Here is a 57,671-nt window from a genome sequence, read left to right as displayed (position 1 = left end):
TGGATGCTCTTCCTCCTCCCCATGCTCCTGGCCCTCGGCTTCATCTACCTGATGATGCGCCGCGCCCGCGACCAGTTCGACGGCGGCATCCTCGGCAGCTTCGTCAAGAGCCCCGCCAAGCGGCACGACAAGTCCAAGCAGCGCACCACCTTCGAGGAGGTCGCCGGCCTGGAGAACGCCAAGGCCGAGCTGCAGGAGATCGTCGAGTTCCTGAAGAACCCGGAGAAGTTCCAGCGACTCGGCGGCCGGATCCCCAAGGGCGTGCTGCTGGTCGGCCCGCCGGGAACCGGCAAGACGCTGCTCGGCCGCGCGGTGGCCGGCGAGGCGGGCGTGCCGTTCTACTCCATCTCCGGCTCGGAGTTCATCCAGATGTTCGTCGGCGTCGGCGCCAGCCGCGTCCGCGACATGTTCAAGACGGCCAAGGAGAACAGCCCCTGCATCCTGTTCATCGACGAGATCGACGCCGTCGGCCGGATCCGCGGCGCGGGCCTCGGCGGCGGGCATGACGAGCGCGAGCAGACCCTCAACCAGATCCTCACGGAGATGGACGGCTTCTCCCCCAGCGAGAGCGTCATCGTCCTGGCGGCCACCAACCGCCCCGACGTCCTGGACCCCGCCCTGCTCCGTCCCGGCCGGTTCGACCGCCACGTCACCGTCGACCTGCCGACGAAGAAGGGCCGGCTGGAGATCCTCAAGGTCCACGCCCGCAACGTCCCCCTCGCCGCCGACGTCGATCTCGACCGGATCGCCCGCAACACCGTCGGCATGAGCGGCGCCGACCTGGCGAACCTCGTCAACGAGGCCGCGCTCCTCGCCACCCGCGAGGACAAGGCCGCCGTCGACGACCAGGACATGGAGGCCGCGCTCGACAAGGTGATCCTCGGCGCCAAGCGCGAGGAGGTCATCACCGATCGCGACAAGCGCGCCACCGCCTACCACGAGGTCGGCCACGCGCTCGTCGGCTGGCTTACCCCCCGCTCCGACCCGGTCCACAAGGTGACGATCATCCCCCGCGGCCGGTCATTGGGCGTGACCCAGTTCATGCCCGAGGAAGACCGCGTCAGCTATCACGAGAGCCAGATCCTCGCGCGCCTGTACACCGCGATGGGGGGCCGCGCGGCCGAACGGCTGATCTACAACGACCTGAGCACCGGCGCCGCCCAGGACCTCGACCACGCCACCCGGCTCGCCCGCAAGATGGTGACCCAGTGGGGCATGAGCGACCGCGTCGGCCCGGTCTCGTTCCGATCCGGTGCCGAGCACCCGTTCCTCGGCCGCGAGATGTCCGAGCCCCGGGACCACTCGGAGCACATGCAGCAGATCATCGACGAGGAAGTCGCCCGCATCCTCCGCGAGGCCGAGCAGCACGCCTTCAACCTCCTGGAGGAGAACCGCGACGCCTTGGAGCGCGTCACCGACGCCCTCATCGAGAAGGAAGTCCTCACCGAGCCCGAGCTGACCAAGCTCATCGGCGCCCGCCCCGGCCAGCCCGAGCCCGAATCCAACTCCGTCCCCGCCAAGGAACCCCAGGGGGACGAGGTCGTCGCCTCGCTGGACGATCCGGGCTGAGCGACGACTTGAACCGGCCCGATCGCGGCGGCAAGCCGCCGCTCGCATGCCAGCATAACCGCCCTTCTCCCCTCGTGGGAGAAGGTGGCCCGAAGGGCCGGATGAGGGGGGACCGACCGAGAGCCGGCGGGACCTCCTCTCATCCGGCCCTTGGATCATCTTGGCGATATCACGAGAAGGACGCCGGAGGCCGCCCGCCATGCTCGACCCACGACGGCGCGAGTTGCTGAGCGTCCTGGAGGAATTGAGCGAAGTTTGCCCCGAGTATCGACTCGGTCAGTTGATGGCCAATCTCGCCATGCTGGCCCGGGGCGACGAGGAAGGGGCGATCTGGAACCTGGAGGACGACGAACTCCTCCAGGCGGCCAGGAAGCTCCTCGCCGACGCCGGTGCCCGGCGGCAGCCGGTTGGATGATGGCGGCAACGGCGCGGCCCTGACGATCCGCGGTCGCCCGGCTCGCGCCTTGCTCCGCCCGCCCGCGCTGGTATGGTGGAGGCCGCCCGATGCGACGGGCGCGACGAGCCAGATCCGGTGACTTTCGCGGGGACCATCCAGCCGTGTCGACGCCTCCCTCTCCCTCCTCCCGCCCGCCGGTCATCTCGGCGGGGATGGTCCTGGTCGATCACCTGACGCCCCCGATCCCCCGGCTGCCGCGCGCGGGGGAGCTGATCGCGGTGGACGAACTTCCCCTGAACATCGGCGGCGGCGCGGCGAACACCAGCATGGCGCTGGGGCGGCTGGGGGTGCCGGTCTCGGTCTCGGCCCGGATCGGCGACGACGCCTTCGGCAGGTTCATCGTCGAGTCGCTGCGGTCCGGCGGCGTCGGGACCGAGTTCATCACGACCGACCCCAAGTTGCCGACCAGCCAGACCCTCATCGTCAACGTCCAGGGCGAGGACCGTCGTTTCATCCACACCCTGGGCGCCAACCGCGGCTACGTCGCGGCCGACATGGACGAGGCGATCTCCACCCCGCCGAAGGTCCTGCACATCGGCTACTTCCTGATCCTCCCCCAGCTCGACGGCGCCGAGCTGGCCCGGCGGTTCGACCGCGTGCGGAAGGCGGGCGGCCACACCGTCCTCGACGTCGTCACCCCCGGCGAGGGGAACTACGTCGAGCCGCTGAAGCAGGTGCTCCCCCACACCGACGTCTTCAAGCCCAACACCGACGAGGCCGCCCTGATCCTGGGCGAGCACGACCCGATCCGCCAGGCCCGCGCCTTCCGCGAGATGGGCGCCCGCCGCGTGGTGATCACGATGGGCGACGGCGGCCTGGTCTCGCTGTCCGACGAGAACGAGGTCCGCATGGGGGCCTTCCCCGTCCCGTTCGTCGACGGCACCGGCGGCGGTGACGCCTTCAACGCCGGCTACATCGTCGGCCTGCTGGAAGGCAAGTCCGAGATGGAATGCCTCACCCTCGCCAGCGCCGTCGGCGCCAGCTGCGTCCGCGAGGTCGGCGCCACCCCCGGCGTCTTCCGCCGCCACGAGGCCGACGAATTCCTCGCCCGCCACGAGATCCCGATCGAGCGGATCCAACGCGTCTGAACGAGCCGAGGCATCGCCTTCGGAGGGATACCCGGCCCGCGTCGACACACGCGGGCCGGAAACGCCCCACGCGCCGGCGTCAGGCCCCGAGGGCGAGCCGTCGCCGCGCCTTCGCGCCCGCCGCCGTCGCCAGGGCCAGGCCGATCGTCGCCATGACGATCGAGGAGGGCTCCGGCACCACCACCGACCCGATCTCGATCTCCAGCTTGCGATAGATCGCCTGCTCGAAGAGGTCGAACGTGTCGACGCGGAGCACGAAGGCGTCGTCGCCGTGCATCACGTTGTCGCGATAGAAATTCGCGATCGTCGCGGTGCCGATCGCCAGCCCGTTGATCCGATCGACCCCCAGGGCCGCCAGGCGATCGCGGGCGGCGCGCGTGGTGGTGGCGTTCGAGGTGCCGTCGCCCGAGACGTCGACCATCAGGTTGTCGCTAGGATCGTCGAGGCCGTCGAACAGCGTCCACGCCTGATCGAGGCCGAGGTCGATCCTGGTCCCGCTGCCGACGCCCGAGCGGCCCACCTGCCGGAAGGCGGACGCGAAGGCCAGCGAGTCCGCCTCGCTCGTGAGCGGGGTCCAGTCGATCGCCGTCCTGGCCGAGGTGGCGAACACGACGACCGCGAGCCGCAGGCCCCCGGACGGCGCCGCCGATCGGACCAGGTCCAGGATCTGCTGGGATTCGAAGGCGCTCGCGTAGGCCTCTCGCTGCAGCGTGAACTCGCTGTTCGAGATGCTGCCGGACCCGTCGAGCACCAGCACCAGATCCAGCAGCGACCCCGCCCGCGCCGCGACGCCGTTCAGGACCGCGATCAAGACCGCCGCCATCGCGGCCTTCCTCGTGAATTTCATCAGGTTCAACGCTCTCGCTTCCAGGGATCAGGAGGGAAGCGTCGCGGCCACCGCGACGCCCGCGCCATTCCGCCAACGGCAGCGCGCCAACATCATAGCGGTGACTCCCCCACACGCAACATTAGATATACCCCGAGTATGTTGTCAGATGTCCACGATTACTTCGGCTCGCCAGCCGTCGCCGGCGCGCTCCACGACCACGGCGTGGTGGGTGGCCGCCTTGACCTCGTGGTCCAGGACGTGGCGCTCGGCGTCCATCGGCTCGCCGGCGATCGACCCGCGGAGCGATCGGCCGTCGGCGGCGACCGTCACGTCGAACCGCGCGTAGAGCGCGTGGCGGGTCTCGACGCGGAAAATCAGCTCGTTGAGCCAGTCGACCAGGAGCTGCTCGGGCGAGTCGGCCGACAGCTCGACGGGCTCGTCCTCGCGCGGCTCGATCGTCGAGCGGTCCGCGGTCACGACGTCGAAAAGCCCCTCGGCCGCCGTCCGGAACAGGTCCGACAGGTCGCCCGCCTCGATGCGCAGGCCCAGGTCGGCCGTATGGTCGAAGACTTCCACGCGCCCCACGTCCACCCTCCTCTCGACGGTTCGCATCGCCCCGATTACAACCGGACATCCGCCCCGCCCCGTCCCGTCCCGGCGCGGGGCCGCTTCCCAATCGGAGCCGCCGCGATGCTCGAACCCGGAACGCCCGCCCCCGACTTCACCCTGCCCGACCAGTCCGGCCGGGAGACGACCCTCTCAAGCCTGAAAGGTTCGCCCGTCGTCCTCTATTTCTACCCGGTAGAGGGCTGTGGTGACGATCCCGGGCGGTTGCGGCTCTTGCGGTTGGAGTGCGGTGAAGGGCCGGGGGATGCCTTCCCTGTGGGAGCGGGCGAAGCATTTCACGAGGGCGATGGCCCGGGGTGCGAGGAGCGGGTTCGAGATCCTGGGCGAGGGGGAGGTTAAGGCCCAGCTGGTGATTTGCAAGGGTTGTCCGTTCTTGCACCCCAGCGGCACCTGTGCCAAGCGTGGCTGCCCGGTGGCTAGGAAGGCTCTCCTGCCCTCGGAGTTCTGCGACGACGACAGGTGGCGGAGGGTGGATAAGGAGGTAGATGAAGCGGCAACCACGGCACCGGCGAATTGACCCTCACGGACGGCACAATCGCTATGAGGCGATTTGTATGTAAGCCCCAAATATTTAGTCGTCCTCGTCCTTACGAGGTTGTGAGGCGCGTTCGTAAACGCCGCGTATGCTGGCTTGGAGAGCGGTGTGAATATCGCTCCACAATCGTGATGCGTCCGCGTCTTGCAGACTTTCGCTGCAATCATTTAGGTATTGTAGAAACACTTTCGCTCTCTCGACGCGGTGGAGAATTGATAGATCGTCCTTGATCTTGGATCGTGCGCGGTCCGACGTGATCGGGGTGTCGACCACCACGGCGTCTAGATATTCGAATGTTTTTGCCAAGTTGGTTGCTGTGTATCGGCCCAAGTCCGTTACGCGGACCTCCTCTAAAGCGATCTTTTTCTCGTCTTCGTCAGGTATCCTCGCCTCCAAGCATTTCTTGCCGTGCAGAGCCTTCACGGTTTCCATTGCGTGGACATCGGAATAGCCCATCTGGCAGAGATAGTTTGAGACATCCTCAACCGAGCAGTAGCCTCTGCGGGACCCTTCTTGGCTCGCCCGAATCAGAAAGTTGATGCCAAGAAGTCTTGAGAAGTGTTCCATCGGGTCCGCGTGATGTATGTCGTACAGGTTGATGAAGATTGATTTTCGCGGGTCGTAGTGAAAGCTGTTTATGAGCAATAGCGCCCTTAACGCCTCGTGGTCTGCTATCGTGTATAGTTCGTCCGGTTTGGCGTCAAGCTTCTTTAGAATCTTTTTCGTGTTGAAGTGGCTGCTAGTGAGCATGGTCTCGACCGAGTTGAGAAGTCGTCGTATGTTTCCATTGCAAGTAGCCTCGAACAGGGCTATCAGCTTCTTGTTTTTACCAAATGAATACTCGCAAGTCTCCAGGAATCGCGCTGCACGAGGCAAGTCCATTGCCAATCCAGCTCCAAGCATTGCGGCTCTTTCTTCATTCCCGGGGATGGACTCGCCCCCCGCGATCCGCTTCGCAAACTTGAATCTTCGCTTCAACACGGCCGAAACTTTTGGAGACGGGACGGTAATGGCCTTAGGTGCCAGGGAGTCTAGAACTCCTCCCTCCCTTGACAAATAGAAAGTGCTTGGGCGTAGGCAGACGAATACGAGGCAACCCCAATCGCGAGCCATGGCCGAAGCCCGGAGGAACGCCTCCTCTTGTATCTGGTCGTTACGCCGATCAAGGTTGTCGAAGAAAATAGCAATCGAGTAGTTGCGTCCTTTGCGCAGGTGTCTGAAGACCTTGCTGAGATAGTTGTGTCTGTTCGACTGGAGTGATTTTATATGTTCTACTTCAATGTCTTTGTACTCTGGAGTACCCAGCTCATATCTCTTGGCTTCGGTAGTTTCCTTGAATCGATTGATGTCGTACGCCAGGACGCTTCTGGCAAAGCTGTCTTTCATAATATCTATTGGAGGATCTAAGGCTAGAAGCTGTAACTCAACTTGCTCGAAGCAGTAGTCGCCCACCTCGCTCTTGTCACCTGGGCGATGGACGAAGTCGAATTGAATTTGAAGGTACTTTTTGAGGACTTCTACCGCCTTGACGAGTCTCAGATACTTTAGAAATGTGGACTTGCCGTGCCCTATGCGGCCAAGGACGACTACAGGCTTCTCGGGTGAATAGCCCGCCACAAGGTTAGGCAAATTCTTGGCATCCATAGCCTGATTGGATTGCAACTCGTCAGACTGTTGCCGCAATTCCAATAGTTCCTTGGCGATCAATAGCGTGTCTTCCGACGTCTCCGGGATGACATAGCATTCCTCCAGAAAGTGCTTGGTCTCCTGGCGGTTGACCTCTTCCCATAAGATGTGCAGTATGAGGCTTAGGTCGTTTATTATGATATTGCGGTCGGCGGGGGCCGGGTAGTTCCTGATTTGGGTCGAAAGCTTGGCTGGTGCTGGAGCCTTTCTGGTCTCGAGCAATTCCGCCGCAGGAGCGTTCGTGTAGATGGCCTCGGGGCTAAAGCATCGCCAAAACTGAGAGAACCTCGCCTTGATCGCATCGTAGGATTCGAACACAAACACTGATCGGCTGCTCAGTGGTTGGTTTGCGACGAAGCTGAGAGCCAGGATCCATTGGTGGCCGTTGCTAATGCAGACGTATCTCGATCCGTGAATGGTAGAGTAGGTTACCGCTTGGATGAGCGCGGCTTCAGCCTCTTTGCATTCATTCGCGATCAGGCTGAACGAATACGGCCTGGTCGAGTATTAGCGGTCGGGTAGTAGGAACGTCTCTCCGTTTTTCTTTGCTTCAAGTACAAGCGGAGTCATAGAGTCGCGCTTGAACACATAGTCGGCATACCCTTGAAGACGACAGTATTTCTCTGTCTCTACTTTATTCTTATCCCAACCCAGAACATCGAACAGTAGCGTGTCGATAGCTCTCATCCGAGTCGTATCTTCGTTCGCCTCTTCGGCCCCTCGGATGATTGCCTCGTTTGCAAGCAAATTGTCAAAGCCCTTGTCAATCTCCCATCGTCCGTACACGGTCAGGGCTCCTATTCCGGATTTAGTTTCGACTTAAATAAGCTCAGGAGAGGCCGGCCCAAACTTTGGCAGAAATCGGACTGGATGAACTTCGTTGTGTCGACTATTAGAGAGTCTACGATCAGAATCCCAGACTATTATACAGACGCATAGACGATGCCAACAAGGGACTGCAAATGGTTCTCGAAGGGCAGCAGGCACCTGACTTCTCACTTCCTGATCAGGACGGCGACGAGGTCAAGCTGTCGGACCTGAAAGGTTCGCCAGTCGTCCTCTATTTCTACCCGAAGGACGACACGTCCGGCTGCACCAAGCAGGCGTGCGCGTTCCGCGACGGCTTCCCGGACTTCCAGGCCGTGGGGGCGGTGGTGCTGGGTGTCAGCCCGGACTCGGCGGCCTCGCATGCCAAGTTCATCGCCAAGCACGAACTCCCGTTCACGCTGCTGGCCGACGTCGACAAGACGGTCTGCGAGGCCTACGGCGTGTGGAAGGAGAAGAGCATGTACGGGCGCAAGTACATGGGGGTGGAGCGGACGACCTACATCATCGACCGCGAGGGCAACGTCGCCCGGGTGTTCCCCAAGGTCAAGGTCCCCGGCCACGCCGACGCCGTGCTGGAAGCCGTCCGCGCCCTCGACTGACGGGGAACGCTCGCCGGGGCTCCCGAATCGCCGGAACCGAAAGGCCGGGCGGCGGATCACGATGACGTGATCACGCCCCCGGCCGAGGGATGCCGATGGTCGCCCGGCCCCCGTAGGTCACTCCGCCGGCTCGCCCGGTTTGGCCGGCTCGATGGGGAACTGGACCTCGAAGAACTTCCGCTTCTCCGGGGCGTACGGGCTGTTGTAGATCAGCGTGCGGACGGGTCCCGAGGCGCGGTACTCGTCGGCGTGGGAGGCCAACCAGGCTTCGAGGCGTCCCCTGGCCTCCTCGACGCGCTCATCGGTCGCGGTGCCGCGGAGGCCGAGGGTCACCGCGGTCAGTTCGCCGACGTCCTGAACCTTGACCTGGTCGCCGCCGAGCGTCCCTTGTTTGGTGTTCTCGTAGAGGAAGCTCATGGCGACCTTGCGCGGGCCTTGCTCCCCCTCCTTCTTCTCGCCTTCGGCCCGCCCCTCGTCCGGGGCGTAGTTCATCTTCACCGGGACGGTCATGCTGATCCCCTTCGTGGTGATGTGGCCGAAGAGCCGCATGAACGCGCCGTTGTCGCCGGCATCGCGGATCTCGGCCCTGGCCGAGCGGTAGACGGGGTACTTCTGGATCGTGATCTCGCCCAGCGGCGGGGGATCCGGGAAGCCTTCCGGGAGCGGCGACTCCTTCAGGATCTCGAACTCCAGGATCTCCACGGCCTCGCCGACCGCCCGCCGCCAGGCCTCGGCGAGTTGGTCGGCCTGGGATTCCGGCGATTCCGCCGGCCCGCGCAGGGCCTCGACCGCCAGCATGTTCTCGGGACGCCCCTTCGACGCCGCCTCGGCGGCCCGGCGGAGGATCTCGACCTTCTCCCCCGGCGCTTCCGCCCGGCCCGCCTCTTCGAGCCCCTTCTTCAGCACTTCCGCCGCCGCCGCCCGGGTGAGAGTCGCGGGGGCGTCGTCGGCCGTGCCCGGGGCCTCAGCCCCAACGATGACCGCGAAACCGACCGCGACCGCGCCTAGCGCTGGGAACATTCGGATCTCCTGGTTGGATGTGGGCGTCGCGTGGGAGTACGAATCTCCGCCGCGACACGGGGATTGATCGTCCGCCTCGCCCCAAATTCGAAAGCAAATGGCGGTCCCATGAATGGGGGCGTGTACGGGAAATGGCGAACGCGAACGCGCGGCGTGGAAGCATCGCCTCCGGTCCGGAAAAAAATCCAGAAACCTGAAATCGCGGAGCGGCCCACGCGGATCGTCCCCATGTCGGCTTGATCCTTGGCAAATCGATCTCGGTGGAGCGAAAGCTCCAGGCAGGCTCGCGCGAGCCTCGAATCCCCTTGCCCCCGAACGTCATCTCCCCAGCCGGGAGGGCGTGGCGTGGAGGGCCGCTTCATCCACCGGTCAGGCGGTAGCCCCCGGGCGGATGGCGTAAGCTGGACCCCGGCCCAGCCTATGGGCCGAGCCCTGGCGGGATGCGGGATGTTCGTCCGAAATGACGAACGAAGCCAACGGGTTCTCGTTGCAACGCCTTGCGGCGAGACTGGTTGCGAAGCGTGCCGGGGTGGTCGCCGCGCGCGAACGAAGCCACGCGGCGATGCCCTCGCGGCAAGTAGCGCCCATCAGGGGCCAACGGCGTGAAGGCTCCCTGGCCGGGGTCGCGTCCTGGCAGGGGAACCTGATGTCGATTGGCCCAGGTTGGCTCGCCGCGGACGCGCGAAAACAACATCGCAATTGACGAACGAAGCCAACTCCTGGTCGCGGTAAATGCGTGTTGCGAAAGGGGCTTGCGTCGATAACGCGTTGCGCCCGCGATGACGAACGAAGCCAGGACGGAGCCGGCGTGATCAGGCGGTCTCGCGACGGTCGGAGGAGCCGGCGGCGCGGGCCTGGGTCTCGGCGAAGGCGTCGAATTCGTGGCCGGCGCGGAGGTGCTGCTCCAGCTTGCGGAGGGCCTTGTACTTCTCGTCGCTGACCCGGTTGACGGGGATGCCGAGGTCGGCGCCGATCTCCGGGACGGACCAGCCGCGCATCCAGAGTTCGACGATCCGGTCCTGCCGCTCCGAGAGGACGGCGCGGCGGGCGGCTTCCAGGATCTCGCCGAGTTCGAGCTGCTCGCGATGGCGTTGGTCGGCGTCGGGGGCCGGGAGCGCGAGGGCGTCGATGGGCTGATACTTCCGGGCGCGCTGGACGCGCTTCCGCACCATGTCGATCGCCCGGACGAGTTCCCGGCGCTCGGGGGTGTCGTCGGAGAGGACCTGGGCCAGGTCGAGCTGGCCGTCGCGGGCCTTGGTGAGCAGCCGGCAGCAGACTTCCTGGGTGCAGTCGTCCCAGACCCGGGGGTCGAGGCGGGCATTCCGCCAGCAGACCGTGCAGTAGCGCTGGATGTCGCGGACCAGGTCCGATTCCGACGCCTGCGCCGTCAGCGCGGCGAGGCCGATCACCAGGGCCATCGCGGCCGGGCCGGCCTTGTATCCCCGGCCTCGGGCCCCCTGCGCCGCCTCGCCGGCGGGATGGGGCGTGGACGCCTTGTCCGTCGTGTGTTCCTTCATATGGCTGCCGACTCGCGCTTCCTGGGAGGTGGGCGGAAGGTCAACGTCCCTACTGCTGGTAAGGACGATTGTCCGGCCGATCCTCGCCGGAAATCAACCCGTCATCTCGCGATTCACGCCGAATGCTACCCAACCCCAGGCCGGATCGCAAGTTGAATCCGGCGCGCGCGACGGGTCGGCGGGTCGTCCCGACAGGGACGCGGCCGGAGCCGATGATGTCGGAGATCAGTCGGCCCCGGAGACGACCTCGCCGCCGGATCGGGTCGCCATGGCACGCCAGGCGGCCGGGTCGATCGAGTCCTTCACGAACGCGGCGCTCCCGTCGGCCTTCAGGAGATTGACGCCGCCGGGATGGAAGCTACTGGCCGTCATCGCGTTGGGCGGGATCGATGGATGGTCCTTCTGGCAGGACGGGAGGTTGGGCGTCAGCAGATGGTCGTAGGAGGAGTACTCCCCGCGGAGCAAGTACACCTGACCCTTGAACACCATCGACACCGGCTCCATGCCCTCCAGGATTCGACAACGGAGCGCGAACTCATCCGGCGTTCGCGGTGGGATTGGCGCGGGCGGGTTCGTCACTGGCGAGTAATAGTAGTTCCGACGCGCCTCCCCCGGAGGATGCGTGCCGACCAGGAACTCCGAGGCGGCGGCGGTGTTTCCGAGGCCATCGATGATTTCCGCATGAGAGGTCCAGACGACCCGGAACGGCGGATTTGTGAATACGCCGGCCGATCGTCCGTCGCCATCGCAGCCGGGGTAGCTGAAGAGCGACCCCCGGGATTCGGGATCCGACGGACAATGGAAAGCTCCCCAATCCAACAGCTCGGCCGTCGTGTTGGATTCGAAGGGGACGTCCATGGCGAAATTGAAGGCGTTGTAGCTTGGCACGTCGTGGAACATCACGAAGTTGCGATACAAGTCCCATTTGCCGGGGAAGCGGCCCGCCTGCTCGACGTACAGGTGCATGGCGAGGCCCAACTGCCGCAGGTTGTTGGTGCATTGCACCCTACGGGCCGCCTCGCGGGCCGACTGGACGGCGGGGAGGATCAGAGCGAGCAGCAGGCCGATGATCGAGGCGACGACCAGCAACTCGATCAGGGTGAAGGCCTTCCGGGGGCCGCGACGCCGGGGCCGCGTTGGGGAGGAGCCCGGCGAACGCGATCGAGTGGGGTATGGGTCCATCGCCGGCCCCTCGTGATGGAGAAGATCATGCCCGGAGCCGAACGGCCCGGCCTGTGGCATCGACATGAACCTAACGCCGGCGCGCGAGACGATCAAGCAGTGGGCATGACCCGCCCGGTCACGTCCGGCTCGCTTCGTAGGAGACTTCAAGGATGCCCTCGTCGGCCTGGAGGCGGGCGGCGAGGGCCAGCAGATCGGCGTCCGACACGCCGGTCACGGTCGCGTCGATCCGGCGCGTCCCCGGGACGTCGCCGGCGGAGAAGCGAACGGCCGGCAGCGCCAGCCCGCGGCGGGTGAGTTCGTCGCCGATCAGCCGCTCGGCGGCCTGGCCGTCCACCACCACCATCGATAGCGTCCGGGGCGCGACGGCCCGGACGGCGAAGGCGTCCTCGACCTTCCTCACGGCGGTCAGGGTCAGCAGGATGAGCGCGGTGGACGCGGCGGCCGCCGCGTACAGCCCGCCGCCGGCGGCCAGGCCGACCGCCGCGACGGCCCAGACGCTCGCGGCCGTGGTCAGGCCGACCACCACGTCCTTGCGACGGACGATGGCGCCCGCCCCCAGGAAGCCGATGCCGCTGACCACCTGGGCGGCGACCCGGGAGGGGTCGAGGTCGACCGTCCCGGGGCGCAGGGAGTCGTCGAAGCCGTGGGCCGAGACGATCATGAACAGGCTGGCCCCCAGGGAGACGAGCATGTGCGTGCGCAGCCCCGCCGCCTTGTCCGCGCGGTGCCGCTCCAGCCCCACCAGGCCGCCCAGCGTCGCGGCCGTCGTCAGTCGAATCGCCAGATCCGCCGTCGTCATCTTCGATCCTCTCGGGGCCTCGTCACCCCGCCCGGCAGGCGCGAAACAGGGGCCACAGGTGGAGGCGATCGGCGGGGCCCTCGGGGGCCTCGCCTTCCGGGTGGGTCGCCAGCCAGGCGTCCCACGCCGCGGCCAAGTCCGGCGGCGCGACGGCCGCCGCGTCCAGCGCCTTCCCCCGGCGCAGCATCCAGAGGAGGTGCCGGACCACGACCGCCGGCTCCAGCCCGCGGATCGCCCCGGCCTCGTCGATGGTGAAACCTCGGTCGATCAGCCGCCAGGTCCATTCTTCCGTCGATACATGGCCCGACGTCGACGTGGGAGTGGGAGTGGGAACGGACGCCGCCGGCTTCGGCTTCGGGGGGGCCGGTTGCGGGGCCTCGACGGCGCTCACCGCGGGGGCCGGCTCGGCCTTCGCGGGGGCCGGCTTCGGGGGCGTGGCCTTCGGGGGCTCGGGCGTCGGGGCCTCGACCGGCGGGGCCGCGTGTCGGGGGGCCGGCTCGGCGACGGGGAGGCCGGCGACGGCGGCGAGGATGGCGTCGCCGTAGCGCTCGATCCGGGCGCGGCCCAGCCCCTTGACGTCGCCCAGCTCGGCGGGGGTCGCGGGCTTCTGGCGGACGATGGCCTCCATCGTCTGGTTCGAGAAGACGCAGTAGGCGGGCTGGTTGGCCTCGCGGGCCCACTGCTGGCGGAGCCCCTTGAGCCGTTCCCAGAGCGGGTCGCCCCCCAGGTCGGACGGCTCCCCCCCCTCGCCGGGGGCCCTGGCGTCGGCCCTCCCCTTCGCGCCGTGGACCGAGGCGAACTTGCGGGCGACGTCGCGCGGGAGGTCCAGGCTCAGGGGCGGGGCTTCGCGGTCCCTGAGCCAGGCCCAACCGGCCTCGCTCAGCGCGACGACCGGCTTGAAGTCCCCCACCGACTGGCTCTCCACCATGCCGGCGGTGACCAGGGCGTCGATCAGGCATCCGATATCGCGGTGGGTCAGGCCGCTGTTCCGCAGGATGCCGTAGGTGCTCAGGTTTTGCAGGCCGCCGCGGCTCATCTTCTCGGAGTCCGACCCGGCGAGCATCTGGGCGACGGTCGTCTTGCCGAACCGCCCCTTGGCGCGGGCGACCCCGGAGAGGACCTTCTGGATCGTCTCGCGGGCCTCGGGGGCGTCGATCGTCGTGGCGTCGACGCCGACGCCCGCCCCGGGGGCGTCGGAACGGCAGTTGTCGCAGCCTCCGCACTGCTCGGAGAGGCTCGCCTTCTCGCCGAAGTAGCTGAGGATCAGCGACCGCCGGCAGATCGGGCTCATCGCGTACTGCGTCATCCGGTCGAGCTTCTCGTACTCGTGCCGCTTGCGGGCGTCGAGCCGGCGGAAGTCGATCTCCAGGTCGCGCGCCTTGCGCGTACGGTCGACGACCCGCAACGCGTTGCCGCGGAACGGCGGGACGTGGACGATCGGCAGTTCCGCCGTCAGGCCCTTCACCGCCCGGTTGAACGCCTGTCGGTCGATCCCCAGCGCGGCGGCCACCTCGTCGGGGCGGAAATAGCAGGGCTCGCCGGCGCGGCCACGGGCCAGCGCCTCAAGCGCCGCGAGCACCGCTCGCTTCACGGGAGCCTGGGGGCTGACGCGATCGACCAGGCTCCCCTCCGCCTCGTCCGCCTCAAGATTGAAGCGGATGATCGCCATGTTCTCGCGGGGGGAGAATTTCTCCACGGCCCCGCAGTCGTCCAGGATTTTCAGGGCCGCCCCGACTCCCGATTCCTTCAGGTCGGCACCGGAAAGTTCCTGGATCTGGGCGATGGTCAACTCGATTGGGTCGTCGTCGAGTGAGCGGAGATATTCATAGAGACGATGGACGTCCTGCCGGGGGGGAAATTCGTTCTCGATGAACATCTCCTGGAGCCGGCGGTCCCCGCCGGAATACAGCAGGACGCAGACCGAGGGCTCGCCGTCGCGGCCCGCGCGGCCGGCTTCCTGGTAGTAGGCCTCGATGGTGCCCGGCATGTTGAAGTGGATCACCGAGCGGATATCGGGCTTGTCCACCCCCATGCCGAAGGCGTTGGTCGCCACCACGACCTCGGCCTCGCCGCTCATGAACTCGTCCTGGGCGCGGGCGCGGGCGTCGCGGTCCAGGCCGGCGTGGTAGACGACGACCTCGCGGCGCAGCTCCTTGGCGACGTGCGCCGCGACGCTCTCGCAGCGGGCGCGGCTGGAGGCGTAGATCACCGACGGCCCCGGGTTCTGTTCCAGGATCCGGCCGAGGGCCTCCAGCTTGGCGTCGTCGCGGTTGGTCCGCATGACGACGTAGCGGAGGTTGGGACGGTCGAAGCCCGTGACGAACAGCCGGGGGTCGAGCAGGCCCAGTTGCTCGGCGACGTCGCGCTGGACGACGTCGGTGGCGGTGGCGGTCAGCGCGACGCAGGGGGGCGAGCCGATCCGCCGGCGGGCCTCGCCGAGCCGGGCGTAATCGGGGCGGAAGTCGTGCCCCCACTGGCTGATGCAGTGGGCCTCGTCGATCGCCATGAGCGCCGGTCGGACCCGCTGGAGCATCGCCGTGAACCGGCCGCTTCGGAACCGTTCCGGGGCGACGTAGACCAGGTCATAGAGGCCGGACTCGATCTCGGCCATGCGCCTGGCCTGCTCGGCCGGGTCGATCGAGCTGTTCAGCAGCGTGGCGCGGAGGCCGCGCTGGGTGAGGGCGTCGACCTGGTCCTTCATCAGGGCGATGAGCGGGCTGACGACCAGCGCCACGCCGGGCAGGACCACGGCGGGGAGCTGGTAGCAGAGGCTCTTGCCGCCGCCGGTGGGCATGACGCAGAGGACGTCGCGGCCGGCCAGAACGGCCTCGATGACGTCGCGCTGGCCGGGGCGGAAGTCGCTCAGGCCGAAGCGGTCGCGCAGCGCCCCGTCGATATCCACCGTGTCGTCCACGAGAGCCATGCGCGCCGCGCCTCCCCTCCGATCGCGAACCTCCCGGCCCGGTGGCCCTCTGTACCATTATAATCGCCCAGGCCCTCGCCGCACCCCCCCAGGCTTCCGCCGGAGGGGACGAATCGGGCCGAGCCGATCATGAAGAGAACATCAGGATTGTGATGTTTTTTTATTTGACAAGCGCGATCTTGGGAAGTAACCTCTGGCTTCGGATTTTCGAGGGTCGCCCCACGGTCCCCTACGAATCAAGAATCGGACCTAACTGCTTCACTTTTAGGCGCGGTATTTGCGGTTTGCCTCGGCACCTCTGTTAGGAGTCGCCGAGGACGCCGAAGATGTCTGACCTGGCGCGAGCCCCGACCGAAAACAACCCTGGATCCGTGGTGATGTCCCTTCACGTCGAATCGCATCCTCGCCCGCCGGCGGCGACGCAGGCCCCTCGGGGGCCCCAGGCAAGGAGGTTGGCCCATGCGACCCCTAGGATGGCGAAAGCACCACTCTCCCGCTGTTGAAGACCTCTCCTCCGCCCCGTGTCGAACCCTCCCCGTATCGGCACCCCTCGCTCGCGTCTGAGCGTCGCATGGGAGCCGATGCCGTCGACTCGCGGTGGATTACGACAGGATGACGCGGCCGGCTTCCGGATCGCTCCTCCGACCGACACCCACACATGATGGCCGCCGATGCCGGCGGGCCCGGATCATTTTGACACATGCCTTTGATTCACAGAGATTTAGGATGACAGGTCCAGACATGAACTTCAATTCGGCCTCCCGCCACGAGTCGTTGGGATCGGGCCATCAGCACGACGCCCTGGAATCGCTGGAATCGCGGCTCTGGGACCGCGCCCGTCGCAACCTGCGGCTGCTCTACAACGGCGGGGGCCTCGCCCCGGTCGTCGCCGCCGACGCCAGGGCCGCCGTCGCTCCCCTCGCCGTGAAGGCCAAGGCCTGACCCTCCCCGCCCCGCGTCAGGGGACGGACGTCCTCGCCCCTCTCCTTCACACACGCACGAAAGCCGGCGCAACGTCGCTCACGTCACCATGGCGACGCAGGATCGCGCCGTGTAAATGTAAGAATTTCCCCGCTTCGCCACGGGCTCGGCCGCGCCGGCCTGGCGGAGGCAGTAGGCGACGCGCTGCGCGAACGGGCGAGAGGTGCCCAATTCCCGTGCAAGGTCCGCCGTGGAAAAGGGCTCGTCTCGAGGAAAATTCGGCGGGATCAAGAGCCAGAGATCGTCGGCCGATCCGACCGTCGTCGATTCCACGACCTCGACGAGGCGGCGGTCCGTGACCGAGTAGCCCGGGCGGCGACGCCGAGTGACCCGGATCTCCTCGGCAACCACCCCGACGATCTCGACGGTCAGGTTCGGGTCCGGGATCAACGACGCGAGGCCGACCAGGTCGTCGAAGGCCTCGATCAGCGAGCCGCGCCGCGGGCTTCGGCGTCGCGAGAGGGTGGGGCCGTCGGCGGTGGCGCGTCGGGAGACGATCCGGCTCAGCACGATCGGCTTGACGACCCGGATCGCATGCCGGGGGAGCAACCGCCGCAGCTTCGGCGCGAGCGCGCCGAGGCCGGCGGACTGGACCTCGACGAGCGTCCCGTCGGCCGCGATCGCGTCGATCCGGAAGCCGTCGACCGCGACCTCGCAACGGCCCCCCGCCCCGGGGCCGAAGCGCTCCTTCAGGTCGCGGTGCAGGCTGGATTCCATCCCGTGGGGCCGTCCATGTCTTGGCGAGGGTCAGAGGCGCTCGAGGGGCTCGACGCCGAGGTCGCGGATCGTGAGCAGGCGGTGGAACTCCAGGCCGCGCGCCTCGAAGGCTTCGTGAGCGCCCTCGAGGCGGTCGAGCACGGCGACGACCACGGCGACCTTGCAGCCCATCGCCTCCACGGCCTCGACCGCCTTGAGCGAGGAGCCGCCGGTGGTCGCGACGTCGTCGACGATCGCCACGGTGGAGCCCGGCTCCAGCGGGCCTTCCACCTGGTTGCCGGTGCCGTGGCCCTTGGCCTGCTTGCGGACCAGGAAGCCCTTGAGCGTCCCCATGCCGAAGCCGTTCGCCAGCGCCAGCGAGGCGCCGACGATCGGGTCGGCGCCGAGGGTCAGCCCGCCGACGGCGGCGATCCCCGGGCGTCCCCACAGGATCGAGAGGACGCCGCGGCCGATCAGCCGGGCCCCCTCGGCGGAGAGGGTCACCTTGCGGCCGTCGATGTAGTAGTGCGACCTTCGCCCGCTGGCAAGGGTGAACTGGCCGAGGCGCAGGGAGTCTCGCTTGAGAAGCTCGACGAGCGCTTCGCGGTGCTCGTCGTTCCATTCCACGGCCATGACTGCGGGTCCTTTCGATCGATGCGGCGTCTTGGGGGTCGGGCCGTCCAGGCTAACAACCCGGGGCCGCCGTTCCAAGGGGCAGCGTTCCCCTTGACACCATCGCCGGCCGGGGGCATCCTTCCGACTTGAGCCGATCTGGCCGATTTTTTTTCGACGCCGGCTCGGCGCTCTCAAGGAGGAGAGACATGATGACGCGCTTCGCCGTCGAGTCGGGGCGGGTGGACGAGTGCGTGGGCCTGATGGCCCGGGCCGCCGCGAGGCCGGTCGTGGAGGGGGCGCTGGACCGCTGCCTGGAGGACGTGGACGTCCTCCGACGCCAGGAGCGGATCACGCCCGAGCAGCGGGAAGCCATCCGGCTGATCCTGCTGGGCATCGGCCTGCTCGCGGCCTGACCGGGGCGCGGGCCGCCGCGAACAAGGGAAGGACGGACGGGTCGTGAAGGGAACGCGGATCGCGAGCGTCTCGGGCATCCGGGGATGGGTGGGGGACGGGCTCGACCCGGCCGCCGCCCTGGAATTCGCCGCCGCCTACGCCGCCGGCTGCGCGCCGGGGCCGATCGTGCTGAGCCACGACGGCCGCCGCACCGCGCCGGTGTTCGAGGCGGCGGTGGCGGCCGGGCTGGCCGGCTCGGGGCGCGAGGTCTTGAAGGTCGGCGCGACCGCCACGCCCACCGTCGGCGTCCTCGTCCGCGAGCTGAAGGCGGCCGGCGGGGCGCAGATCTCGGCCTCGCACAACCCGCCGGAGTACAACGGCCTGAAGTTCTTCCAGCCGGCCGGCATGGTCCTCGGCCCCGACGAGGGCCGCGCCATGCTCGACCGCTGGACGCGCAAGGACTTCTCCTGGGCCCCGTTCGACGGCCTGGGCCGGATCCGGCCGCTCGACGACCCCGACGCCATCCACCTTGGGCGCGTGCTCGCGGTCGTCGACGTCGAGGCGATCCGCGCGCGGAAGTTCACCGTGGCGCTCGACGCCTGCCACGGCGCCGGAGGCCGGATGGGGCGGGAGCTGCTCCGCCAGTTGGGCTGCCGCGCGATCGTCCTGGGGGGGGAGCCCGACGGCCTCTACGACCACACCCCCGAGCCGACCGAGAAGAACCTGGCCGATTTCGCCAGGGTCGTCCCCGCCGTCGGCGCCGCCGTCGGGTTCGCGCAGGACCCCGACGCCGACCGCCTGGCGCTGATCGACGAGAACGGCCGCTACATCGGCGAGGAGCTGACGCTCGGCCTGGCGGCGCTGCGGCGGCTGGGCCAGCGGACCGGCCCGGTCGTCCTGAACCTCTCGACCTCCATGACGACCGAGGCCCTGGCGCGAGAGCGCGGCTGCCCGGTGGTCCGCACCCCGGTGGGGGAGATCCACGTCGTCCGCGGCATGCTGGCCGAGGGGGCGGTGATCGGCGGCGAGGGGAACGGCGGGGTGATCGACCCGCGCGTCGGCCTGGTGCGCGACAGCTTCGTCGGCATGGCGCTGGTGCTCGACCTGCTGGCCTCCGGGCCGGCGTCGAAGCCGCTCTCGGCGTGGGTGGACGAGCTGCCCCGGTTCGCGATGGTCAAGGACCAGTTCCCGCTGCCGCCGGGCCTCGGGGCCGACGGGGTGGCGCGGCTCTGGGACCGGGTCGCCGCCGGGTTCGCCGGGGCCGAGGCCGACCGTCGCGACGGCCTGCGGCTGTCGTGGGGGGACCGCTGGGCCCACGTCCGCGCCAGCAACACCGAGCCGATCGTCCGCGTGATCGCGGAGGGCCCCGACGCGGCCATCGCCCGCGCGCTGGCCGACGACCTGGGCCGCCGCGTCGCGGAGGAAGCCCGATCATGACCGACGTCGGCGGTTGGCCGCGATTCGACCGGGCTCCGTCGGTCGCGTTCATCGACGTCGACGGGACGTTGCTGGCGGAGACCACGACGTACCTCTTCGCCCGGATCCTGATGCGGCGGGGGCTGCTACGCCGCTCGTCGCTCCTGCGCGCGCTGTATCACGGGCTCCAGCATCGCTTCGGCCGGCTGGACTATGGCGCGCTGATCGCCTACGGGCTCAAGTGCATCGCGACGATCCCGGTCGTGGAGCTGGAGCGGATCGCCTACGAGAACTTCGCGGAGCACGTCAGGCCGCGGCTCTACCCGGGGGTGGTCGACCACTTCAACGCCCTGCGCGCCATGGGGACGCCCCTGGTGCTGGTCTCGTCGTCGCCGGGCCTGGTGATCGAGCCCTTGCGGATCTACCTGGGCTGCGCCGACAGCCTGACGACGAAGGTGGTGATCAGCCGGGGCCGGCTGGTGGGCATCGGCCACGGCCCCCCCTGCTACGGAGAGGGGAAGCTGTTCTGGGCCGAGGAGTGGGCGGGCCGCCACGGGCTGGCGATGTCCGAGGCCGTCGCCTACGCCGACAACTGGAGCGACCGCGCCCTGCTGGGGCGCGTGGGCCGGGCGGTGGTCGTCCACCCCGGCAAGCGGCTGGCTCGGCTGGCGCGCGAGCGCGGGTGGGACGTGGCGAGGCCGGGGAAACCCCCGAGCTCGGCTTGACGGGCGGGCGGGCTCGCCATAGAGTCCGCCCGAACGCGGGTTCGGCCTGGACCCGCTCCGCCCCGGCCACAGGACGTGGGAGGGCGGGCGACCGATTGATCGTTCGCGAGCGACCGCCCTCGCTCATCTCTTCGGGGGCGGTCCGGGGGTTCTCCCCGTCGCGGTAGGCAAGGAGGCAGGTCCATGCGGCGGACAGTCCCCGGGCGTTCCTGGGCGTTGGGAATATCGGTCGCGCTGGCGGCCGCGGCGATCGGGGCCGGTCCGTTGCCGGGCCCCCTGGGCAAGAAGAACACCGCGGAGAAGGCCGCGCCCAAGGCCGAGGAATCGGTCGGCGACCTGGCGGACGTCTTCCAGAACGGCGAGACCGTCGTGGAGGGGGTGGGCCTGGTCTCGAACCTCAACGGGACCGGCGGCGACGCCCCCGACTCCTGGTATCGCAAGCAGCTCCTCGACGAGATGAGCAAGGCGGGCGTCGAGCAGCCGGCGAGATACCTGGAGAACAAGTCGTTCGCCATGGTGATCGTCAAGATGCGGATCCCCACCGGCGCCACGCCGCGCGACCGCTTCGACGTCGACCTGGAGTTGCCGCCGGCCAGCGCCGTCAAGAGCCTCGCCGGGGGCTTCCTGATGCCCACCCGCTTGCGCACCGTGATGGTGGCCGGCGGCGGGCCGAAGACCGGCAGCGACATGGGGATCGCCGGCGGGCCGATCATGATCGGCGACGCCAAGGATCCGACCAACGGCAAGGTCGGGCGCGTCCTCGGCGGCGGCCGGCCTCGGAAGGAGCAGCCCTATCAGCTCCTGCTGAAGGGGGATCGCCGGTTCATCCGCAACGCCGGGATGATCGAGAAGGTCGTCAACGCGCGGTTCAACAAGAGCGTCCACGGCCAGAAGAAGGGCGCCGCCACCGCCAAGACCGACGCCTACCTGGAGCTGCGCGTCCCGGAGGTCTACCACCAGAACCAGGAGCGCTACTTCCGCGTCGTCCAGCTCCTGCCGATGGTCGACACCCCGGAGCTGCGCGAGGCGCGGGTCGCGGCGACCGCCCGCGAGCTGCTCGACCCGAAGACCTCCGGCGTCGCCGCCCTGAAGCTGGAGGCCCTGGGGGCCTCGACCGCCGACCACCTGGCGGCCGGCCTCAAGAGCGAGGACGCCGACGTCCGGTTCTTCGCCGCGGAGGCCCTGGCCTACCTGAACGAGCCGGCGGGCGTCGAGGTGCTCGGCGAGACCGCGATCAAGCAGCCCAAGTATCGGGCCTACGCCCTGGCGGCCCTGGCCGCCATGGAGGACTTCTCGGCCCGCGCGCGGCTCCGTCGCCTGATGGACGAGCCCGACATCGAGGTCCGCTACGGCGCCTTCAACGCCCTGCGGACGCTCGACCCGACCGACGCCATGCTCGGCCAGGTCCGGATCCTCGACGACCCCGCCGGTGATGAGGAGGACGACGCCCCCGACGGCATGGCGATCGCCCTGGCCTCGCGCCCCCGCGCCCGCGTCGCCGACCCGTTCTCGCTGTACATCGTCGAGACCGAGGGGCCGGCCGTGGTCCACGTCTCGCGCTCTCGGCGGTCGGAGATCGTCGTCTTCGGCCGGGGCCAGTACCTGGAGCCCCCCCTCGTGCTCGGCCAGGGGGACATCCTCCTGAACGCCGCCGACAAGGACGACTCCGTGGACATCTCCAAGATCGTCCCCAGCGAGTTCGGCGAGCGGGACGTGAAGCTCCGGTCCTCCCTGGAGCTGGGCGACGTGATCCGGAGCGTGGCCCGCCTGGGCGCCACCTACCCCGACATCGTCGCGATCATCGAGGCGGCCGACCGCCAGAAGAACCTGCCGGGGCCCCTCTTCGTGGACTCGGTCCCCCAGGCCAACATGCAGTATCTCAACAAGGCCATCCTGGGGTCGGACGATCCCCCCAAGCGCGACGACGAGGTGAAGACGGCCTCCGGCTCGTTCCTCCGCCGGATCTTCACGCGGGGCCGATCCGAGCCCGCCCCCCGACCCGTCGCCGAGGAGGTCCGAGGCGACACGCCGGCCGACGACGAGCCCGAGTCGCCCGAGGCGGCCGACGACGAGCCGAAGGGGGCCGACGAGCCGACCGCGGCCGAGCCGGCGGCCAAGAAGGACGACGCGATCCGGAAGACCTCCGGCGACGCCCCCGTCGCCGGCGAAGCCCGGCGCCGCCCCCGCCTGCTCGACGCCTTCCGCCGCGCCGAGTGACACTCCTCCCATGCCGCGCCGGGGGGTGCGTCCCATCCCCGGCGCGGGACCGTTCCCGCCCCTTCATCCCCTACGATTGCCCGGCCCGAGGCGACTACTCACCGCCCCTCCTAAAGTCGCAGGCCGCGCGGCACGAATATTAGTCTTGACGGTCAGGTCCGCTACGGAGAGCGAGCGAGCAACTCGCCCCTCACTGAGCGGACCCGGGCCGATTCCCGTCCTCCCGGCGGAAGCGGGGAGGCGGGCGGGGCCCTCGTTCTTTGTCGAACACGGGGATCGGGTCGCCGATGCCATCGTCCAAGGACGGCGGGGGGCGGCCGGAAGCTTGAGTCGAGACCGGGCGGAAACTTGAGTCTCTATTCGGGTTGCAGGAACGCCGCCCCTCGGGGCGATAAAGAACGGGGGAAGGGTCGGAGCGATTGGGTGGGTTCACGGGCTCGCGGACGATCTCCCGCCTAGGCGGGAAGAAACGAACCGCCGGCCACCAAGGCCCTCCCCATCGCGACGATGTGGTTCCCGACCGGAGGTAGGAGGAAAACCTCCGCGGCCTCGCACCCGACAGGGCGAGTGGAGTCGTCGATATGAAGAAGGTATTTACAACCGGCCAGGTCGCGAAGATTTGCAAGGTCGCGCCCAGGACCGTGAGCAAGTGGTTCGACTCGGGCCGCTTGCGAGGATATCGCATCCCGGGATCCCAGGACCGCCGGATCCCCCGGGAGCACCTCCTCCGTTTCCTCAAGGAGCATGGAATGCCCCTGGGGGATCTGGAGGCCGAAGTCTACAACAAGATCCTGGTCGTCGGGGCCGACGCCCCGCTCCAGGCCGTCCTGCGGGATCACCTCCGCGAAGGGGACGACTTCCGCATCGAGACCGCCGCGTCGGGATTCGAAGCCGGCATCCGCGCCGAGAGCTTCCACCCCGATTGCATCATCATCGACATGGCCCTCGGCCGCATCGAGGCCGGCCAGATCGCGCAGAACCTGCGCAAGAGCCCCGACCACCAGTCGACCATCCTCCTGGCCCTCACCAGCGACGAGCCGGGCGAGGAGATCTTCAGCCTGGGCTTCAACGACGGCTTCAAGAAGCCGTTCGACGGCGCCCTGCTCGCCGAGAGGATCCGCAGGCTCATCTCCCAGAAGAAGTCCGACGAGCCCTGAGCCGACCCGGACTTCGAGGGCCGCGCGTCGCCCGGGAACCCGACGCCGGCCCCGCCCCCCGGTTCTCCGACCGATCGAGCCCGATCCCCTCGCCGACTCCCCCCCCTCGCCGGGGGCCGAGACCGCGAGGGGATCGGGCTCGACGGCTTTCCGGGCCGGCCCGGGCGTGGTTACCATGGTCCCCGATCGACCGCCACCCCCGCCCCGCGCCGAGGCCCGTCGCGATGCCCCCTGAAGGACCCCGCCCCCCGTCCCCGCGCCGCCTGGGCCTGATCGCCGGCCTGATCGCCGCGGCGCTGACGCTGGCGACCCTCCGCGGGCCGGGCCTCACCATCGACGAGCCGCTGGACGTCCGGCCCGGCCGCGATTACGTCGCCCTGCTGGCCCGCGCGGGCCTGGGCTTCCTCGACCCCGCGAATGTCGACCGCCTGTTCCGCGACAACGCGGAGCACCCGCCGCTGGGGCGCTGGCTTCTCGGGATCGCGTCGAAGGCGTTCGAGCCGTTCGAGGCCTGGCTGTTCGGGCCCGACCCGACGGGGCTGTACGTCCTCTCCGGCCGGGTCGCCCCCGCGCTGGCGTTCGCGGCGCTGGTCGCCCTGGTCGCGGCCGAATCCTCCCGGCGCTGGGGGGCGATCGCGGGGATCGCCGCCGCCTGGTCGCTGGTCGCGATGCCCCGCCTCTTCGCCCATGCCCACCTCGCGGCGCTCGACACGTTCATCGCGTTCTTCTGGACGCTGGCCCTGCTGGCCGCCGCGCGGGCCGTCGATTCGCGCCGACCTCTCCCGGCGATGCTCGCCGCGGGCCTCCTCTGGGGCCTGGCGCTGCTGACGAAGATCCACGCCTGGTTCCTGCCCCCCCTGGTCCTGGCCTGGGCCCTGACGCGGCTGAAGCCCGCGCGGGCGGTGGCCGTGGTCTCGGCCTGGTTCGTCGCGGGCGTGGCGACCTTCCTGATCGGCTGGCCGTGGCTTTGGCACGACACCGTCGCCCGATGGTCGGCCTACCTGGGGACGGGCGTGAACCGGGCGTCGATCCTGGTCCTCTACTTCGACCGGGTCTGGAAGGACGTGGATCTCCCCTGGCACTATCCCTGGCTCTACTTCGCCGCCACGGTCCCCCTGCTGCTCCAGGCGTGCGGCGTCGCGGGGCTCGCTCGCGGGTGGCGTGGCCGTCGCGAGGATCCCTTCCCGGCGCTCCTGGCCGGGTCGATCCTCCTGTTCCTGGCCCTGTTCAGCACGCGAGTCCCGGTCTACGACGGCGAGCGACTGTTCCTGCCGGCCTTCCCCGCCTGGGCCATGCTGATCGGCCTGGGCTTCTCGCGGGCGTGGGCGCGATGGGGAGGGCGTCGCGCGGGCCGCTTCGCGCTGGCCGCCCTGATGCTCGCCCAGGGTTACGGGACGGTCTCGATGCACCCGTTCGGCCTGAGCTATTACAACGCGTTGACCGGCGGCCTGGCCGGCGCCGATCGGCTGGGGCTGGAGGCGACATACTGGGGCGACGCGGTTGATCGCGTGTTGCTCGACGAGCTGGCCCGGCGTGTGTCTCCGGGCGAGATCGTCGCGCTGGCGCCGACGCTCTACCCCGGCCAGGGGATCGCCACCACGACGGCCCCGCTCGTCCGTCGCGAGTCCGTCATCCGCGACGAGGACGCCGCGGGCTCGGCCGACTGGGTCCTCGTCTCCCGCCGTCGCGCGTATCTCCCGGCGGCCCTGCTCTCCCGGATCGAATCGGGCGAGGGCGAACTGGTCGCCGCGCGATCCCGACAGGGGGTGAATTTGGCGGAACTGTGGAAATTCCCGAGGGATGCGGCTCGACCCGGGGGCGGCGGCGAAATGGGGGCCGGTCCCTCTTTCCCGACGACGGGGCGATTCGTAGAATATGTTCTGAATGAATCGAACGGAATCACGGGGTCCGCATGGGGGAACTGAGCCACTACGACGAGCGCGGGGCGAGCCGGATGGTCGACGTGTCGGCCAAGGAACCGACCCTACGCGCCGCGAGGGCGAGCGGCCTGGTCCGGATGGCGGCGGCGACGTTGCGGCTCATCCAGGATCGCGCCGCGGCCAAGGGGGACGTCCTGGAGACGGCCCGACTGGCGGCGATCATGGGGGCGAAGCGGACCGGCGACCTGATCCCGCTGTGCCACCCGCTGGGGCTCGACTCGGTCGAGGTCGACCTGACGCCGAGCCCGCCGGACGCGGTGGAGATCGTCGCGACCGTGAAGGTCCACGGCCGGACCGGCGTCGAGATGGAGGCGATGACGGCGGTCGCCGTCGCGGCGCTGACCATCTACGACATGTGCAAGGCCGTCGACCGCGGCATGACGATCGAGCGGATTCGGCTGGAAGAGAAGACCGGGGGCGCGCGGGGCGCCTACAGGCGGGACGATGCGAGTTGAGCGGCGCGAGTCGATCGGGGCCGGCGCGGCGGACGGAGTGGAGACGGGCATGATCAGACCATCGGGGCTTCAGGCGGAGGAGAGCCGGCGCGCGTTGGGCCGACTGTTCGCGCCCATCCAGGCCGGGCTCGCCGAGGCGGAGCGGATCTTCCAGGAGGAGCTGAAGAGCCGTCAGCCCTTCGTGCAGGCGCTCGTCGACCACTGCGGGGACTACCAGGGGAAGCGCCTGCGGCCCGCGCTCGTGCTGCTGACCGGGGGCGCCTGCGGCCGGATCGACGACGCCCACCCGGTCCTCGCCGCCGTGGTCGAGATGATCCACACCGCGACCCTCGTCCACGACGACGTGCTCGACGAGTCGCTCGTCCGCCGCCACGCCGCCACGGTCAACGCCGAGTGGGGCAACGAGCCGGCCGTGATGCTGGGGGACTACCTCTTCTCGCACTCGTACCACCTCGCCGCCTCGCTCGATTCGACGCTGGCCTGCCGCTGGATCGGCAAGGCCACCCACGAGGTCTGCGAGGGGGAGATGATGCAGCTCCACCACCGCGGCAACCTCGACCTGGACGAGGCGACCTACACCCAGATTATCGCCGGCAAGACCGCCGCCCTCACCGCCGTCTCGTGCCGCCTGGGGGCGCATCACGCCGGGGCCGAGGCGGCCGTCGTGGCGGAGATGGAAGCCTACGGCTACCACGTCGGCATGGCGTTCCAGATCGCCGACGACGTCCTCGATATCTGGGGCGACGAGCGGGCCACGGGCAAGAGCCTGGGGACCGACCTGGAGAAGCAGAAGCTCACCCTCCCCATCATCCGGCTGCTCGAGATCGGCGAGCCGGCCGCCGTCGACGAGGCGCGTCGGCTCCTCCAGGGGGCACGGGCCGACTCCCGCCGCCGCCTCCAGCCCTTGCTGGAAGAATCCGGCGCGCTGGACTACGCCTGGTCCCAGGCCCGGGCCCACGTCGAACGGGCCGTCTCCGCCCTCGACATCGTCCCCGCATCGCCATATAAGGAAGTTCTTGCCGAGATGGCCGAGTACGTCCTGCGCCGATCTTCCTGAGCACCGGCGACCCCCATCCCGTTTACGTCGCCGCAAGTGTTTAACATCCGTCGATCCTTGCATGATAAGGAGCAGCCCGGCTCGCCCCCCCGCGGCCGGCCTCCCCTGGTCCCTCGTCGCGGCCCGGCTCTCCCCGGGCCGCGAATTCTTTGAGGGATTTATGATTGAAACGCCGCAGCCGTCGACTATGATGAGCTATAGAGCCAGGGGCAGGAAGCCTCGACGATTCGAGCCCGGCGTCGCGCCCGCACCTTTCGCGACGGTCGCCGGGCGCGAGCCTTCCCCTTAGGGATCCGCGATCCCCCCTCCTGATCCACCGATCCGCGTACGCGATGTTGATAGGGGGGATGCACGCTCGTCGGATTATTGCGTAAACGGAAGTTTAGTCCCCGAAGACGGGAGGCGGCGGCCGGCGAGCCATGGAACTGAAACACAAGCTCCAGATGCTGATGAAGGCCAAGAACCTCAACGGCCAAAAGCTGGCGAGGTTGTCGCGCGTCAGCGACTCGGAGATCTCGCGCATCCTCCAGGGCAAGTCGCGCCCGGGGCTGGATAACGCCCTGCGGCTGGCCCAGGCCGTGGGGGTTTCGCTCGACTACCTGGCCGACGACCGGATCGAGGTCGAGCCGGGCGCGGCCCCCGAGGACGCGCTCTCGGCCGAGGACCACAAGGTACTGGCCGCCTGCAAGCGGATCGGCGCCGACGAGGTCCAGCGCATCCTGGAGATCGTCCGCATCCTGGGCTACGACGTCGCGATGGCCCGGTTGCTGGGCATGGCGTCTCGCCCGGTCATCGAGCGGCTCGACGATCAGGTCGGCGAGCCCCGGCCGACGCTCCAGGGCGGCGGCTCCCAGGGCGCGCGGAGCGTCGCCACCGCCTGATTGCCGGGCGGGGGCTCGCGATTGCTCGGACCCCACATCACAACCGCCCCCGCCGCCCCCTCTCGCGAGGAGTCGGCGGGGGCGGCTCGCGTTAAAAGGCACGTCGGGCGTCGTTCAGAACTGCTTGCGCTGGCGGCTGGAAGGGATCATCAGGGCCTGGCGGTACTTGGTGACGGTCCGGCGGGCCACCTTCACTCCGTGCCGGTTCATCTCCTCGACGATCTCCTCGTCGGACAGGGGGCTCGACTTGTCCTCCTTGTCGACGACCTCCAGCAGCTTCTGCTTGATGGTGTCCCAGGCGATCTCCTCGCCGTCGGCCGTCACGGTGCCGCCGCCGAAGAACCGCTTGAGGGGGAAGATGCCGCGAGGGGTCTGGGCCCACTTGTCGTCGACGGCCCGGCTGACGGTCGTGACGTGGACGCCCACCCGGTCGGCGATCTGCTGCATCTTCAGGGGCTCGATGTACTCGGGCCCCTTGTCCAGGAAGGGCTGCTGGTGCTCCACGATCGCGCGGGCGACCTTCAGGAGCGTGCTCCGACGCTGCTCGATCGACTCGATCAGCCAGCGGGCCGATTGGATCCGCTTCTGGATGAACTCGCGGGCCGCGGGGTCGGTCCCCTTGTTGCGGAGTTGCTTCTGATAGTAACGCGAGATCGACAGGTTCGGCGTGTGCTCGTCGGCCAGCCGGACGTCGTAGGCACCGGCCTCGTTGGGCTCGACGATCAGGTCGGGGACGACGTACTGGGTGTTCTCGGTCAGGTTGAACGACGAGGCGGGCCGGGGATTGAGCCGTCGCAGGTGCTCCACGGCCTCCTTGATCGCGGCGATCGATAGGCCCGACTTCTTCTCGATTGCCGGCAGCCGGTTGTGCTGGAGGTCGTCGAGGTGGTTCGAGATCAGGGCGTGGAGGACGTCGTGGCAGGGGGTGTCCGGCGTGAGCTGGAGCAGGAGGCACTCCCGAAGGTCGCGGGCGCCGACCCCGGGGGGGTCTAGCCGCTGGACCATCTTGAGCGCCGTCTCGACCTCCTCCGCCGTGGCGTCGTGGCCGAAGTCGCGGGCGATGTCGTGGACGGTGACGTCCTTCGGCAGGTAGCCGTTGTCGTCCAGGTTGTAAATGATGTAATCGGCCAGCTCGCGGAGGAGCGGGTCGCAGTCGAAGAAGCCGAGCTGCTCGCTCAGGTCGTCGTGGAACGACCGGGGCCGCGACGCCATGTTCTGCATCGCCTCGAGCTTGCGGTCCCCCTCCTCGATCAGCGAGGCGCGGCTGCGACGCGGGCCCTCGTCGTACAGCTCGCTCCAGTTCTCATCCAGGTTGATGAGGCTGTCGAACTCGTTGGGCTCGGTTTCGACGGGCTCCGCGGCGGCGGGGGCGGCCCCTTCCTCGCCGTCCTCGGACGGGTTCGGAGACTCGCGAAGGTCGACCAGGACGGGGTTCTCGCTCAGCTCCTGCTCGATCCGCTCTTGCAGGGCCATGATCGGCAACTGGAGGATTTCCATCGACTGGATCATCCGAGGCGCCATGCGGAGGCGCATCTCGGTTCGCATCTGCTGGGACGTATCTAGCCGCATGATCCATGGTTCCCCGTTACCGACGGCCCGTCGCGACAGCGGGCGGCGGCCCGCGGCGGAGTCCAGTCACTGCAAGTATTATGCCACGCGCCCCGGCGGTTCAAGGCGCGACCTCGCGGAAGGGGCCCGAATGCCCCGGCCGATCCTCCCTAAGGATATTCGACGCAGATGGATGCGCCGGTTCAGAAAGGCTGCCGCCCGCCGATGGCGTCGGCCAGCATGTCGCGGCTGGCGAATTCCAGCGTGCTCCCGGAGGCCAGCCCCCGTGCCAATCTCGTGATCTGGACGGGCTCGTCCTGGAGGCGTTGCGCGATGTAGAGCGCCGTGCCGTCCCCTTCGAGGTTGGGGTTGGTGGCCATGATGATCTCGCGGACGCCCCCCTCGCGCACCCGGGCCTCCAGGGCCGCGACGGTGAGCTGGTCCGGCCCCATCCCCTGCAAGGGGGCGAGGCGTCCCAGCAAGACGTGGTAGGTCCCGGGGAACGAGCCCGACTTCTCGATCGCCAGGAGGTCGCGCGACTGCTCCACGACGCAGACGAGGCCCTGATCGCGACGGGGGTCGCGGCAGATGGCGCAGAGGGGCTCGTCGACCTCCGTCAGGTGGAAGCAGCGCCCGCAGTGGCGGACCTGCTCCTTGGCCGAGCGGATGGCCTCGGCCAGCTCCAGGGCCTCCTCCACGGGGCACTTCAGGAGGTGGTGGGCCAGCCGTTCGGCCGACTTGGCCCCGATGCCGGGGAGGCGCCCCAGGGTGGTGGTGAGGCGATCCAGGGCGACGCCGTAGCCCGCCATTTCAGGAGCCTCCGCCGCCGAAGATGTTCGGGAGCCCGCCCATCGACGTGAACGACCGCGTCGCCGTCTCGCGCGCCTTGCCGAGCGCGGAGTTCACGGCGGCGGCGATCAGGTCTTCCAGCAGCTCGGCGTCGCCGTCGGCCAGCAGCTTGGGGTCGACGCGGACCGAGGTGATCTCCATCCGGCCGTTCGCCTTCACGACGACGCCCCCGCCGCCGGCCTCCCCCTGGGCCTCGATCTGGCCGAGGGACTCGGCCGCCTTCTCCATCGATTCCTTGATCTTGCCGGCGTTCTTCATCAGATCCGCCAGGTCGCCGAACTTGCCGAACATCTCGCGTCGCTCCTTCCGGTGTCCGGGCCGAGCGGGGCCCACGGCCGACCGGCCGGTCGGCCGATGAGGGCCGCCGCGCCGGGAGTCGCTCCATTATCGCATCTGGGTGGACGAACGTCTAGGATTCGTCGCGGGCCTCGGCGTCGACGTGGGTGACGCGGGCCTCGAAGAGTTCGACGACCTTCTGCACGAGCGGGTCGTTGGCGTACTGGTCGAGCCGCCGGGGGCCCGGTTCGGCCTCGCCAGGCTGGGGGGGGCCGCCGGAGGCGGACGCTTCGTAGCGGACGCTCAGCGGACGCTGGAGGAGCCATCGGAGGCATTCGGCGATGTGCCGCCGCGCCTCGTCGGCGCCGCAGGGGTCGGCCACCGCGCCGAGGCCAGGCTTGGCGGCGATGATCAGTACGTCGGGCTCGTCGACGCCGATCGGCTGCGCCTGGCTCAGCCGCCACGAGAGGCCGGCCCCCACTTTCTTGAGCAGGTCCGGCCAGACCTTCTGGACCACTTCCAGATCCAGCGGCGGGGCGTCGGCGTTCGGGCGACGGTCCTGACCGGGAGGTTTCTCCGGGGGGGCGGCGGGCTGGGACCGCGAAGGCGAAGGCGATGGCGGCGGGGCTGGGCGGGTCGGTTCGACGGGGGCCGCGAAGTGGGCGGGCTTGCCGATGCCGACGTCCAGCGCCGAGGCGGAATCGGCCCGCGACAGCTTCCTGCGGGCGGCGGTCGCGGGGGATCGGGGGGCCGCCGGAGCGCCGGCTTCCAGTGCCTTGAGGCGCTGGATGACCTCGCCGAGGTCGTCCAGGTTCTCCAGCCGAGCGACCCGGACGAGGGCCAACTCGGCGAGGAGCCGCCCGTGGGCGACGCCCCGCATCCGGCCGCGGGCCTCGGCGAGGATCTGGAGCGCGGCGAGGATCGAGTCGGTCGACCATCGCGTCGCGGCGGCCTTCAGGCGGTCCCGCTGGCGCGGGGCGACGGTCAGCGTCAGGGCTTCGGCCCCGATCGAGAGGACCATGGCGTCGCGGAGGAAGTCGATCGTCCCGGCGAGGAGTTCGGTCGGCTGGACGCCTTCGGAGGCGGCGCCGTCGAGCAGGGTGAGGGCGGCGGCCGGGTCGCCGGACGACAGGGCCTCGATCATCTCCAGCAGCCGGTCGTCGCTGGCGGTGCCGAGCAGGCCGTGGACGACGTCGGCGGTCAGCCGGGTGTTCCCGGAGGAGAGCATCCGCTCCAGCAGCGACTGGGCGTCGCGCATCGAGCCCCCGGCGCGGCGGGCGACGATCTGCAGGGCGTCGGCGTCGGCCTCGACCTCCTCGCGCTCGCAGATGGCCCGGAGCGTGTCGACGATCGCCTCGGGGGTGATGCCGGCGAAGTCGAACCGCTGGCAGCGCGACAGGACGGTGATCGGGATCTTGTTCGCCTCGGTGGTGGCGAAGAAGAACTTGACGTGCGGCGGCGGCTCCTCCAGCGTCTTCAGCAGGGCGTTGAACGCCCCGGTGGAGAGCATGTGGACCTCGTCGATGTAGTAGATCTTGAACCGCGACCTGCTGGGGCGGAGCGACACGTTCTGGCGCAGCTCGCGGACCTGCTCCACGCCGTTGTTGCTGGCGCCGTCGATCTCGATGACGTCGACGTCCTGGCCCACGGCGATCGCCTGGCAGACGTCGCACTCCTGGCAGGGCTCCTCGGTGGGCCCATTCGCGCAGTTGAGGCACTTGGCGAAGATGCGGGCCATCGACGTCTTGCCGACGCCGCGGGTGCCGCAGAAAAGGTAGGCCTGGGCCAGGCGGTTCAGCCGGATGGCGTTGCGCAGGGCCTGGACGACGTGGTCCTGGCCGACGACGTCCTCGAACCGCTGGGGGCGGTAGCGACGGGCGACGACCGTGTAGGCGTCGGCTTGGGCGGGGCCTTGCGACACGGGCCGGCGCTCCCTTGCTGGCGAGGCCGGTTACCGGGCGGCCCTTCCCGGGCGCCGAGACCTCGATCCGGTTCCATCCGTCGGGCCCGCCCGGCCGCCGGGGGCCTGGGAGAGCCGGGGAGGTTCTCCCGCGCACATGAGGGTGATGCTTATGGCTGCTGCGTTCCCGCCCTGACCAGGTTCGCAAACCCCCATTGCCCGGGTCCCCCCCGGCTCACCCGGACCCCCGCCGCGGCGGGCGTCTGGTGAACCCCCATTGTGCGACACCGTGCCCGCCGAAGCAAGCCCAACCGATCGCGGCGTCAGCCCTTCTTCCGCGTCGACGCCAGCGCCAGCAGGCCGTAGGCGGTCACGAGGTTGGCGTCGCCTTCCATGAAGCGGTCGTTGGGGTTGACCCACTCGCCGTTGGGGCCCTGACGCTTTGCCAGCGCGGCGGTCAGGTCGGCCCGCCAGTCGTGCTTGACGCCGGCGGCGTCGGTGAACTCGTCGGAGTCCAGCAGGGCCATCGCCTTGCCAAAGACGACGTAGTAGTAGTACAGACCGCGCTGATCGAGCCCCGGGTTCTCGTCCAGGGTGTAGTTGTCCTTGAGGTACGCCAGGGCCGCCTTGACGCGGGGGTCGTCCGGGGTGAGCCCGGCGTAGATCATGCTCTTGAGCCCGGCGTAGGTCATCGAGGCGTAGGAGCGCAGGCCGCCCCCCTCGGCCGGGCCGGCGATGCTCTCGCCGCCGTTGGCGGGTGTGTAGATGAACCCGCCGTCGTTGACCTCCTTCGCCCAGGGCTGGTCGTTGAACTCGGAGTCGAGGTTCTGGGCCCGCGAGATGAAGATCAGGGCGCGCTTGAAGGCCGGGTCGTCGGCCGGGACGCCCGACTCGCGCAGGGCCTCCAGCATGAAGGTCGTGTTGGAGAGGTCGGGCCGGTTGTTGCGACCGCCGTAGCCGGAGCCGCCGTAGTACGTGTCGTCGGGGCCCTTGCCCTCCCCTTCGTCCCACTGCTTGTCCTTGAGGAACTGCTGCGAGCCCTTGACGATGGCGTCGTACCGGCCGTCGACGTTGGCGTGGTGGAACGCGGTCAGGGCGACCGACGTGGCGTAGTTGGCGTGAGCGGCCTCGGGCATCCCCCCTTCGGGCTTGATGAAGGTTTCCAGATGGGCCAGGCCCTTCGCCACGGCCGGGTCGCTCGGGCCGGCCTGGCCGGAGCGTAGCAGGCCGGTGACCACCAGCGCCGTGATGCCGGGCTCCTTGCGGTCGGCCGACCAGACGCCCTGGGCGTCCTGCCGCGAGCGCAGGAACCTCGCGGCGCGCGCCGACATGGCGTCGGCCGTCGTCGCGGTCGGTTGCTGGGCGGCGGCCCGCCCGCCGATGGAAGCCAGCGCCATCGCCCCGGCGGCGTGACCCAGGAAGACGCGTCGGTTGCTCGCGGTCATGGAAGGCCTCTCTCAACCCTATCGATCGTTGGCTCGTCCGATACCCCGTCGACGTCGATCGCGGCGGACCCCCGGAAAAGGGACCTCCTTCGCAATTGGGATGCCCAGGTCGCCTGGGCGATCGTCCAGTCTGATCTGGCGTCCGCGACGACGGGATGTGTTCCCCGGCACCCATCTCGGCGTCGGGATGGCTGGCCATGTCGATGCGCCCGGCTTCCGGCGGTTGGCTTCGTTCGTCACGGGCGCGTTTTCGGGTTTCCGTCGTAAGTCTATTGAAACAGGGGATTTGATGTCCGGGCGAGTTGGCTTCGTTCGTCATTTTCGAACGCGTTTCCTCAAGGCCTCCCCGGGGACCGCGCCGCCCGCGACATGGGGATGAAGGACGCATGGTCATGGACAGAAATTCTCGATCGCCGCGCGACCTCTCCCCTTCCGTAAACCGCCGATCCAATGGCCAGGGACCCGGAAGACGTGGTCTCCCACCATGTAGTGCTATACAAAACGAGCTTTGAGAGCGACATGAGAGCGAATTGCATGGAGCTGGGGCGGGGTTTGGATCGTAAACTACTTCGCTGGTGGAATTTATGGTCGGCAAGAATTTTTGCGGCGGGTGGCCGATTCCCTCGTCTCGTCCACCGACGCCGACGGTGCGCCGCCCGCGCAATCTCGACCTGCCTGGCGGATTTTCCGCCGCCAGGGGGCGATTTCCCGCCGCCCGATCAGTGGGGCATGCCCAGCATCTCGCGGAGCCTGGCCAGCTTGGTCCGCCGCGCGTCGTCGGTCTCGGGCTCGTCGTCCAGCGCGGAGAGGTCGCCCGTGTCGAAGGCGCGTCGGAGGGATTCCAGAAGTTCGGGGGCGTCGACCAGGAGTTCGCGGACGGGCGTGGCGTCCGCGGCGTCGCGGATGGCGACGCGGCCGAGGAGCCGGCGTTGGGTCGGCGCGTCGATCTCGACGCTGACGGCGGACATGGTGTAGGCCGTTGGGAACAGGCATACCGCCTCGAACCGCCATGAGACCTTGCCGGCGCCGATGATCTGGCCGTTGGTCTCGCCAGGGACGATCAGGCCGGGGAGGCGAAGGTCGAACGCGAACCGCGGCCCGGGCGGCGCGAGGATGCCGGGGAAGAAGTAGGGGCCGGTCATCCGAGCCAGCGGCGGGGCCAGCTTCGTTTCGACGTCCGACTTGCGGTCGGTCCCGTACTGGCGCCAGGCGTCCGCGAACGACGGGTTCTCCGGCCCTCCCAGGATCGCCCGGACGTCGTCCGGGGTCGGCGGCGATCCGTCCTTGCGGCGGAACGTGGCGGCGATGCGTTCGGCGAGGAAATCCCGGACGCGACGGTCTCCCTCGGCGCTGTCGACGATATCGCCGGCGTCGTCGCGGAGGTCGACCCCCGCGCGTTCGATCGCCGCGACGAAACCATTCTTCATGGCGTCGTCCAGCGCCCGGGGGTCCTCGGCCGCCGCGGCGAGGGAGTCGTACCAGGCGTCGGCCAGGTCGCGGAACAGGGGCCGGCCGCGTCGGTCGAGTTCGGCCATGGCCTCCGAGACGTCGAATTCGCCGCCGTAGACCCGTTCGAATCCCTCGGCCAGCATCGGCATGGCGGCGTCGAGGAACTCCTCGCGGGCCTTCTCGAAGCCCTCGCGGGTGACGCCATTGGCGAGCGTTTCGGCCCAGCGGTGTTCGACGAACGGGCCGAAGTCGCGTCGATGGTACTCGCGGGTCATCCCGCCCGCTCCGAGTTCGGGGCGGTTCTCGTGATCCTTGAGGAAGTGGGGAGGGACGTCGGCCGGGGAGGCGAATTCGCCGACGGCGTGGAAGTAGCCCTCGCCCGGGTCGGGGTCGTTCTCGGCGAACGCGGGCGGGACGACCACGTCCTCGACCTTCCGCCACCGGGCGATCCACGCGGGCGTGAACGCCTCGTCCGGGAGCAGCCGGTCGCGAGGCTGCCACACCGAGCGCTCGCACGAGCCGTCGGGGCGGATCGTCGTCTCCACCTGGACCATCGGGCCGGGACCGCACCCCCCCGCGGCGAGGAGTGTCAGGCAGGCGAGCGCGGCGAAGGGTGATCGGCTCATGGGGCGGCTCCGCGGGGGGAAGATGGGCGACGCGCGCGGGCTACGACCAACCATTGATACGTCCGAGTGGCGGCGTCGGTCGAAACCAAACGCTGGGCGCTCTGGACTTGCGTCGACTCGCGCCGCCCGGTACGCGGCTTGCTAGACCCCGGCGGGGACATCCGCGTTATCCAGGAAACGGCGAACGTATGAGCGGGGAATTGATGGGGCGACGGCGGCTGCCGGTCGGGGCGGAGATCGACGGCGGCGGGGTCCACTTCCGCGTCTGGGCGCCCAAACGCGGTGCGGTGGAGGTGGTGATCGACGGCGGCCCGAGCATCGCGATGCGGGCCGAGGCCGACGGCTACTTCTCGGCCTTCGCCCCCGGCGTGGGCGTGGGGGCGAGGTATCGGTATCGGCTCGACGGCGAGGGCCCCTACCCCGACCCCGCGTCCCGATACCAGCCCGAGGGGGTGCACGGGCCGTCGGAGGTGGTCGACCCTTCGACGTTCGCCTGGACCGACGCGAGCTGGAAGGGCGTGGAGCCGCCGGGGCAAGTTCTGTACGAGATGCACGTCGGCACATTCACCCCGGAGGGGACGTGGGACGCGGCGGCCGAGCGGCTGCCGAGGCTGGCCGAGCTGGGCGTGACGGTCGTCGAGGTGATGCCCGTCGCCGAGTTCGCCGGGTCGTTCGGCTGGGGGTACGACGGCGCCTTGTACTACGCCCCGTACCACCACTACGGCCCCCCCGACGCCATGCGGCGCTTCGTCGACCGCGCCCACGCGCTGGGGCTGGCGGTGATTCTGGACGTGGTCTACAACCACTTCGGGCCCGACGGGTCCCATCATGAACACTATTCCGACGACTACATCCACCGCGAGCGCGCCGGCGACTGGGGCGAGTCGATCAACTTCGACTCCGCGCCGACCCGCGAGTACTTCGTCGCGAACGCCGGCTACTGGATCGACGAGTTCCACCTGGACGGCCTGCGCCTGGACGCGATCCAGGCGATCCACGATTCGTCGGAAGATCACGTCGTCGCCGCGTTGACCCGTCGCGCCCGCGAGGCGGCGGCGGGTCGTCCGATCCTGGTCTTCGCCGAGAACGAGCCGCAGAACGTCCGCGTCGTCCGGCCCCAGGCCGAGGGGGGGCTGGGGCTCGACGGCATGTGGAACGACGACTTCCACCACGCCGCGCGCGTCGCCGCCACCGGCCGCGCCGAGGGGTATTACGGCGACTACGGCGGGACCCCGCGTGAGCTGGTCTCGGCCGTGAAGTGGGGCTTCCTGTTCCAGGGTCAGGTGATCAAGTGGCAGCGAAAGCGCCGGGGGACCTGCACCTTCGGCGTCCCCGCCATGCGGTTCGTGACGTACCTGGAGAACCATGACCAGATCGCCAACTCCGCGCGGGGCGGTCGTCTCAAGACGATGACCAGCCCGGGGCGTCATCGCGCGCTGACGGCGCTGATGCTGCTCTCGCCGCAGACGCCCATGCTGTTCCAGGGGCATGAGCTGGGGAGCGACCGGCCGTTCTTCTACTTCTGCGACCACCACCCCGAGCTGGCGAGGAAGGCGCGGGATGGGCGCCGCGACGAACTGGCCGGGTTTCGCGGCACGACCTTGCCGGAGATGCGCGAGGCCCTCGCCGATCCGGGCCCCCGGTCGACTTTCGAGGGGTCGAAGCTCGTCGAGCCGGGCGACTACCGCGAGGTCGCGGAATTCCGACTGATCCGGGACCTGCTGAACCTCAGGCGCGAGGACCCGATCTTCCGCGCCCAGGACTCCGAGCGGATCCATGGAGCGGTGATCGGCCCCGAGGCGTTCGTCCTGCGCTACTTCGGCGAGCTGCCCGACTGCCGCCTCGTCCTGGTGAACCTGGGGCGCGACCTCGACCGCGAGGCCAACACCGAGCCCCTGCTCGCCCCGCCGCCGGGGATGGACTGGTCGTTGCTCTGGCACAGCGAGTCGCCGCGCTACGGCGGCTCCGGCGTCCCCCCCCTGGACCCCGACCAGCCGTGGCACGCCCCGGGCCATTCCGCCGTGGTCCTGGCCCCCGTCCCCGCCCCCGACCGCCCGGAGGAGCCCGCGGCGGGATCCGTCGAGCCCGAGGATTACGGCGTCCACCCGGCGCTGCGGAGGAAGCGGGGCGGGTGATCAGCGGCCCGAATTCGTCCCCTCTCCCGCCGGGAGAGGGCAGCCGCGCCAGCGGCGGGTGAGGGTCCTCGAATTTCGGAGGCGCCGCCGGCCGAGCGCCCCTCATGAGCTGGCGCTAACTCTACAGTCCGGCGACCCTCACCCGGCCCTCCGGGCCACACTCTCCCGGCGGGAGAGGGGACGCGCGTTTCACGCTCGGTGAGCAGGGCGAGGAGGCTCCGCTCGCCTTCATGTCACGGCGAGGCCGCCGGGAACGGGGAGTTGCCGTAAGCCTCGCGGGGGAACGTCGCCGGGACTTTCAGCTCCTGGCGCAGCCGCTCAAGCTCGCGCTTCAGCTCGTCGACGACCGGCTTGCGGGTGGGATCGTCGTGCACGTTCCGCAGCTCGTGGGGGTCTTCCTGGAGATCGAACAACTCCCAGGCGTCGAGGTCGGGCGCGTCGAAGCGGACGAGCTTGTAGCGATCGGTGACGACTCCGAAATGCGGGCGGACGCGGTGCGCGTCCGGGTACTCGAAGTACTGGTAGTAGAAGCTGGTCCGCCAGTCGGCCGGCGCCTCGCCCCGGAGGATGGGGACGAGCGACCTGCCCTGGATCTCGGGCGGGACCGCGACCCCCGCGGCCTCCAGGAACGTCGGGGCGAAGTCGATGACCGAGACGATGCGGCCCTCCGTCGTCCCGGGCTCCACGACGCCCGGCCAGCGGACCAGGAGGGGCGTCCTGAGCGATTCCTCGAAGATCCAGCGCTTGTCGAACCAGCCGTGCTCGCCCAGGTAGAAGCCCTGGTCGGAGGCGTAGACGACGATGGTATTGTCGGCCAATCCCTCGTCGTCCAGGTACTTGAGGATGCGGCCGACGTTCTCGTCGATCGCCTTCACGCATCCCAGGTAGTCGTGCAGGTAGCGGTTGTACTTCCAGCGGACGAGCGCCTCGCCCTGGAGGTTCGCGGCCCGGAACGCCTCGTTGCGGGGCTTGTAGTATGCGTCCCACGCGGCGCGCTCCTCGGGGGTGAAGCGCTCGCGGAAGTCGTTGAGCTTGAGGTCGTTGGCGTTCATCGTCCGGGCGATGGTCATGTCCTGGTCGCGCTCGGCGAGCGATCGCCCGGAGTAGTCGTCGAACAGCGTCGGGGGCGCGGGATACTCGCGGTCTCCGTCGTGGCCCAGGTGGCGGATCGGCGGCGACCAGGGGCGATGCGGCGCCTTGTGCTGGGACATCAGCAGGAACGGCCGCGACTTGTCGCGCCTCTTGAGCCAGTCGAGCGAGACGTCGGTGACGAGGTCCGTGACGTAGCCCTCGCGGCGCGAGCGGACGCCCATCTCGATCATGTCGGGCGCGTAGTAGAGCCCCTGCCCCGGCAGGATGTTCCAGTAGTCGAAGCCGGTGGGCTCGGAGACCAGGTGCCACTTGCCGACCATCGCCGTCTGATAGCCGGCGGCGCGGAGGAGCTTCGGGAAGGTCGACTGGTTGCCGTCGAAGCGGCTGTTGGCGTTGTTGTAGAAGCCGTTGATGTGATTGTACGTGCCGGTGAGCACCGAGGCCCGGCTGGGACCGCAGATGGAGTTCGGCACCAGGCAGCGGTCGAACCGCGCCCCCTCGCGAGCGACGCGGTCGAGGTTCGGAGTCTCCAGCAGGTCCCTCGGGTCCCCGTAGGCGCCGATGGCCTGGTAGGCGTGGTCGTCCGAGAAGATGAAGACGATGTTCGGCCGTCTCGGGGCCTCCTCGGCGGAGGCCCCGGAGGCGGCCAGGGCGGCCAGCAGGGCGAGCGTCATTCGGGCGGTCATGGGCGTGTCGGCTCCCGGCGGTCGTGGGATCGGCCCCCCCGATCCGTCGTCGCCGATCTTCTCACGCCTCGACGAGCAGGGCGACCGGGAAGTGGGCGAAGAGGACGGCGGCGGGGACGGCGGGGACGCCGTCGCGGTCCTCGACGACCACCTCGGCGCCGGTGAAGACGTCGCGATATCGCGAGCCCGGCGCGACGTCGTGGAGGCGGACGACGGTGTCGCCCCAGGCCTCCTCGCCGATCGGGGTCCGGACGGCGATGGGCAGCCGGGTCGAGAGCCTGGGGACGGCGACGATCGCCGTCCGGCCCTCATGCCGCCGCAGGAACGCGAAGATGGAGGCTTCCCGCTTCCCGGCCGGCTGGAGCGGATGATACTCCCCCTCGGCGAAGAGCGCCGGGGCCGCCTTGCGGGCGTGCAGCGCCCGCCAGTGGAGGTAGAGCTTGGCCCGGCCGTCGCTGTGCCCCTCGGCCAGCTCGCGGGCCAGCGCCGAGCGGTCGTCCCCCGCGTCCTCGGCGCGTCGGATCAGCTCGTCGAGCATCGCCTCGCGGAGCGCGTAGTCGACGGGTCGGCGGTTGTCCGGGTCGACGAGGCTGAAGTCCCACAGCTCCGTCCCCTGATAGGTGTCCGGCACCCCCGGCGAGGCGAGCTTCAGCAGGGACTGGGACAGCCCGTTGACGCGGCCGTGGCGGGCGATCATCGCCTGGAACGGGATGAAGTCGCGGAAGAACGCGGCGTTCCCGCGGCGATCGAGGATGTCGACGAGGAAGCCGTCGAGGGCGGCCTCGTAGTCCTCCGAGGGGTTCTGCCAGCTCGTGTGGACCTTGGCCTCGCGCGTCGCCTTGACCATGTAGGCCCGGATCCGGTCGCGGAAGGCCTCCAGGGCCTCGTCGTCCAGCTCCCCCGCGGGCCACGCGCCCAGGAGGAGCTGATACAGCAGGTATTCCTCGTTGCGCCCGGGGACCTGGGAGCCGTCGGCCAGGCCGCGGTGGTGCCGCATGTTGAGGCCGGCCCAGCGGACGAAGGCGTCGAACCAGTCGTCGGGAATCTCGGACAGGACGTTGATCCGGGCGCGGACGTCCTCGCTCCGCTTGGTGTCGTGGGTGGACAGGGCCGACAGGGCGTACGGGTGGCGGGTGGCGCGGTCGGCGAGCCACTTGTGGAGCGAGTCGGCCGATGCGCCGAAGTGGTCGGGCTCGCCGCCGACCTCGTTGAGCGAGACCAGGCGGTTGTAGACGTAGAACGCCGTGTCCTCGATCCCCTTGGCCGTCACCGGCGCGGTGACCTGCTGGAACTTGCCGGCGAAGTCGGCCCGCGAGGGCTCGTCCTCGGCCCCCGGCTCGTCGGGGTTGCGGACGTCCAGCAGGACGCGCGAGAGGAAGTCGAAGACCGTCGAGCCGATCAGCGGGTTGCGGCGGCGGGCGCGGCCCACCGCCCGCCCGATCAGCTGACGGTCGTTGGGCGAGACCTCGTCGGCGGTGATGTAGCTGCGATAGACCGGGAACGCCGCGATCACCTCGCGGAGCGCCGTGCGCAGGAGGCTGCGGGTGAAGTCGCGCGCCCGGCGGTCGCGCAGGGCGATCCGCTCGAGCTGGTACGACAGCACGTTCAGCTCGCTGGCGAGCGAGGCGTCCATGATGAGCTGCTTCTTCTCCAGGACGATCTCGCGGAAGGGGGTGGCGTCGTCGATCAGCTCCTCGTACGAGGCCGTGAAGGTCGGCTCGCTGGAGCCGTCGACGTACAGCATGTTCAGGCGGATGAGGGCGTCGTAGCCGGACGTGCCGTGGGTGGCCCACTCGGCCGGCAGCGCCTCGTCGAAGGCGAGGATCTTCTCCACCACGACGTACAGCGGCGGCGGCCGGTCGTCGCCCGGGCGCGCGGACTCGACGACCTCGCGCAGCCGCGGGCCGACCTCGGCCCAGGGGATGGCCTCGGCCTGGGGGCCCTCGTGATGGAGGCGGTGGGCGATGATGAGGAAGAGGGCCGACTGGAGCCGATCGAGGTAGGTTTTCGGGTCGAGCAGGCCGTCGGGGTGGTCGATCCGCAGGCCGGACGCCGGCATGCGCTCGATGATGTCGAAGATGAGGCGGTGGGTCTCGCGGACGACCTCCCAGCGGTCGGCGCGGACGGCGGCCAGGGCGTTGATGTCGAAGAAGCGGCGGTAGTTGATCTCGTCGGAGGCGACTCGCCAGTACGCCAGGCGGTAGGGCTGGGCCTGGAGCAGCACGTCGAAGTCGTCGAAGGAGCGCGGGTCGCCCGGCTCGCCGTCGAGGTCGTCCAGCGCCCGGTCGACTGCCTGGGCCGCGGCGGGGGAGGCCTCCAGCAGGGCGGCGAGCCGACGCTTGACGACCTCCTTCTCGCGGTGGCGCTCGGCGACGCGGTCGGGTTCGGTCTCGTGGTGGCCGGGGAGGTTGCGGACGGCGGTGAGGATGCTCTGGAACTCGAGGGTCTCCTCGGCCTCCTCCCCCAGCGCCTCGACGATGGGCGTCAGGGCCGGCTCCAGGAGGGCGCGGTAGCTCGCCGGGTCCAGGGGGAAGCGGTGGTCGTGGTAGGAGACGTGGAACGAGCCCCCCTCGCGGACCAGCTTCAGCTCGCCGTTCTCCAGGACGTCGCCGTAGAGGCCGCCGAGGACCGGCAGGAGGACGCGGCCGCGGTTCTCGGGCCGGGTGGAGGCGGCCCAGTCGATGTCGAACGAGCCGGCGTGGACGGACGCCTGGCCGTTCTCCAGGACGTCGTTCCACCAGGGGTTCTCGTTGCCGAGGATCCCCATGTGGTTGGGGACGACGTCCAGGAGGAGGCCCATCCCGCGCCCGCGGAGGGCGTCCAGCATGGCCTCGTGGTCCTCGTCGGTCCCGATCTCGGGGTTGAGCCTGGAGTGGTCGGTGATGTCGTAGCCGTGGGTGCTGCCGGGGGCGGCCTTCAAGTAGGGGGAGGTGTACAGGTCCGTGATCCCCAGCTTCTCCAGGTAGGGGACGATCGCGAGGGCGTCGCGGAACGTGAACCCGGCGTGGAGCTGCACGCGGTACGTCGCCGTCGGCGTGACGCGGCGGCGGGCCGCCTCGGCCCGCGCGGCGGCCAGCAGGGACTCGACGTGGGCGTCGAGGGGGGACGTCTCCGGGGGGGCGTCAGTCGCGGCGTTGTCGGTCGTCGCGTCCATCGGGCGGGGCTCCTTTGCATCGGGGTCTCGCGGCGAGCCCGGGGCGGACATGATACCGCGGGTCGCTTCGGCGTCGCGCCCGGTCGTCGGAAATCCATGAAAAATCCCCCCTCGCCCGCGGGGGGAGGGGGGAGACGCGTCGACTCTCGGCCGCGGGACCGCGGGACCGCCTCACGCCCCGCGCTGGGGGATCGGCTTCGCGGAGGGGATGGCCGGCTCCGGGGCGTTGGCCTCGCGGCGAAGGACCTCCACCTGCCGGGCGGAGACCTCGGACTGCGCGTCGTCCAGCTCGCGGGTGAAGAAGACGGCCATGGAGCGGGCCTGGAGATCGTAGACGAAGCCCCCCTCGGCGACCAGGGGCTCCTGGTCGTCGGCGAAGGTCTCCAGCTCTCGCCGCCAGACCTGCCCCTCCTTGGTGGCGGGCAGGGTGAACGGGATGGGCTCGTGGTGGGCGTTCAGCAGGACCAGCGCCGTGTCGTCGACGATGGGCTCGCCGCGCTCGTCCACGTCGCCGATCAGGTCGCCGGCCAGGCGGACGCCCAGGCACTTCACGAACCCGGCGTCCCAGTCCTCGTCGGTCATCTCCGCCCCCGAGGGGACCAGGAACGAGATGTCCTTGATCTCGGAGCCCCGCAGGGCGCGGCCCTGGAAGAACTTCCGGCGCCGGAAGACCGGGTGCTCGTGGAACAGCCGGGTGACGCGGCGGGTGAAGTCGAGGAAGCTCTTGCGCTCGTCGTCCAGGTTCCAGTCGAGCCACGACAGCTCGTTGTCCTGGCAGTAGGTGTTGTTGTTCCCCCCCTGGGAGTGGCAGATCTCGTCGCCGGCCAGGAGCATCGGGACGCCCTGGGAGAGGAGCAGGGTCGTCATGAAGTTGCGCTTCTGGCGCATGCGGAGGGCGAGGATCTCGGGGTCGTTGGTCGGGCCCTCGGCCCCACAGTTCCAGGAGTCATTGTTGGAGGCACCGTCGCGGTTGTCCTCGCCGTTGGCCTCGTTGTGCTTCTCGTTGTAGGAGACCAGGTCGTTGAGCGTGAAGCCGTCGTGGCAGGTGACGAAGTTGATGCTGGCGAACGGGGCCCGGCCGTTCTGCTGGTACAGGTCGCTGGAGCCGGCGAGGCGGCTGGCGAACTCGGAGACCGTGCCGCCGTCCCCCTTCCAGAACCGGCGGACGTTGTCGCGGTACATGCCGTTCCACTCGGTCCACAGGGCGGGGAAGTTGCCGACCTGATACCCGCCGGGGCCCACGTCCCACGGCTCGGCGATCAGCTTCACCTGCGAGAGGATCGGGTCCTGGTGGATGATGTCGAAGAACGCCCCCAGCCGGTCGACCTCGTACAGCTCGCGGGCGAGCGTGCTGGCCAGGTCGAACCGGAAGCCGTCGACGTGCATGTCGACGACCCAGTAGCGCAGGCTGTCCATGATGAGCTGCAGCACGTGCGGCTGGCTCATGTCGAAGGTGTTGCCGCAGCCGGTGAAGTCCATGTAATACCGGCGGTCCTCCGGGCTGAGGCGGTAGTACGAGGCGTTGTCGACCCCGCGGAACGAGAGCGTCGGCCCCTGCTGCTGGCCCTCGGCCGTGTGGTTGTAGACCACGTCCAGGATGACCTCGATCCCCGCCGCGTGCAGGGAACGCACCATCATCTTGAACTCGCGGATCGCCGCGAACGGGTCGGCCGGGTTGGTCGAATAGCGCGGGTCGGGGGCGAAGAACCCCAGGGTGTTGTAGCCCCAGTAGTTGACCAGGCCGCGGTCGGTGAGGAACTGGTCGTCGATGTGGTAGTGGACCGGCAGCAGCTCGACCGCGGTGACCCCCAGCGACTTCAGGTGCGCGACGGCCGCCTCCGACGCCATGCCGGCGTAGGTCCCGCGGACCTTGTCCGGGACCTCGGGCATCCGCTGGGTGAAACCCTTGACGTGGACCTCATAGATGAGCGTCTCGTGCCAGGGGGTCAGCGGCGGCCGGTCGTCTCCCCAGGTGAACGACGTGTCGGCCACGGCGGCCAGGGGGGCGAACGCGGCGCTGTCGCGCTTGTCGTAGGCGAGGTCCTGCTCCGGGTCGCCCATCGGGTAGCCGAAGAGCGAGTCGTCCCACTTCAGGTCGCGGCCGATGGACTTGGCGTAGGGGTCGAGAAGCAGCTTGTGCGGATTGAAGCGGTGGCCGTTCGCGGGTTCGAACGGGCCGTGGACGCGATAGCCGTAGAGCTGGCCCGGGACGACGTCCGGGAGGTACTGGTGCCAGACGTTGGCCGTGACCTCGCGTAGCGCGATCGTCGCGGACTCCCGGGTGGAGTCGGGCCCGTCGAAGAGGCAGAGCGTGACGCCATGGGCGTTCTCGGAGAAGATGCTGAAGTTCACTCCCGCCCCATCCCAGGTGGCGCCGAGGGGGAAGGGGCGGCCGGGCCAAACGCGCATGGAGGTGGATCCCTTGGATACCGCTACGGATCGTGATCCCGTGGGACGACGCGACGCGGTCGACTCCCCGCCGGGGCAGGCTCCACCTTGTAGCAAATCCGGCGCCGCGACCCGGCCCCGGCCCGAGACCGCGGACGTCCCGACGCGACCGGGCCCGCCGTGGGCCAAGCGGGCTCTCGGCGACGGTCGCGCCGCCATCGCCCCATTCTGCTAGAATCGGGCCAGGTTCCGCCCGCGGCCGAGGGGAGTCGCCATTCATGAACCGACCGCTACGGATCGCGGTGGCCGACGACGACGCGGCGGCCCGCGAGCACTTGCTGGCCGCGCTGCCGTTGCTGGGGCACGACGTCGTCGCCGCGGTCGGCCACGGCGAGGCCCTGGTCGCCGCCTGCCGCGCCGAGGCGCCGGACCTGCTGATCGTCGACCTCCACATGCCGGGCCTCGGGGGCGTGGAGGCGTCGCGGCGGGTGTACGAGGAATCCCCCCTGCCCGTCGTCCTGGTCTCCGCCCGCCCCGACCCCTCGGCGCTGGGCCGACCCGAGCAGGACCACGTCCTGGCGTTCCTGGTCAAGCCGATCCGGCAGGCCGACCTGGAGCCGGCGATCGTCCTGGCCGTCAGTCGCTTCGAGCAGATCCAGACGCTGCGCCGGGAGGCGGCCGACCTGCGCCAGGCGCTGGAGGATCGCAAGCTCATCGAGCGCGCCAAGGGCGCGCTGATGAGGCGCGCCGGGCTGCCGGAGCACGACGCCTTCCGTCGGCTCCAGCGCCTGGCCAATGACCGCAACCGCAAGCTCGTCGACGTGGCCCGCATGATCCTGACGGCCGAGGAGGCTTACCGCGTCGACGACTGACGCGACGGGGGTCAGCCGTGCCGCGGCCCCGCGGCTCGGGGTCGACTTGCGGCCCTCGACATGAAGCGAGGCCCGCGCAGCAGCGGCTTGAAGGGCGCCGACACCGCGGCGGCGGCCGCGGCCGCCTCGCGGGCGATCTTCCGCTTGGACCACCAGCGGCGGGAAGCCCGGCGGAGGTGGAACGTCGACGCCGTGATGAACAGGACGGTGAACGGCAGTTCCAGGGCCGACCGCTGGACCCTGCCCCCCGACCCGTTGAGCTCGGCGTCGGCGTCGGGGTCACCGGCCTGGACCTGGGCCTGGGCCCCGGCATCGGTCGGCGGGACGGCGTCGCCGTCGGCGGCCGGCGCGGGCCCCTCCACAAGCCATTGGAGCCGGCCGAGGATGGCGTCCGCCACGCGCTCCGCGCGGTCGAGGGCGTCGGAGTCGGCGTCGGGCGCGGACTCGGCCGCCGCGAGGGCGACCATGTCATCGCGGGGAACGATCGCCTTTTGGGGGGCGTCGTCGGCCCGCGAGGGCGTGATCAGGATCGGGCCCAATCCGCTCGCCAAATCGTCCTCCCCGGCCCACGCGACGCTCATCGACGCCCCGATGGTGGGGGGCCCCAACGGTCCCACCGGCGCGACGACGTCCCCGGTCGGCGTCGGCCGGCCGACCGGCTTGGATCCGGCCCCGTAGGCCCACGGCGACGGGCCGAGCGCCGACCGGCCCGCGCCCGTCGCCGCGGCCGCCGTGTCGAGGGCCGGGACGGCCGGCTTGGCGACCGGCGCGGGCGACTGGGGCGTGGACGCCTCTTCTCCCATCCCGAGCCCGATCGCCCCCCGGCTGCCGACCGCCCGGGCGATCAGCCAGGCCGCCGGCGTCGTGGCCTCGTTGAGCTTCCACGACCCGGCCAGCGGTCGCTCGCCGACGGCGACGATCCGGATCACGAAGTTCCCCGCGCCCGGATTGATCCAGGACTCGCCCGAGTACGAACCGATCCCGTCCGACACGACGATGGGGCCGTCGGGCCCGCCGAGCACCTCGACGCGCATGCCGCCGGAGTCCAGGATCGAGGCGAGGATCAGCGACTCCCCGTCCCTCAGCGTGATGGGAATCTCCAGCGTCTCCCCCGGCGGGAGGTCGAACCGGCCCGCCGCGATCAGGCCGCTCCGGGGGGGCGCGAGGCCGGCGCCGGCCTCGACGGACGAGACGCTCCACGACGCCAGCGTGCCGGCCGGGAGGCCCTCGGCGACGGGGGGGCGGCCGATGAGGTCGGCCAACGGCCGGTCGCCCGCGACCAGGAGCCGATACTCGCCCGCCGGCAGCGGCGCGTCGAACTCGAACCGCGCGGCGGTCAGGCCCTCGTCGACCGACACCAGCCTCGCGGCGTGGATCGCCCCGAAGGCGTCGACGACCGCGATGGCGTCCGGGCGCAGCCGCGCCGGGTCGATCGGCGAGGAGAAGGTGATCTGGAACCCGGATGGCCCCGCCCCCGACCGCTCCAGGACGAACGACGACACGCGGGTCTGCGAGACGACGGGGCTCGCGACCAGGTTCAGGCGGTACGCGCCGCCAGGGGCCCCCGCGGCCCTGGAGACGACCACCGTGTACTCGCCCGGCGCCAGGGCGGCGAACAAGTACGGGTCGTCGGGGTGGTCGGTCGGCAGGCCCGGCCAGGCCGAGACCTCGGCGACCCGCCGGCCGTTCGCGTCGAGGACGGTCAGGCCGGCGATGAGGCCGCTGCCCATCCGGTCGGCGTCGAGTTGGAGGCCCAGCCGCCAGAGCCCAGGCCCGTCGTGCAGGCGGATCTTGTAGGAGTCGGCGGCCGCCATCCCGTCCAGGCTGCCCGCGACCGCGCGGATCTCCGGGCCGACGTCGCCCAGGTCGGTCGCGACGGCCTCGGCCTTCACCTCGAATTCGGCGATCGCGTGGTCCCCCGCCGGGTCCCAGCGCCCTGGCGCATAGGTGGACGCCAGGCCCGTGCCGCCGAGGACCACGATCCGATAGCGGCCGGATTCCAGCCTCGATGGCAGGGCGAGCGTGACCGTCTCGCCCGCGATGGACGCCGGGGCCCATCGATTCGCCTCGACGACCGTGACTTCCGAGCCGTCGGGGGCCACCCGTCGCAGCTCGACGCTGGCGTCGAACCAGAGGAACTCGGCGGGGCCTCCCATGTGGAGGACCAGCGTCGACGGGGCATCGGCCACGTTGATGGTCGAGCCGTCGGCGGGCGACGCGGTGAGTTGAGGGCGGGCGAAGGCGGGGAAGTCGGCCGGGGGGCTCATCCCCGACAGGCCCGCGCCCGCGTGGGATGGGGTCCGTCGGGCCTCCAGGCGATCGATCGCGGGGCCGCTCCATTTTCGGGATCGTCGCTTCATCGTCGCACCCTCGCCTTCTCCACGTCGCCCGCGCCGGCTCAGGCCGGCTTCCGGGCCCTCATCCGCCCGCCGAACGCCGGCGAGGCGTCGTCATCACCGGAGCCCCACGCCGAGAGGGCCTCGTCCAGGAAACCGATCGCGATCCACGACCCCCCCCGCGAGGAGGCGGAGACATCCTGGCGGAGGGCCTGGCCCCACGCGGCGCCGAGGGGCGGGGCCGCCGCCGCGACGACGCTCGTCGTGGCCGTCGGGTCGGCGGGCGGGATCGTGTACGTGTGCCCCTGGCCGATCAGCGAGCCGATGCGGACCGTCTCGTCGTCGTGCGCGCCCGCCCCGGCATCGGCGGTCATCGACATGAAGCCCCCCCCCGTGCCGGGCTGGTGCGGGATGACCGTGTACGGGGGCTGGAACGGGGTCAGCGGGTTGGTCCCGAAGTTGATCTGCAGCCCGTAGGAGCCGGTCGACCCGCCCCACGACGCGGGGGATAGCTTGATGAAGAAGCCCTGCCCGATCGCGCCGTGGACGGTGAGCGTGGCCGTGTCGCCGAAGCCGGCCGTCGCCGCGGTCCCCTTGAGGTTCAGCGACGCGTCGTAGACCGTGATCTGCGGCGTCAGCGAGCTGAGCCCGGCCGACTGCATCCGCACGGTGAAGCCGCCGACGCTGTCGGCCGGGATCGTCACCCAGAACCACTCGGCCTGGCCGGGCATCGTGATGTTCAGGTTCGGGACCGTGATCTGGTTCAGCCCGTTCCGCCAGGTGTCCAGGCTCTTCGCCTCCCAGTAGTACAGGTTCGAGTTCCCGTAGCTGTTCCAGTCGTCGAAGCGTCGGGCGCCGTAGATGGCGCGGATGCCGGCGGTGTCGTCGGCGTGGAGGGACTGCTTCCCGCCGACGTAGTACTGGTACATGGCGGCGTTGTAGATGGCGCTGTGATCCATCCCCAGCGCGTGGCCCAACTCGTGGATCGCGACTGTCTGAAGGTCGTAGGTGGCGTTGACGTTCCAGGGGATCGTCGAGTTCAGGACGATGTCCCCCGCGAGGGTACCGCCGTTGATCTGCGGGGGGGCGAAGGCGAGGGCCAGGGTGCCCGAGCCCTGCGCGATCGCGCCGATGCGGATGTCCCCGACGCGCGAGTCCCCCTGCTGGTGGCCGTACTCGCCGAACGGCATGCCGTTGTCGGAGACCTGCACCAGGTTGATGCCGGCCACCGCCTGCCAGGCGGCCGCCGCGCGCTGGAACGCCACCTGCCAGGTGGACTCCCACATCCTGGCGGTCAGGCTCTGGTACAGGGTGCTGGGCGTCCCGCCGATCGAGGTGCCGTCGGGGGCGAAGCTGTAGGTGATCCGCGAGCCGTACACCCAGTTCCCGCCGAGGGCGCCATACATGAGCAGCCGCTCCTCCAGGCCTTCCAGCGCGGGGCGTGCGTGGCGGGGCGACGAGGAGGAGTTCCCGTGGCGCGAACGGCCGTTCGAATGACTCATGTTCGTTGCACTCCCTTGAGCTGCCGATCAGGATGAGCCCCGGCCTCGGTCGTCCCTGGCGACGAGTGGGACGGCCGTCACCGGCCGCCGCCGCCCGCGCGTCTATTGGGGCTTCCAAGGACACCCTAGGTCGCCATTTCCAGGCGCGCCAGGTTTTCTGAGAAATCGTGTCCGGTCGACGACGACCGGGGCACGATCCTGGGCCGACCCCGGCGGCGTTGCCGAGGATCGCCGGGGACCCGTAAATGCGTGCCCGCAAGGTAACACCGGTTCGCGGCGTCGGCCATGATTGCGCGCCGGAATCAACGGCCGTGGGGCATCCTGCGGAGGAACGGCCTTTTCGAGACGATGGGCGACGTCGGAGCGGCGACATGGCTCCAGACGATCCGGCGGGTTTCGTGAGGTGGGAGAGGGAGAGGAAGCGAGGCGGGTACCCGAACGCGAGGCGCGCGAAACGACGCCGACGCCGCGTCCGGGTTGAGACGCGACGTCGGCGGGCCTATGCTTTAGCGTGCGAGACGACTAAGCAAGCGGCATCCCGGACGAGAGAACTCGGCCAGGGGCGGATTTCACCAGGCCTGCGGGGCGGCCTTGACCGGAGCCTGCGGGGCGGCCTGGGGCGCGGGAGCGACCTTCACAGGGGCCTGGGGCGCGGGAGCGACCTTGACCGGGGCCTGCGGGGCCGGGGCGACCTTGACCGGGGCCTGGGGCGCGGGAGCGACCTTGACCGGGGCCTGCGGGGCCGGGGCGACCTTCACAGGGGCCTGCGGGGCCGGGGCGACCTTCACAGGGGCCTGCGGGGCCGGGGCGACCTTGACCGGGGCCTGCGGGGCCGGGGCGACCTTCACAGGGGCCTGGGGCGCGGGAGCGACCTTGACCGGGGCCTGGGGCGCGGGAGCGACCTTGACCGGGGCCTGGGGCGCGGGAGCGACCTTGACCGGGGCCTGCGGGGCCGGGGCGACCTTCACAGGGGCCTGCGGGGTGGGGCTTTGGGGAGATAGTTGACCCGAGACGCTCAGGGCAACAATAAGAACCGCACTGGTCATCGCGATGTCCTCTGTGCTTGGTAATGTCGGTCGACGTCTCGATCGACTCGGTGTGCTGAGAGTCCCCTGGTGATCTGGTCACGGCCGATGATGGACAACGTCCGATCGCAACACCACCGCCCTGTCGAGCCCCGATCGCCGTGCCCGTGGGCATGGCGACGGGGCCTGCCCCGCCGTCCGTTATGGGAGGAGCAGCCTGCTAGGCCTTGGTTGGTGGCGGAAACGCGGGCCCGGTCTTCATGGCCGATGCTCGCGCTCCACCCCAGGGGTGGCCAGAGCAGGTTATCGGCATCGGCTCGCGGGGCGTTGAGGGAAGATGGGGAAATCGAGAATCTGCCTCGGGGCGGTATTCTGGGCGTGATAGGCGACTTTGATGTCTTTGCCGGGAATCAAGAGGATGGGTGGTCGCGGGTAGGAAATCGGATCGTCCCGCGATGGATCGGACGCCGAACCTTCATGAGGTTTGGCACGGAGTCGTCGTCGTGCCGTGGCGGTCGAGCATGAGGCGTCGGTCGGGGGCAGGGTGGCCCCGCGACGTTTCGCGCGGCACGGGTTCGGCGTCTTCACTCTCACGGGTATTGGGAGGCAGCATGCGTATCGGCAACCGGCTCGGCGGCGCTATGTTCGGGTTGGTCGTCGCCCTGTGGGGGACGAGCGCCCTCGCGCAGTCCGCGGAGCAAGTCGCGGCCGTCCCCTTGGGGGGCTCGCTCGGGGCCAGGGAAGGCGAGCGCTATTATGGGGTCTACGTCCCAACCCGCTTCGGGGGCGAGCTGACCATCACGACGAGCGACGGGAAGGTGGAGGAGCTGAAGGGGCCCGACGGGGCGGCGAGGGTCAACGGCCAGGAGATCGGCCTGGACCGGCAGGGATGGTACACCTTCAAGGTGACGGGGGCGAAGAAGCCCTATGAAGTGGAGACGAAGTTCGTCCAGACGGCCCACAGCAAGAAGAAGCCCTGGAACTTCTACTACTGGCCGACGAAGGCCGACGCGCTGCACGAGCCGTGGGCCGGCGGCAACGGTCGGGTCGACACCTTCGACCTGAAGGGGGACGACGTTAGGCTCGTGACCCCCGGCGGGTACGTCGAGCCCGGCAAGGACATCGTGATGGCCGGCCCCAACGGCCTGCTGGAGACCCGCCCCTCCCCGGGCGACGAGCTGACCTGGTTCCCGAACCTGTACGACGACCTGTTCGGCTATCACCCCGACGGCACCATGTTCGAGAGCCCCGCCCCCCTGCTGAAGTACGACCAGCTGTTCGGCACCCCGGCCCGCGCGTGGGAGGCGGCCAACACGCAGAACCACGACGTCAGCCGGTGGCCCGGGCACTGCCTCGGCGGCGCGGTGGCGTCCATCTTCTTCGAGGATCCCATCCCCGCGCCGGGGACGGGCATGAGCAAGGACGAGCTGAAGGCCCTCTACGCCGAGCTGGGGGAGAACCACCTCAACCACCGCATCGGCGACTACGCCACCGACATCCCCGCCGGCCCCCCCCGGCCGGGCCCCGACCCGACCGACTGGAAGGTCTCCCGCGTCCACGCGATGCTGGAGACCCACGTCCGGGGCGAGCGCCAGGCGCTGCTGGCCAACATGCGCGCCTTCCCGCCGCGCGGCAGCGAGTTCGAGGTCTGGAACCAGGCGATCTACAAGTACGTCGCCGAGTACAAGGCCATCCCCGGCCGCGGCCCGCGCGCCGTCCTCATCAATATCGACGTCCACTGCAACTCCGGCTCGGCGCTCAACGGCCAGGACGAGAAGGACCGCGTCGTGCAGTATGAGTACAGCCTGGTGTACGGGCTGGACGGCCGGGTCGACGAGACCAACCCCGGCGCGGCCGACTGGATCGCCGTCCGCGGCGAGGCCCTGTTCGCCCCGCTGAACGTCCTGGAGGTCCTGAGCTCCGCGTGGTCGGGCCATAACCCGTACGTGACGCTGGAGAACGTCCGCTCGCTGGACCTCGCCAACGGCGGCGCCGCCAATCCCCGGTTCGCCGGCCGGCCGCCGGAGTTCCTCCCGGTCGCCCGCTTCGAGGCCGGACGCCAGGTGCCGGGCGGCGGCGGGTCGATGTTCGCCAACGGGGCCGCGAACGGGTCGAACCCGGCGTTCGCCAACGGCATGGACCCCAATTCGGCGGCGAACTCCTCGCGGCGCAGCAGCTTCTTCGGCTTCTTCCGCGGCCGCTGACCCCCTCGCCCGCGACGACGTCCGCAACACTCCCCGCCCGGCCGGACCTCGCGTCCCGTCGGGCGGTTCCATTTCGAACCTCGGCCGTCGTAATCGTCGCGACCCGCGCAGGCGGCGGATCGGGAGCGGCCTCGGGACCGGACGTTCTTCGCGCTCCGGCATTTTCGTCACGGCTGTTCAAGTTTCGCGGCGGCGAGGCCGATTCTAGAACCATCGCGAGAGTGGACGACCGGGCCGCATCCCCAGGTGATCGACGGCCCTCCTCCGCTCCCGGCGTCCTTACGCAATCCAGCCGGCATCGAATGAATCGGGGGCGACCGTCATGATTCCTCTCCTCGCGACCGCGGACGACGCGACCGCCGAATCCGACGGCGGCGGCTTCGAGTGGGGCGCGGCGCTGATCTCCATCCCCGACGTCGGCCCGATCCGCCCCCTGCCGACCCCCGCCGAGCGTTGGGAGAGAGAATGGGCCGAGCAGGCCCGGGCGCGGGCGGCCGCGCGACGGCCCCGCAGGCGGGTCCGGCGCGAGATCCGGGTCGCGGCGTGCCTCTGCCTGGCGTTCGCGCCGGTGGCGACGGCCGTGGGGGCCTGGGGCCTGGCCCAGCCGCGTCGGGCGGGGGCTTCCGAGGTCGCCGCCGCCCCGGCGATCCGGCTGTCGATCAAGCCCGTCGAGGCCGAGCCCGAGGCGCGGGTCTCGCTGCCGGGGTACGTCCTTCCCGCCGAACGTCGCGAGGAGCCGTCGCATGAGGGAAGTTGACGAGGCCTTGAGTCGCGCCTTCGCCATCAAGGAGGCCTCGACGCCGTCGACGGCCGAGGCCCACGCCGCCCCGCGTCGGCCGTCGTCGAAGGGCGCGGCCCGGCCGTCCCGCGTCTTCCTGCCGCGGTCGCCCGAGCCCGAGACGTCGCCATCCCGCCTCGCCTGGCCCGAGATCGTGGCCGTGCTGGAGAGCGAATGGGGCGACCGATTCCTCCAGATGGGGGACCGCGTGCTGGAGGCCCGAGAGCGGGCGGGCGTGCGCGTCCTCCTGTTCACGAGCTGCCACCGCGCCGAGGGACGCTCGACGCTGGTGCTGACGCTGGCCCGCACGCTGGCCCGACGGCCGCTGCGGACGCTGGTCGTCGACGCCGACCTGACCGGGCCGATGCTCGCGCGGTCGCTGGGGCTCCGGCCGAAGGTCGGGCTCGACGACGTGGTCGAGGAAGGGGCGGCGCTCGACGACGCGATCGTCGAGTCCGCGGCGGACAACCTCTGGTTCCTGCCGATGCGGTCGGCCGTGTCGCGGCCCCGCGACTTCCTGGCCTCCGCCGGCTGGACCTGCGCCATGGCGCGGTTGCGACGGGAGTTCGACCTGGTGCTGGTTGACGGCAGCCCGCTGTTCACCGGGCTCTCGGCGGCGGTGCTGCACAACTCGGTGGACGCGGCGGTGCTGGTCCACAGCCGAGACGCGACGAGCGGGCGCTCGATCCTGCGGGCCCGAGAGGTGTTGGAGGGGGGCGGAGTCCCCCTGCTCGGCCTGGCCGAGACGTTCGCCTGAGGCGGCCGGAGGCCACCGTGTACGAGTCGCATTTCGGCCTGAGCGGTCGACCCTTCGGCGAGACCGCGCTTGCGACGGCCTACGTCGCGACCCCCAGCCGCGACGCCGCGATGCGGCGGCTGCGCTACGGCCTGGAGTACGGCCAGGGGCCCGTGCTGCTCATGGGCGCGTCGGGGGTGGGCAAGTCGCTGCTCGCGGGCCGGCTCGCCGCCGACATGGCCGCGACCGCCGTCCACCTCACCTACCCCGCGATGTCGGCCGCCGACCTGCTGGCCTACCTGGCCGAGGAGTTTAGCAGCGGGCCCGTCGAGTCCTCCTCGGCGGCTTCCGCGCTGCGGCGGCTCCGCGAGGCGTTGACGGCGCTGGTCGCGGACGGCGGCCGGCCGATGTTGATCGTCGACGAGGCTCAGCTCCTGCCGGAAGACTCCTTCGAGGTCCTCCGCCTCCTGCTCAACTTCCAGGTGGCCGGCGCGCCGGCTCTGGCGATGGCGGTCGTGGGGTCGGACGACGTGGCCTGGCGGCTCCCCGCGACGCTCCTGGATCGGCTCGCCGCGCGGCATACCCTCCCCTGCCTCACCCTCTCCGAGACCGCCGCCTATGTCGCCGGTAGGCTCGCCGCCGCCGGGGCTCGCGGGCCGCTGTTCATCCCCGAGGCGCTCTCCGCCCTGCACCACGCCGCGCTCGGCGTGCCCAGGCGGCTGAACCACGTGGCAGACCTGGCCCTGCTCATCGGCTTCGCCGAGGGGGCGAAGGTCGTCGACGCCCGCGTCGTCGGCATCGCCGCGCGGGAGTTCCAGGCGGATCACCTCGCGGCCTGAGGCGGCGATCGGCCGCGACGGATCGCGCGAAACCTGGTAAGACCTCGCCGGGCGCGGCACGCCTGGGCCGTATTCCTTCATGGAAGATCCGGACGGTCGCCGCGGACGGAGCGCGCCGCGGAAGTCGGCCGGCGAGACCGCGACCTTTCGACACCGGGGGTTCTGGGATGGGACGTTCATCGGTGCGATTCGAGCGGCGATGGGACGCCGCGATCCTCGGCGTGTGGGTCGCCGGCCTGGCGACCGTGTTCGCCGCATCGCGGGCGGTCGGGGCCGACGACGGCTCGCCGGACGGCGTGGAGGTGCTGACGCGCGGGCCCGTCCACGAGGCCTTCGCCGTCCCGGTGGTCAACGACCCGAAGCCGGGCCTGGTCGCCCCCAAGGCGCCGCCGGAGGCCGTCGAGGAGATGCCCCCGGACCAGAAGCCGGCCGGGCAGGACGTGCGCTGGATCCCCGGCTACTGGAGCTGGGACCAGGACCGGGGCGACTTCCTCTGGATCAGCGGCGTCTGGCGCGAGCCCCCTCCCGGTCGCCAGTGGGTGCCGGGCTACTGGAACCCGGTGGCCGGTGGCGTCCAGTGGATCCCCGGCGCGTGGATCCCGGTCGGCGGCGCCCGGCCGGCGGCCGACGACGGCTTGGCCCTCGCGCAAGGAGAGGCGGCGTATCTCCCCGAGCCTCCCGCCAGCCTGGAGGTCGGCCCCAACATCCCGCAGCCCTCGGCCGAGGTCTTCTGGAGCCCCGGCTGCTGGTTCTGGAACCAGGGGCGCTACGTCTGGCGGCCCGGCTTCTGGGCGGCGGTCCAGCCGGCGTGGGTCTGGGTGCCGGCGCACTACGTCTGGACCCCCGGCGGCTGCCTGTTCGTCGAGGGCTACTGGGACCTACCGCTGGTCAACCGCGGCGTCCTGTTCGCCCCGGTCTATTACGCGCAACCGGTCTACCTGCGCCCGGCGTACGTCTACACGCCGACGATCACCATCGCCGCGCCGGGATTGGTCGCCAACCTGTTCGTGCAGCCGACCTATCACCATTATTGCTTCGGCGATTATTACGATCGCCGGTTCCTGACGGCGGGCGTCTACCCCTGGTTCTCGTTCACCTACGCCTCCGGCCCCCGGCCGCCGGCGTACTACGACCCCCTGTTCACGTTCTACGCCTCGGTGAACGTCCGGAGCAACCCGCGATGGGCGTCGCATTGCCGCGAAGAGTACGTCATGCGTCGCGACAACATCGCGATGCGTCCCCCGCAGACGTACATCGAACAGACGCGCATCGTTCAGAACAACATCAACATCACCCGCAACACGACGGTCATCAACAATAACTTCGATGGCGGTCGCCCCGGCCCGGCGAACGTGATCGGCCGGCCGATCGAGCAGGTGGCGATGCAGCGTCGCGACGGGGACGCGCCCCGGCTGGAGCGGATCGACCCGGCGGCGCGGCGGGAGTGGCGGGATCGTTCGCGGCAGATGACGGACTTCCGCGTCCAGCGCGCCGGTCGCGAGGTCGAGGCCGCCCCGCGCCCCGGCGCCGGCCCCGGCGCGCGTCCCCAGCCGCGGCCGTTCGCGATGTCGCCCTCCCCGGTCGCCGCCCCGCGCGTCGGCCGCGGGACCGGGGCGACGCGGGCGCCGGAGCACGT

At 69.9% G+C, this 57,671-nt stretch carries 44 protein-coding genes, 1 other RNA gene and 1 pseudogene (1 of these 46 running past the window's edge); 22 read left to right on the top strand and 24 right to left on the bottom strand.

Features of this window, described 5'->3' with window-relative positions; all coding sequences use genetic code 11:
- The 3 genes from ftsH to WG209_RS09175 all read left to right on the top strand — a co-directional run.
- On the top strand, positions 1–1,569 hold the 3' portion of the coding sequence (gene ftsH / locus WG209_RS09185) for an ATP-dependent zinc metalloprotease FtsH (RefSeq protein WP_337174727.1). 450 nt of this gene lie to the left of the window's left edge; only the last 1,569 of its 2,019 coding nucleotides appear in the window; its start codon lies off the left edge, out of view; the stop codon is at positions 1,567–1,569.
- Between the two features lie 199 nt (positions 1,570–1,768).
- Positions 1,769–1,984 carry a hypothetical protein gene (locus WG209_RS09180; protein WP_337174726.1) on the top strand — a complete coding sequence of 72 codons (216 nt, stop codon included), beginning with the start codon at positions 1,769–1,771 and terminating at the stop codon, positions 1,982–1,984.
- 143 nt (positions 1,985–2,127) lie between these two features.
- Positions 2,128–3,114 (top strand): carbohydrate kinase family protein, encoded by a 987-nt coding sequence (locus tag WG209_RS09175; protein WP_337174725.1) that lies wholly within the window; start codon positions 2,128–2,130, stop codon positions 3,112–3,114.
- 79 nt (positions 3,115–3,193) lie between these two features.
- Here WG209_RS09175 and WG209_RS09170 read toward each other — a convergent pair whose 3' ends face one another.
- A complete protein-coding gene (locus tag WG209_RS09170) occupies positions 3,194–3,961 on the bottom strand; it encodes a DUF1194 domain-containing protein (RefSeq protein ID WP_337174724.1) in 768 nt (255 codons plus the stop codon).
- A 144-nt stretch (positions 3,962–4,105) separates the two neighbouring features.
- The gene (locus tag WG209_RS09165) at positions 4,106–4,528 is read right to left on the bottom strand and encodes an archease (RefSeq protein ID WP_337174723.1); all 423 of its coding nucleotides are present in this window, start codon (positions 4,526–4,528) and stop codon (positions 4,106–4,108) included.
- Here WG209_RS09165 and WG209_RS09160 point away from each other — a divergent pair.
- Entirely contained in the window at positions 4,502–4,909 is a 408-nt protein-coding gene (locus WG209_RS09160; RefSeq protein WP_337174722.1) for a redoxin domain-containing protein, read from the top strand. The genes WG209_RS09165 and WG209_RS09160 overlap by 27 nt on opposite strands.
- A gap of 232 nt (positions 4,910–5,141) precedes the next feature.
- Here the strand turns inward: WG209_RS09160 and WG209_RS09155 are convergent, their stop codons facing one another.
- Together WG209_RS09155 and WG209_RS09150 are read right to left on the bottom strand one after the other, a co-directional pair.
- A complete protein-coding gene (locus WG209_RS09155; RefSeq protein WP_337174721.1) occupies positions 5,142–7,109 on the bottom strand; it encodes a hypothetical protein in 1,968 nt (655 codons plus the stop codon).
- Between the two features lie 189 nt (positions 7,110–7,298).
- Positions 7,299–7,577 carry a hypothetical protein gene (locus WG209_RS09150; RefSeq protein ID WP_337174720.1) on the bottom strand — a complete coding sequence of 93 codons (279 nt, stop codon included), beginning with the start codon at positions 7,575–7,577 and terminating at the stop codon, positions 7,299–7,301.
- Between the two features lie 176 nt (positions 7,578–7,753).
- On the opposite strand from WG209_RS09150, the gene bcp reads away from it, so the two are divergent.
- Positions 7,754–8,218 (top strand): thioredoxin-dependent thiol peroxidase, encoded by a 465-nt coding sequence (bcp, locus tag WG209_RS09145; RefSeq protein ID WP_337174719.1) that lies wholly within the window; start codon positions 7,754–7,756, stop codon positions 8,216–8,218.
- Between the two features lie 117 nt (positions 8,219–8,335).
- On the opposite strand, the gene WG209_RS09140 is transcribed toward bcp, so the two are convergent.
- The 5 genes from WG209_RS09140 to WG209_RS09120 form a co-directional block, all read right to left on the bottom strand.
- Positions 8,336–9,238 carry a heme-binding protein gene (locus WG209_RS09140; protein ID WP_337174718.1) on the bottom strand — a complete coding sequence of 301 codons (903 nt, stop codon included), beginning with the start codon at positions 9,236–9,238 and terminating at the stop codon, positions 8,336–8,338.
- Between the two features lie 812 nt (positions 9,239–10,050).
- Positions 10,051–10,755 (bottom strand): sigma-70 family RNA polymerase sigma factor, encoded by a 705-nt coding sequence (locus tag WG209_RS09135; protein ID WP_337174717.1) that lies wholly within the window; start codon positions 10,753–10,755, stop codon positions 10,051–10,053.
- A gap of 225 nt (positions 10,756–10,980) precedes the next feature.
- Positions 10,981–11,937, bottom strand: a complete 957-nt coding sequence (locus WG209_RS09130) for a DUF1559 domain-containing protein (protein WP_337174716.1) — start codon at positions 11,935–11,937, stop codon at positions 10,981–10,983.
- Between the two features lie 118 nt (positions 11,938–12,055).
- Positions 12,056–12,739: an MgtC/SapB family protein gene (locus WG209_RS09125; protein ID WP_337174715.1), complete on the bottom strand. Its 684-nt coding sequence runs from the start codon at positions 12,737–12,739 to the stop codon at positions 12,056–12,058.
- Positions 12,740–12,761: 22 nt separating this feature from the next.
- A complete protein-coding gene (locus WG209_RS09120; RefSeq protein ID WP_337174714.1) occupies positions 12,762–15,662 on the bottom strand; it encodes a RecQ family ATP-dependent DNA helicase in 2,901 nt (966 codons plus the stop codon).
- Positions 15,663–16,403: 741 nt separating this feature from the next.
- Between WG209_RS09120 and WG209_RS09115 the strand changes: the two genes are divergently transcribed.
- Positions 16,404–16,604, top strand: coding sequence for a hypothetical protein (locus WG209_RS09115; RefSeq protein WP_337174713.1), 201 nt, complete (start codon positions 16,404–16,406; stop codon positions 16,602–16,604).
- 78 nt (positions 16,605–16,682) lie between these two features.
- Here the strand turns inward: WG209_RS09115 and WG209_RS09110 are convergent, their stop codons facing one another.
- Positions 16,683–17,360: a hypothetical protein gene (locus WG209_RS09110; RefSeq protein ID WP_337174712.1), complete on the bottom strand. Its 678-nt coding sequence runs from the start codon at positions 17,358–17,360 to the stop codon at positions 16,683–16,685.
- Between the two features lie 30 nt (positions 17,361–17,390).
- Positions 17,391–17,972 carry an orotate phosphoribosyltransferase gene (gene pyrE / locus WG209_RS09105; RefSeq protein ID WP_337174711.1) on the bottom strand — a complete coding sequence of 194 codons (582 nt, stop codon included), beginning with the start codon at positions 17,970–17,972 and terminating at the stop codon, positions 17,391–17,393.
- A 188-nt stretch (positions 17,973–18,160) separates the two neighbouring features.
- Between pyrE and WG209_RS09100 the strand changes: the two genes are divergently transcribed.
- The 9 genes from WG209_RS09100 (at position 18,161) to WG209_RS09060 (ending at position 28,195) form a co-directional block, all read left to right on the top strand.
- On the top strand, positions 18,161–18,367 hold the full coding sequence (locus WG209_RS09100; RefSeq protein WP_337174710.1) for a hypothetical protein: 207 nt from the start codon (positions 18,161–18,163) through the stop codon (positions 18,365–18,367).
- Between the two features lie 43 nt (positions 18,368–18,410).
- Positions 18,411–19,784, top strand: a complete 1,374-nt coding sequence (locus tag WG209_RS09095; RefSeq protein WP_337174709.1) for a phosphoglucosamine mutase — start codon at positions 18,411–18,413, stop codon at positions 19,782–19,784.
- The gene (locus WG209_RS09090; RefSeq protein ID WP_337174708.1) at positions 19,781–20,488 is read left to right on the top strand and encodes an HAD-IB family hydrolase; all 708 of its coding nucleotides are present in this window, start codon (positions 19,781–19,783) and stop codon (positions 20,486–20,488) included. The genes WG209_RS09095 and WG209_RS09090 overlap by 4 nt, the downstream gene beginning before the upstream one ends.
- A gap of 183 nt (positions 20,489–20,671) precedes the next feature.
- Positions 20,672–22,705: a flagellar basal body P-ring protein FlgI gene (locus WG209_RS09085; protein WP_337174707.1), complete on the top strand. Its 2,034-nt coding sequence runs from the start codon at positions 20,672–20,674 to the stop codon at positions 22,703–22,705.
- 581 nt (positions 22,706–23,286) lie between these two features.
- A complete protein-coding gene (locus tag WG209_RS09080) occupies positions 23,287–23,862 on the top strand; it encodes a helix-turn-helix domain-containing protein (RefSeq protein WP_277861934.1) in 576 nt (191 codons plus the stop codon).
- A 224-nt stretch (positions 23,863–24,086) separates the two neighbouring features.
- The gene (locus tag WG209_RS09075) at positions 24,087–25,787 is read left to right on the top strand and encodes a glycosyltransferase family 39 protein (RefSeq protein WP_337174706.1); all 1,701 of its coding nucleotides are present in this window, start codon (positions 24,087–24,089) and stop codon (positions 25,785–25,787) included.
- Entirely contained in the window at positions 25,775–26,257 is a 483-nt protein-coding gene (gene moaC / locus WG209_RS09070; protein WP_337174705.1) for a cyclic pyranopterin monophosphate synthase MoaC, read from the top strand. The genes WG209_RS09075 and moaC overlap by 13 nt, the downstream gene beginning before the upstream one ends.
- 49 nt (positions 26,258–26,306) lie before the next feature.
- Positions 26,307–27,314 (top strand): polyprenyl synthetase family protein, encoded by a 1,008-nt coding sequence (locus tag WG209_RS09065; protein WP_337174704.1) that lies wholly within the window; start codon positions 26,307–26,309, stop codon positions 27,312–27,314.
- 419 nt (positions 27,315–27,733) lie between these two features.
- Entirely contained in the window at positions 27,734–28,195 is a 462-nt protein-coding gene (locus tag WG209_RS09060) for a helix-turn-helix transcriptional regulator (protein ID WP_337174703.1), read from the top strand.
- Positions 28,196–28,309: 114 nt separating this feature from the next.
- On the opposite strand, the gene rpoN is transcribed toward WG209_RS09060, so the two are convergent.
- From rpoN to WG209_RS09025, 7 genes are all read right to left on the bottom strand, one after another.
- A complete protein-coding gene (gene rpoN / locus WG209_RS09055; RefSeq protein ID WP_337174702.1) occupies positions 28,310–29,764 on the bottom strand; it encodes an RNA polymerase factor sigma-54 in 1,455 nt (484 codons plus the stop codon).
- A 182-nt stretch (positions 29,765–29,946) separates the two neighbouring features.
- Positions 29,947–30,552, bottom strand: coding sequence for a recombination mediator RecR (recR, locus tag WG209_RS09050; protein WP_337174701.1), 606 nt, complete (start codon positions 30,550–30,552; stop codon positions 29,947–29,949).
- A 1-nt stretch (position 30,553) separates the two neighbouring features.
- On the bottom strand, positions 30,554–30,883 hold the full coding sequence (locus tag WG209_RS09045) for a YbaB/EbfC family nucleoid-associated protein (protein ID WP_337174700.1): 330 nt from the start codon (positions 30,881–30,883) through the stop codon (positions 30,554–30,556).
- A gap of 118 nt (positions 30,884–31,001) precedes the next feature.
- Entirely contained in the window at positions 31,002–32,789 is a 1,788-nt protein-coding gene (gene dnaX / locus WG209_RS09040) for a DNA polymerase III subunit gamma/tau (protein WP_337174699.1), read from the bottom strand.
- 113 nt (positions 32,790–32,902) lie between these two features.
- An RNA gene (gene ffs / locus WG209_RS09035) (signal recognition particle sRNA small type) lies at positions 32,903–33,000 on the bottom strand.
- Between the two features lie 91 nt (positions 33,001–33,091).
- Entirely contained in the window at positions 33,092–34,213 is a 1,122-nt protein-coding gene (locus WG209_RS09030) for a prenyltransferase/squalene oxidase repeat-containing protein (RefSeq protein WP_337174698.1), read from the bottom strand.
- Between the two features lie 719 nt (positions 34,214–34,932).
- A complete protein-coding gene (locus WG209_RS09025; protein WP_337174697.1) occupies positions 34,933–36,288 on the bottom strand; it encodes a hypothetical protein in 1,356 nt (451 codons plus the stop codon).
- A 188-nt stretch (positions 36,289–36,476) separates the two neighbouring features.
- Here WG209_RS09025 and treZ point away from each other — a divergent pair, with 188 nt between their 5' ends.
- Positions 36,477–38,423 carry a malto-oligosyltrehalose trehalohydrolase gene (treZ, locus tag WG209_RS09020; RefSeq protein WP_337174696.1) on the top strand — a complete coding sequence of 649 codons (1,947 nt, stop codon included), beginning with the start codon at positions 36,477–36,479 and terminating at the stop codon, positions 38,421–38,423.
- Between the two features lie 233 nt (positions 38,424–38,656).
- On the opposite strand, the gene WG209_RS09015 is transcribed toward treZ, so the two are convergent.
- The 3 genes from WG209_RS09015 to glgX form a co-directional block, all read right to left on the bottom strand.
- The gene (locus tag WG209_RS09015) at positions 38,657–40,201 is read right to left on the bottom strand and encodes a sulfatase (RefSeq protein ID WP_337174695.1); all 1,545 of its coding nucleotides are present in this window, start codon (positions 40,199–40,201) and stop codon (positions 38,657–38,659) included.
- A gap of 61 nt (positions 40,202–40,262) precedes the next feature.
- Positions 40,263–43,355, bottom strand: coding sequence for a malto-oligosyltrehalose synthase (gene treY, locus WG209_RS09010; protein ID WP_337174694.1), 3,093 nt, complete (start codon positions 43,353–43,355; stop codon positions 40,263–40,265).
- A 171-nt stretch (positions 43,356–43,526) separates the two neighbouring features.
- The gene (glgX, locus tag WG209_RS09005; RefSeq protein ID WP_337174693.1) at positions 43,527–45,764 is read right to left on the bottom strand and encodes a glycogen debranching protein GlgX; all 2,238 of its coding nucleotides are present in this window, start codon (positions 45,762–45,764) and stop codon (positions 43,527–43,529) included.
- Between the two features lie 257 nt (positions 45,765–46,021).
- Here glgX and WG209_RS09000 point away from each other — a divergent pair, with 257 nt between their 5' ends.
- A complete protein-coding gene (locus tag WG209_RS09000) occupies positions 46,022–46,615 on the top strand; it encodes an ANTAR domain-containing protein (protein ID WP_337174692.1) in 594 nt (197 codons plus the stop codon).
- 11 nt (positions 46,616–46,626) lie between these two features.
- Here the strand turns inward: WG209_RS09000 and WG209_RS08995 are convergent, their stop codons facing one another.
- From WG209_RS08995 to WG209_RS08985, 3 genes are all read right to left on the bottom strand, one after another.
- The gene (locus WG209_RS08995; protein WP_337174691.1) at positions 46,627–48,975 is read right to left on the bottom strand and encodes a hypothetical protein; all 2,349 of its coding nucleotides are present in this window, start codon (positions 48,973–48,975) and stop codon (positions 46,627–46,629) included.
- Between the two features lie 38 nt (positions 48,976–49,013).
- Positions 49,014–50,453 carry a matrixin family metalloprotease gene (locus WG209_RS08990; RefSeq protein WP_337174690.1) on the bottom strand — a complete coding sequence of 480 codons (1,440 nt, stop codon included), beginning with the start codon at positions 50,451–50,453 and terminating at the stop codon, positions 49,014–49,016.
- Between the two features lie 569 nt (positions 50,454–51,022).
- Positions 51,023–51,499, bottom strand: coding sequence for a hypothetical protein (locus tag WG209_RS08985; protein ID WP_337174689.1), 477 nt, complete (start codon positions 51,497–51,499; stop codon positions 51,023–51,025).
- A 590-nt stretch (positions 51,500–52,089) separates the two neighbouring features.
- On the opposite strand from WG209_RS08985, the gene WG209_RS08980 reads away from it, so the two are divergent.
- The 5 genes and pseudogenes from WG209_RS08980 to WG209_RS08960 all read left to right on the top strand — a co-directional run.
- On the top strand, positions 52,090–53,682 hold the full coding sequence (locus WG209_RS08980) for a hypothetical protein (RefSeq protein ID WP_337174688.1): 1,593 nt from the start codon (positions 52,090–52,092) through the stop codon (positions 53,680–53,682).
- A gap of 322 nt (positions 53,683–54,004) precedes the next feature.
- A complete protein-coding gene (locus WG209_RS08975; RefSeq protein ID WP_337174687.1) occupies positions 54,005–54,439 on the top strand; it encodes a hypothetical protein in 435 nt (144 codons plus the stop codon).
- A complete protein-coding gene (locus tag WG209_RS08970) occupies positions 54,426–55,217 on the top strand; it encodes a CpsD/CapB family tyrosine-protein kinase (protein ID WP_337174686.1) in 792 nt (263 codons plus the stop codon). The genes WG209_RS08975 and WG209_RS08970 overlap by 14 nt, the downstream gene beginning before the upstream one ends.
- Positions 55,218–55,234: 17 nt before the next feature.
- Positions 55,235–56,035 carry an AAA family ATPase gene (locus WG209_RS08965; protein WP_337174685.1) on the top strand — a complete coding sequence of 267 codons (801 nt, stop codon included), beginning with the start codon at positions 55,235–55,237 and terminating at the stop codon, positions 56,033–56,035.
- Between the two features lie 167 nt (positions 56,036–56,202).
- Positions 56,203–57,671, top strand: a pseudogene (locus WG209_RS08960) (hypothetical protein); the annotation flags it as partial.

Origin of the sequence: Paludisphaera sp., assembly GCF_037189885.1 — a bacterium.
In the GTDB taxonomy this organism is placed as follows: Bacteria; Planctomycetota; Planctomycetia; order Isosphaerales; family Isosphaeraceae; genus Paludisphaera.
Note: the sequence above shows the minus strand (reverse complement) of the source record. Positions and strands in the feature narration are given on the sequence as shown.

Excerpts from the sequence above, each read along its gene's own strand:
- WG209_RS09180 (WP_337174726.1), top strand. The coding sequence starts at position 1,769 with ATGCTCGACCCACGACGGCGCGAGTTGCTGAGCGTCCTGGAGGAATTG.
- WG209_RS09170 (WP_337174724.1), bottom strand. The coding sequence starts at position 3,961 with ATGAAATTCACGAGGAAGGCCGCGATGGCGGCGGTCTTGATCGCGGTC.
- WG209_RS09160 (WP_337174722.1), top strand. The coding sequence starts at position 4,502 with ATGGTCGAAGACTTCCACGCGCCCCACGTCCACCCTCCTCTCGACGGT.
- bcp (WP_337174719.1), top strand. The coding sequence starts at position 7,754 with ATGGTTCTCGAAGGGCAGCAGGCACCTGACTTCTCACTTCCTGATCAG.
- WG209_RS09140 (WP_337174718.1), bottom strand. The coding sequence starts at position 9,238 with ATGTTCCCAGCGCTAGGCGCGGTCGCGGTCGGTTTCGCGGTCATCGTT.
- WG209_RS09135 (WP_337174717.1), bottom strand. The coding sequence starts at position 10,755 with ATGAAGGAACACACGACGGACAAGGCGTCCACGCCCCATCCCGCCGGC.
- WG209_RS09130 (WP_337174716.1), bottom strand. The coding sequence starts at position 11,937 with ATGGACCCATACCCCACTCGATCGCGTTCGCCGGGCTCCTCCCCAACG.
- WG209_RS09125 (WP_337174715.1), bottom strand. The coding sequence starts at position 12,739 with ATGACGACGGCGGATCTGGCGATTCGACTGACGACGGCCGCGACGCTG.
- WG209_RS09120 (WP_337174714.1), bottom strand. The coding sequence starts at position 15,662 with ATGGCTCTCGTGGACGACACGGTGGATATCGACGGGGCGCTGCGCGAC.
- WG209_RS09115 (WP_337174713.1), top strand. The coding sequence starts at position 16,404 with ATGAACTTCAATTCGGCCTCCCGCCACGAGTCGTTGGGATCGGGCCAT.
- WG209_RS09110 (WP_337174712.1), bottom strand. The coding sequence starts at position 17,360 with ATGGAATCCAGCCTGCACCGCGACCTGAAGGAGCGCTTCGGCCCCGGG.
- pyrE (WP_337174711.1), bottom strand. The coding sequence starts at position 17,972 with ATGGCCGTGGAATGGAACGACGAGCACCGCGAAGCGCTCGTCGAGCTT.
- WG209_RS09100 (WP_337174710.1), top strand. The coding sequence starts at position 18,161 with ATGATGACGCGCTTCGCCGTCGAGTCGGGGCGGGTGGACGAGTGCGTG.
- WG209_RS09090 (WP_337174708.1), top strand. The coding sequence starts at position 19,781 with ATGACCGACGTCGGCGGTTGGCCGCGATTCGACCGGGCTCCGTCGGTC.
- WG209_RS09085 (WP_337174707.1), top strand. The coding sequence starts at position 20,672 with ATGCGGCGGACAGTCCCCGGGCGTTCCTGGGCGTTGGGAATATCGGTC.
- WG209_RS09080 (WP_277861934.1), top strand. The coding sequence starts at position 23,287 with ATGAAGAAGGTATTTACAACCGGCCAGGTCGCGAAGATTTGCAAGGTC.
- WG209_RS09075 (WP_337174706.1), top strand. The coding sequence starts at position 24,087 with ATGCCCCCTGAAGGACCCCGCCCCCCGTCCCCGCGCCGCCTGGGCCTG.
- moaC (WP_337174705.1), top strand. The coding sequence starts at position 25,775 with ATGGGGGAACTGAGCCACTACGACGAGCGCGGGGCGAGCCGGATGGTC.
- WG209_RS09065 (WP_337174704.1), top strand. The coding sequence starts at position 26,307 with ATGATCAGACCATCGGGGCTTCAGGCGGAGGAGAGCCGGCGCGCGTTG.
- WG209_RS09060 (WP_337174703.1), top strand. The coding sequence starts at position 27,734 with ATGGAACTGAAACACAAGCTCCAGATGCTGATGAAGGCCAAGAACCTC.
- rpoN (WP_337174702.1), bottom strand. The coding sequence starts at position 29,764 with ATGCGGCTAGATACGTCCCAGCAGATGCGAACCGAGATGCGCCTCCGC.
- recR (WP_337174701.1), bottom strand. The coding sequence starts at position 30,552 with ATGGCGGGCTACGGCGTCGCCCTGGATCGCCTCACCACCACCCTGGGG.
- WG209_RS09045 (WP_337174700.1), bottom strand. The coding sequence starts at position 30,883 with ATGTTCGGCAAGTTCGGCGACCTGGCGGATCTGATGAAGAACGCCGGC.
- WG209_RS09030 (WP_337174698.1), bottom strand. The coding sequence starts at position 34,213 with ATGACCGCGAGCAACCGACGCGTCTTCCTGGGTCACGCCGCCGGGGCG.
- WG209_RS09025 (WP_337174697.1), bottom strand. The coding sequence starts at position 36,288 with ATGAGCCGATCACCCTTCGCCGCGCTCGCCTGCCTGACACTCCTCGCC.
- treZ (WP_337174696.1), top strand. The coding sequence starts at position 36,477 with ATGAGCGGGGAATTGATGGGGCGACGGCGGCTGCCGGTCGGGGCGGAG.
- WG209_RS09015 (WP_337174695.1), bottom strand. The coding sequence starts at position 40,201 with ATGACCGCCCGAATGACGCTCGCCCTGCTGGCCGCCCTGGCCGCCTCC.
- treY (WP_337174694.1), bottom strand. The coding sequence starts at position 43,355 with ATGGACGCGACGACCGACAACGCCGCGACTGACGCCCCCCCGGAGACG.
- glgX (WP_337174693.1), bottom strand. The coding sequence starts at position 45,764 with ATGCGCGTTTGGCCCGGCCGCCCCTTCCCCCTCGGCGCCACCTGGGAT.
- WG209_RS09000 (WP_337174692.1), top strand. The coding sequence starts at position 46,022 with ATGAACCGACCGCTACGGATCGCGGTGGCCGACGACGACGCGGCGGCC.
- WG209_RS08995 (WP_337174691.1), bottom strand. The coding sequence starts at position 48,975 with ATGAAGCGACGATCCCGAAAATGGAGCGGCCCCGCGATCGATCGCCTG.
- WG209_RS08990 (WP_337174690.1), bottom strand. The coding sequence starts at position 50,453 with ATGAGTCATTCGAACGGCCGTTCGCGCCACGGGAACTCCTCCTCGTCG.
- WG209_RS08985 (WP_337174689.1), bottom strand. The coding sequence starts at position 51,499 with ATGACCAGTGCGGTTCTTATTGTTGCCCTGAGCGTCTCGGGTCAACTA.
- WG209_RS08980 (WP_337174688.1), top strand. The coding sequence starts at position 52,090 with ATGCGTATCGGCAACCGGCTCGGCGGCGCTATGTTCGGGTTGGTCGTC.
- WG209_RS08975 (WP_337174687.1), top strand. The coding sequence starts at position 54,005 with ATGATTCCTCTCCTCGCGACCGCGGACGACGCGACCGCCGAATCCGAC.
- WG209_RS08970 (WP_337174686.1), top strand. The coding sequence starts at position 54,426 with ATGAGGGAAGTTGACGAGGCCTTGAGTCGCGCCTTCGCCATCAAGGAG.